Below are 57,671 nucleotides of genomic sequence, written 5' to 3'. Positions count from 1 at the left end.
CATTAAGTAGTCTGCTAATGCATCAATTTGGTCATCAGACAGATTTCCATATTTACCAGTCATTAAATTACCTGGTTTATACGTTTCAGGGTTTTTAATCCACTTTTTCACATTTTCTTTATTATGTTCCAAAATACCCGCAACACGAGAACGGTCACCAAAATTTGTTAAGTTAGGTGCAATTCGTGCAGTATCAGGCATTTTGTTAGCTGGTGTTACAGCATGACAGCCGATACAGCTCTTATTAAAGATTTCTTGTCCTTCGGAAGCTTGTGCAGTTGATGCTTTTAACGGTTCTTTTACATCCTGCATAGCCGTTACCCAAGCATCGAACTTATCGTGGCTAATCGCTTTCACTTTAAAGTCCATTAAAGCATGGGATGGGCCGCAAAGCTCAGCACATTTACCATAGAAAAGATTTCCTGCATCGTTTGCTTTTTTATCATCGAACTCAAGCCAGAATTTATTGACGTTTTCTGTATTGACATCCATCTTTCCTCCAACAGCTGGAATCCAGAATGCGTGTTTTACATCCGCTGACTTTAAGTTGAAATATACTTTTTCATTTGTAGGAACAACAAGTTCATTACTTGTTACAATTTTCTGTCCTGGGTATTCAAAATCCCACCAGTATAAATGAGCACGAACGTTAACCACGAGTGCCTTAGAATTCTTCTTGTCCATCGGTGATACATCTGCAAGCTTAAATGTAGCAGCCACAGTTGGAACAGCGAGAACTAAAAGTAAGAGAATCGGAATAACTGTCCATATAATTTCTAATTTGTGGCTACCTTCAACTTGTTTTGGAATTGTCTCGTCCTTTCTTCTGAAACGGATAAAAACCAAAACGAAAATAACCATTACTACAATGATTACCCCAACCATTATCAATGTACTAAGCTTCATTAAATCATATTGCATGTCTGCAACTTCGCCGGCAGGATCTAACGTAGAAAGGTACGGTTCACCACATCCGGAGAGTACAAGCGCTAAAATCGCAAACAACGATATCAAACGCCACTTTGCAAGCCTTTTCATAGCTTAATCAAACCCCTCTTTCGCTTATAAATTCTTATTTTTTTTTGACCAAAGAAGTATGTAGGATGATTCTTTCCCATTCAATAAAAAGGATTATTGTTTTCAGGAAAGAATCGGTTAGCAAAACTAAACTAATGTAACTAAAACCATCGCTACAAAAATAATAGTTAAATATTGCAATGAATAAACAAACATTAGTTTTGCCCACTTTATGTCATCTTTGATCCTATATCCATAAATCCCTAACACCAGCCACCCAATGTTTAATATGGTAGCTAGAATTAGAAATGGGATTCCTAACTTAGTTAGAAAAATTGGGATAGGCAGTAAAAGCGCAACCCAGATTAAAATGTGTATTTTTGTCGTTTTGAATCCCTTTACTACAGGAAGCATTGGAATTCCTGCTGCTCGATATTCCTCAACTCTTCTCATGGCAAGTGCATAAAAGTGAGGCGGCTGCCAAACAAACATAAGGACAAATAAGGCCCATGCCATTGGATCAAGATTTCCATCTACTGCAGCCCAGCCAATTAATGGCGGAACTGCTCCTGAAATACTCCCAATTATTGTGTTCGATACCAATTGGCGTTTTGACCACAGTGTATAGAGGCAAACATAACTAAAAACTCCAAGCAGTCCAATTACTGTTGCAGTCCAGGTAGTAAAGAATAAAAACAGTGTTCCCAGTCCAATAAGTAAAATACCCAAGCCAAGAACTTTTGCCGGAAGTACCTTCCCTGTTACTGTAGGTCTAGCCTTTGTTCTATCCATCAAATGGTCAATATCCCGATCCACATAATTATTAATTGCACATGAACCAGCAATAATGAGTGAAGAACCTGCTACTGTAAAAAATACAATATCAAGGTTATTTAAAAAGCTTTGCCCTGAAAAATGCAGCGCCAGCCATAAACCCGAAAAGGTGGTAATAAGATTAGAATTCACAATTCCAATTTTTATTAGTGCCATAAAATCTTTCCATACGGAAGTTTTTTCTGTATCAGCATGAAGGCTTGAAGAGCCATTTTCAAGTGAGGCATCTCCATAAGCCTTTGAGTTGGACATATTTTTTCCTCCTAATCCTTAATAACCAATATTCACTAACAGAAGCGTAACAATACTACTTTTATTTTTTCTATTTCCATTAATTTCCGTGATTTTAACAACACTTTCTCTGTATATTAAATCACACTTTCCGATATTTTTGTGAACTTTTTTTGAATAATTTTTGACTAATTTGTGTCTTTATCTATTTACTGCTTATTATACTGCACTTTTTAAAATCTAGTTAAAAAATAATATGTATTTCCCAATCCTCCAATATAGTTCTAACAGACTCCAAATTGAGTTTCAACGTTTTTCACTATAATAATAGTGTAAAATAAAAATTATTTATTAGGATATTTTGAATAAAAAATTTACCTTAAAAATCTTGATAGAAATTCTGTTCTTTTTCCTATTTATTCGTTATGATGGGATAGGTACTTTTAATCTTTCTACTTTTTTCATTCATTATACTGTCAAGGAAATTCTTTGACAAATGTTTGAACTTTCTTAAGAGGTGAATTTTTTGCGACGCTCTTTGAAGTGGTTGGCTGTAGCCACTACAATCGGAATGATCTTCATATTAATTGGAGGAGCCTTAGTTACAAAAACTGATTCAGGAATGGGATGCGGCCATTCTTGGCCATTATGTAATGGGAAATTTCTCCCTTTAGAAATATCTCCTAAATTAATCATTGAGCTTGCCCATAGGCTTGTCTCTGGTGTAGTTGGAATCATGGTGTTAGTTCTTTCCATTTGGACCTGGAAGGAAATAGGTGATATTAGGGAAACAAAATTTCTTTCTTTTCTTTCATTCTTCTTTTTACTTCTGCAGGGTTTAATTGGCGCTGCCGCGGTGAAATGGGGCCAAAATGATTTTGTACTTGCCTTGCATTTTGGGATTTCACTCATTTCTTTCGCATCTGTATTTTTGTTAACACTGCTCATTTTTGAGGTTGATAAAAAATTTGAAGCAGAAAAACTGGTTATCGACAAGCGAATGAGATTCCATATTGTAGCTGTATCTATTTATAGTTATCTGGTCATTTATTCCGGTGCTCTAGTGCGCCATACAAAATCAAGCCTAGTTTGCCGGGATTGGCCTTTATGCTTAAATGATGCCCCTGCCCTTCCAAGTAATATGTACGAATGGGTGCAAATGGGACATAGGACAGCAGCAGGAATCATTTTTATCTGGATTGCCTACATTACTCTTTTAGCCGTTCGCCATTATAAGGAGCAAAAAGTTCTATATTGGGGTTGGATTATTGCCTTCATCCTTGTTTGCTTACAAGTGATTGCAGGAGCATTGATTATTTTTACCAGCTTAAATCTTTATATTGCTTTGCTGCATGCCTTCTTTATTACGTGCCTGTTTGGCGTTTTAAGTTACTTTATCCTTTTATATTCTAGAACTAAAAGGAACCACTAAAAAGAGTTGCCGAAAAGATTTCGGCAACTCTTTTTTTAAGCCTTATTTAGTTCGAGCAATAAATCACCTGTCTGAATAGCATCTCCGTTTACTACATATATTTCCTTTACTACCCCTGTATATGGTGCTTGCACGGTTGTTTCCATTTTCATCGCTTCCGTAATCATTAAATGATCACCGCGTTCTACCCTTTCCCCCTTCTCTACTAGTACCTTAATAACTGTTCCTGGCATAGAGGCTGAAAGATGGAGTTCATTTTTTGGATCGGCTTTTAACCTCGATAATACCGTGGCTTTAATACTTTCATCTTTAATAACCACTTCACGGGACTGTCCATTCAATTCAAAATAAACAATCCTGGTCCCATCTGCTTGGGCCTGACCGATCGAGACAAGCTTTACAATCAGTGTTTTTCCTGTTTCGATCTCCACTTCGATTTCTTCACCGAGGCGCAAACCATATAAAAATGTTGGCGTGTCGAGTACAGAAATATCTCCGAATTGTTCAACCGTCTTGATATATTCCATAAATACCTTTGGATACAGTGCATATGAGATAATCTCAAAGGTAGTAACTTGTCTGCCGAGTTCTTGAAATAACTCATTCTTAAGCTGTTCAAAATCAATTGATTCTAACAGCTCACCCGGTCTGACTTCTAAGGGTTTTTTTCCTTTTAAAATCACTTTTTGTAGTTCCTCAGGAAAACCTCCATGAGGCTGACCTAGATATCCCTCAAATAACTCAATAACAGAATCAGGAAAATCAAGCGACTGCCCCTTTTGTAACACATCTTCCTCTGTCAGCTCATTTTGCACCATGAATAATGCCATATCTCCGACAACCTTTGATGAAGGCGTAACCTTAACAATGTCACCAAACATTTTATTTACTCGGGTGTACATGTTTTTAACTTCATCCCACTGTTCTCCCAGCCCGACTGCTTTTGCCTGCTGCTGAAGATTACTATATTGCCCCCCTGGCATTTCATGCTGATAGACTTCCGAATGAGGAGATAATATCCCACTCTCAAAATCCTGATAATACTTGCGGACATCCTCCCAGTAATAAGATAATTTTTCAAGCGCTTCGATATTAACAGCCGGTTTCCTGTCTGCCCCCTCTAGTGCATAGTATAAGGAATTGGCACTTGGCTGTGAGGTTAAGCCCGCCATTGTGCTTAGTGCAGTATCTACGATATCCACTCCACCTGCAATGGCACGCGCATATGTGAAAATTCCGTTTCCACTTGTATCATGTGTATGGAGATGGATCGGAATATCGACGGTTTCTTTTAATTCAGATACAAGCCTGTAGGCTGCTTCCGGCTTCAATAGGCCTGCCATATCCTTTATTCCTAAAATATGAGCACCTTGTTTCTCTAGTTCTTTAGCCAATGTTTTATAATAGGCAAGATTATATTTGGTTCTTGTTGGGTCCAAAATATCCCCAGTATAACAAATGGATGCCTCTGCAATTTTTCCTGTTTGTCTAACGGCATCAATGGCCGTTTCCATTCCTTTAACCCAGTTTAAGCTGTCGAAAATCCGAAACACATCAATTCCAGCAGAAGCCGATTGCTGAACAAACTCTTTTATTAAGTTGTCAGGGTAGTTTTTATAGCCGACGGCATTAGCACCGCGTATCAACATTTGAAACAAAACATTCGGAATTTTTTCACGTAGTGTTAATAAACGATTCCAAGGGTCCTCTTTTAAGAAACGATAAGACACATCAAATGTGGCACCGCCCCACATTTCAAAAGAAAATAACTCTGGTAAAAGTTTTGCTGCAGGTTCGGCAATGTGAACAATATCTGTTGTCCTCATGCGAGTCGCTAATAAGGATTGATGTGCATCCCTAAAGGTCGTATCCGTTAATAAAACCTGCTTTTGATTCTTAACCCAATCAATCAGCCCTTCAGCACCATACTTATCTAATATTTGCTTCGTTCCTTCTTGGTAAGGCAAGTCATATGGTAAGACTGGGATTCTTGGCTTCGACAATACGGGCCTTTTCTTTTTTTCAATGCCAGGAAAGCCATTTACGGTAACTGTTCCAATATAGCTAAGCATTTTGGTTCCACGGTCTTTACGTACTGGAAACATAAACAGTTCAGGGGTCGTATCAATAAAAGACGTATCATATTCACCATTTCTAAACTTCTCATGTTTGACGACATTTTCTAAAAAGGGAATATTTGTTTTAATTCCTCTTATTCTAAATTCTTGTAAATTCCGAACCATTTTAGATGCAGCTTGTTCAAAAGATAATGCCCATGTTGAGAGCTTAACAAGCAATGAATCATAATATGGTGTAATCACCGCACCTTGAAAGCCATTACCAGCATCTAACCGTACTCCAAATCCTCCTCCAGAACGGTAAGCCATTATTTTTCCTGTATCTGGCATAAAATTATTAAGAGGATCTTCTGTGGTAACACGCGACTGAATGGCATATCCATTCAACTGGATTTTATCCTGCTCAGGAATCCCAATAATCGGACCATGGAGATCATGACCCTCGGAAACTAAAACCTGTGTTTGCACGATATCAATTCCTGTTACCATTTCCGTTACGGTGTGTTCAACTTGTACGCGGGGGTTTACCTCAATAAAATAAAAGTCATCTCCTGCGACAAGAAATTCAACAGTACCAGCATTTAGGTAGGAAACATTTTTCATTAATTTTACTGCTGCATCGCATATCCTGCCCCGCAATTCATTAGAAATGGAGACACTTGGAGCAACCTCGACTACTTTTTGGTGTCGCCTTTGTACAGAACAATCTCTGTCAAACAGATGGACTATATTCCCGTGCTTGTCACCAATGATTTGCACTTCAATATGCTTCGGTTTTTCAATTAGCTTTTCCACATATACTTCGTCATTCCCAAATGCTGCTTTCGCTTCAGATTTCGCACGGTTAAATGCTTCCTTAACCTCTTCATGGCTCCTGACGATTCTCATCCCGCGGCCTCCACCGCCAAGTGAAGCTTTAATAATAATCGGATATCCATGCCTCTCTGTAAAATCCTCTACTTCGGCAAGATTGTTTACAGGACCATCACTTCCAGGAATGACGGGAATATCCGCTAACTCTGCCTGTTGTCTTGCTTTAACCTTATCGCCAAACATATCAAGATGTTTCGAGGTCGGGCCAATAAAAATGATCCCTTCTTCTTCACACCGTTTGGCAAAATGAATATTTTCAGACAAAAATCCATATCCCGGATGAATGGCATCGGCTCCACTTTTTTTAGCAATAGCAATGATGCCATTAATATCCAAATAGGCGTCAATTGGTTTTTTGCCTTCTCCAACTAAATAAGCTTCGTCTGCCTTATAACGATGATACGCGCCAGAATCTTCCTTGGAATAAATCGCAACAGTCCGAATATTCAGTTCTGTGCAAGCGCGAAAAACTCTAATCGCTATTTCTCCCCTGTTGGCAACCAACACTTTATTGATTTGTCTAGTCACTAGTAGCACCTCAAATTCTATGTATTTTTAAAAACGCGAGGATCTTAAAAGGCCCTCGCGTTTTGATTAAAGATAAAAAACATTTCCATCACGATTTTGTTGTTTTTTGTCAGCTTGTTCTTGCTTATTTTTATATTTTTTTTCATATTTGACAAACATTGAAACATTAACAAGGATTCCAGTTGCCGCAGCAAGCATTAACAGGGATGAACCCCCGTAGCTAATATATGGAAGCGGTACACCAGTTAGTGGAATAATTCCTGATACACCAGCTAAATTGATAAAGGTTTGAATCCCAATCATGCTGGATATCCCAATAGCAAGCAGACTCCCAAATGGGTCTTTACATTGTACACCAATATATATTCCTCTCAATACTACATAGGCCAATAATAGAATGACGAAGCCCACACCCCAAATTCCTAGTTCTTCGGCAATAATAGCCATAATAAAGTCTGTATGTGATTCAGGTAAATAGCCAAGTTTTTGAATACTTTTTCCTAAACCAAGTCCATTAACCCCTCCAGAGCCAATGGCTATGTATGAGTTTACTAAATGAAAACCAGCATCCTCGGCATCAGCAAAGGGATTTTTTAGAACTTGAAAACGGCTCATTTGTTCCGCAGAAAATAATTTTCCAGTTGCCCACAAGACTATAATTACCGGAATAAGAATGATAAGAGCCGATATTACTAATTTAGCGATACTTTTTGGACTCATCCCAGAGGATAAAATGATAGTAGCTGCAATAAGAGCAATGATAAATGCAGTACCAAAGTCTGGCTGAATAACAATAAGAAAACATACTACAAATAAATATACTAGAGGTGGAAGGACACCCTTATTAAATTGATTGATATAGGCCTGCTTTTTTGCATAAACACTCGCTAAATAAATAATCACAGCCAGCTTTACAAACTCAGCGGGTTGAAATAAAAAACTTCCTAATTGGTACCAGCTCTGTGCATTGTTCTTTGTTTGTCCAAAAACAAATAAACCAAGCAGGGTAATTATTGAGGTAAATACCATTGGCACCTGAAACCATTTGGTAAACTGCATCATTTTATATGGAATGATAGCTGAAATAATAAAGATCAAAGTAAAAACTAGCAAAAATATTTTTTGTCTTTGATAGAAAAAATCACTGGCAACTTCATATCTTTGGACCGCATAAGCCATGCTGGCACTATAAATCATAACCAGACCAAAAGCACATAATAGGATGATGGCAATTATTAAGGTATAATCATAGGATTTTAATATCTTTTTAACCATTTTATATTTCCTCATTTTCAAAATTAATTTACACATATTATTATAATGGATTCTGCAGTTCATTACTTGAGGAAATGTTACCGTTAAGATATTCATTCAATAAAGAATATTCTGAATAGGTTAATTAATAAAAAACCCAAACAATCCCACACCATTGTTTGAGTTTATAACGTTTATTTTCTTAAAGATGCGTCATGCAAGGCAGATAATTCTCTTTCTAATTTATCTAAGATCGCCTTTCCATCCTTACTATCTATTAAGCCTAATCGAACAGCAAAGTCTATTTCTCTTGAAAGGCCAAACATTTGCGTATCCAACACCTCTTCATAAAGAGGGCATTGAGGGGCCGTGAGATTGTCCATTTGCACTTTGATAAGCTTTAAAATTTTTTCAGCGTCAGCCTGCAATAAAGCAAAGGCCTTTTCCTGGTGATTCACGATCATATCAGACGCCAACATTCATCCCCCCAATTCAGAGCGATTATACAACTTATCTATAAATTTTACCTTTTACTATCGAAAATTGCAAGAACAATAAGGTGTACTGCATGGATTATGACATTCCTATAAAAAAAAGCTATACTTATATTGTGAACTATAGGGGGTAAAACAATGGAAAATATTATAATGATTACAGGTAAAGTGAAATATACCATAACTCTTGATCCTAGTGTCTGGATTTTCGACGACCGCCGCGTTGATTTAAACACCTATTTTTCGAATGAAAAAGAGAATGTGAATGCATTGGAGGAGTATACAAAAGCTGTTTCAAAGCATTGGGATCGTGAAATTACTGAAGGAGCAATCTATCCGCCCACTTTAAAGACAGAGAAGAACTTTGAAAAAGTAAAAGTTATGACTGGCACCTTTGGAATTCCTTTTAAGCCATTCTTGCAAAATGCCGAACCAGCTGATGATGCCAGGGCTCTTGTCGTGCAATGTTCTGACAAGGACTATGAGTTTCCTCTAGATGAGGCCTATGAGTTAATCTTGGGCTTTTCTAAAAACGGCAAACCCTTAACCCTTGATGGTCCTGTTCATGTATATTTAGGAAATGGATCTAATAAGGAAAATCCAATTAAAAATGTAACCGGGTTCAAGGTTAAATAATAAGACGGGTGCCAAAGGGCGCCCGTTTTATTTTTAGGCTGTGTTAAACGTAGCTGTTGATTTGCGCTCCAGGAGCTTCGCTTTCCGCGGGCGTGCAAGGGAGCCTCCTCGGCACTTTAGCGCCTGCGGGGTCTCCCCTGCCCCGTACTCCCGCAGGAGTCTTCGCTCCTTCCGCTCCAATCAACAGAGTTCCAAAATAAACAATGACCTTTAACATAGCCTATTTTTAATTATAGTAAATCCGCGGCAAGCCTTGCTAAACCTGATCTTTCCCCTTTTAATAGTTTCACATGGCCTGAAATGACCTGGTCTTTAAACCGTTCCACAACATACGTAAGACCATTGTTATATGCATCAAGATATGGATGATCGATTTGTTCCGGGTCACCCATTAATACAATTTTACTACCCTCTCCTACACGAGTTAAAATCGTTTTTACTTCATGTTTTGTCAGGTTCTGCGCTTCGTCAATGATAATAAACTGTTTTGGTAAACTTCTGCCGCGAATATATGTTAACGCCTCAACCTCAATTGAGCCCATTCCTGCTAAAATTGCATCTAATTCACCTGGTTTTTTTGTATTAAATAGAAATTCTAAATTGTCGTAAATAGGCTGCATCCACGGCCGCAGCTTTTCCTGCTTTTCTCCCGGCAAAAACCCCAAATCCTTTCCAACCGGTACGATGGGCCTCGCGACCAAGAGCTTTTTATATTCCCGGAAATCCTCTGTCTGCATTAAACCAGCAGCAAGGGCTAGCAAGGTTTTTCCAGTTCCTGCCTTTCCAATTAAGGTAACAAGTGGTACATCCTTTCGCAACAATAGTTCGATTGCCATTGTTTGCTGGACATTCCTTGGATGAATCCCCCAAACATGTTCTTGATTTAACACCAATTTCTTCACTTTTTTACTGGTTTTATCGACCATCCCTATTGCTGAAGCTGAACTGCCATTGGAATCTTTCATGATGAGAAACTGATTTGGATAAAAAGGATGATTCGCTATTTCTGAAAGAATTAATTCTCCTTTTTCATAATAGCGGCCTAATAACTCAATTGGTATAAATACCTCATAAAAACCCGTATAAATATGGTCGATTTCCACAACACGGTCATTTAAAAAATCCTCTGCATCTAAGCCAATCGCATCTGCTTTTACCCTGACAAGAGCATCTTTGCTGACAAGAATTACCGGTTTTCCATTTTCCTTTGTTAGCTCTTCTAAGTATAAATTTTTAGCCACCGCAAGGATGCGGTTGTCATTTGTTTTTTCGATAAAAATGTCTTGAAGCTCATGAAAGGTGCGATGATTTAACTCAATTCTGATTGTCCCCCCATTTTCGAGTGGAATCTTTTCATGAAGCTTGCCTGAGGCCCTAAGACCATCAATTAATCTTGATACATGTCTTGCATTTCTCCCGACTTCATCCATGTACCTCTTCTTTGAGTCCACTTCTTCGAGAACGACTGCCGGAATAACAACTTCATTGTCTTCAAAGGAGAAAATGGAATACGGGTCTTGTAGCAAGACATTTGTATCTAACACGTATATTTTGCTCAAAGCGACGCCTCCGCTTCACTTGGTGTAAGGCTTGTTAAATATGGATTAAACAAACCTTTTGCTAGATTGGACTTTGGTAAAATATATGTTTATTGGAATAAAGATAGAAGACGTTCCGCACAATAAATGTTAACAAGACATTCTTGAAGGTGGGGTTAAAATGAAGTATTTTTTGATGACATTTACTATCTGTTTACTTCTTAGCGGCTGTAATACCGATAATAATAAAGAAACTGCAAAAAACGGAAATCAGTCGTTAGTAAATGTTAAAAACAGTTATATTGAAAATGTTGATCGTAAAACAGGACAGCAAATATCCAAGCGGTTGGTCAAGTTGGCCACCAGTATACCAAATGTAAATGATGCAACTGCGGTTGTTTTGGGTAAATATGCGATTGTCGGAATTGACGTGAATTCAAAAATTGATCGTTCTCAGGTAGGCTCCATTAAATATTCCGTTGCTGAGAGCTTAAAAAAGGATCCTTATGGGGCGAATGCAGTTGTCGTGGCTGACGCTGATACAACCCAGCGCATAAAAGAAATACAAGCAGATATTAATAAAGGAAGACCTGTTCAAGGTATTATGGAGGAGCTGGCAGATGTTGCAGGCCGGCTAATGCCAGAGATACCAGGAGACTTAATTACACCAAGTCCGAAAAACGCAACGGAAAAACCGGACAAAAAGCTGCCATCAGACGAAGAAAAAAAGCTTAACAAGGAACAGGAAGATCAATCCAATCATTATAAATGAGGCTCTTTTCGTAACCTTTGTTTCTTTTAGAACTTTTTAAGGGTCAATACAAAGTTTCTAGGCAATTTTCGCAAATGTTCTTACGAAAAGATGCCACGAAGAATCATGATTTACGGGTTGATGAACTTATACGAAAAACAACAATCTTTGCGAAAATTGCCTGTAATGAAAAAAGCTTAGGATTTCCTAAGCTTTTTTCATTGCTTCCATAACCTGTCGATCTAATTTTTCTGCTGCATTTTTATCATATGTTTTATCGTATTGTACTTCTGTGACTATTTTTGATCCGTAAAACATAACATCTCTTACTTCTTTAATAGTTATTTCCACCAAAGCCAATTTTAACGGAACATCAGGAAGTCTATCTTCTTTAATGCTTGCTTCTCCCTGAATCGAATATGTAGATTCGTTAGCAATTAAATTAATGACTGCTTTGTTATTATTTTTAATATTCTCGAGAATTCTCGAACGGTTATCGACTGCAAAGTAAATGGTACCCTCATCTTTCGCTAGTACCCAGGAAATTGCACTAACATTAGGGCCTCCAGTTTCATAATCAATTGTGGCTAATGTAACGAATCTTTCCTTTTGCAGTTCATCATATAAAGGCTTTATTAGTCTTTCTTCAACCTGATTTGCCATTCTTACAACCCCTTCATTATTTCCAAATATCTATTTTAAAACAGATATTCTCATATTACTACTATCCCTTTTTTTTAACAACCTAAACACTTATTTTACGTAACGCCCTTTGAACTGGTATAGTATAATAAAATTATTCCATATTGATAAATAAATTAAGAGGTGCTTTAATGAGAGTTAAATGTGTAATTTGCGATAAAATTGAAGCGATTGAAGATGAGTCATTAGCAGCAAAGAGGCTCCGAAATCGACCAATCCATACATACATGTGTAAAAGCTGCAGCCAGAGAATTGCTGAGAAAACAAATGCCAGAATAGATACAGGAAATTTTAAGTTTTATCGGGCAAAATCGGAAAAGGATGATTGGTAAAAAGAAAAGCGAAAGCGCCTTGATCAGGGGCGACAAGCATAAGACGAGCCGGCGGGAGGGTTGCTTTTTAACCTTCTCGCCGGATTGGCTGTAGACCATCGAGCCCCTAGGCGCTGGAGCTGGACAAATAAAGAAGAAGGCATATCCCTTTACGGGATATGCCTTTCTTTTTATTCTTCGGTTGGGTAGTTCTCATACTTTTCTGGCTCTTGATTAATTTGATTGAGCATTACCTCAATTAATTCACGGGGATACCTTGTTTTTTTATTTTCCCCGTTTTGTTGATAAGACAAATAGTACATCATATCATCGGTAGTGATTTCTATATTCGATACATGATGCTGTGAGGTTAAAATATCATCAAAAAGATCTAGCGTTTCTTTAGCGGCTGAATCATCGTGACGCGCATCGCTGACAATCTTTATCGTAAGCCAATTATACAGTGCATCCTGTAAGGATTTCATTACTTTTAACCCCCGTTACTTTGCTTCCGTCTGCTGTTTCTTCGATTGGTGTAAGCGGATTTTATATATAATTAATATTAAAGCCGCAACAACAAGTCCTTCGGCAACAGGCAAAAAGATTCCCAAAAAAGTAAGAATTGTACATCCTACACATAAAAAGATGTAAATGATAATTGATTTACCAAGCGGCAGCTTTTTGGCAAAACCCAGTTTATATACAACAATCGAAAGTGCAACAATTGTTAGATATAAAAGCCACATTCCCACTTTGGGCTGTTCGCTTACCTTATAGAGTGCAGCAAAGAATGAGAGGCGTTCTGCAACATCCACGATAAAACCTCCTAATTAACTCATTTCAGCATATTTCTTCTTTTTCGCCATTTTTTCACGTTCGTTTTTATCAAGAATTTTCTTCCGAAGTCGGATAGATTCAGGTGTTACTTCGCAATATTCGTCATCATTTAAATACTCTAATGATTCCTCTAAGGTCATGATTCGTGGCTTCTTAATGACAGATGTTTGGTCTTTATTAGCAGAACGAACATTCGTTGCTTGTTTCATCTTCGTAATATTAACTGTTAAGTCATTTTCACGAGTATGCTCTCCGACGATCATTCCTTCGTAAATTTCTGTACCTGGTTCAACGAAAATAGTGCCACGGTCTTCAACCTGCATGATACCATAGGTGGAAGCTTTACCGGATTCCATAGAAACAAGAACACCTTGATGTCTGCCGCCCACATTTCCTTGTACCATCGGCTGATAGCTATCGAAGGTATGATTAATAATTCCATAACCACGAGTCATCGTTAAGAATTCGGTTGTATAGCCAATTAGACCACGAGCAGGAACATTAAAAATCAAACGAACTTGACCCGTACCGTTGTTAATCATATCAAGCATTTCACCTTTACGAGCACCGATGGATTCCATTACAGCACCAGTATGTTCTTCTGGAACATCGATTTGTACTCTTTCAATCGGTTCACAACGAACGCCATCAACTTCTTTCACAATAACTTCCGGTTTTGACACTTGAAGCTCATAACCTTCTCGACGCATATTTTCAATTAAAATAGATAAATGAAGCTCTCCACGGCCTGAAACAATCCAAGCATCAGGTGAATCAGTATTTTCAACACGCAAGCTTACATCTGTTTGTAATTGAGCACGAAGTCTTTCCTCAATTTTTCTCGAGGTTAAATATTTACCTTCTCTTCCAGCAAATGGACTGTTATTTACGACAAAAGTCATTTGAAGTGTCGGCTCATCGATTCTTAAAATCGGTAATGCGTCCTGATGTTCAACAGGACAAACCGTTTCACCAACATTAATATCTTCCATACCGGAAACAGCAATTAAATCTCCAGCTTTTGCTTCCTGAACTTCTTCGCGTTTTAAACCAAAGAAACCAAAAATTTTGGTAACACGGAATTGCTTTACAGATCCGTCTAATTTCATCAATGCAACTTGCTGTCCAACCTTCATTGTTCCACGGAAAACGCGGCCAATTCCGATTCTTCCAACATAGTCATTATAGTCTAGAAGTGCTACCTGGAATTGAAGCGGCTCTTCGCGGTTATCAATTGGTGCTGGGATATGCTCAACAATGGCATCATACAAGGATTGCATGTTTTCGTCTTGTTTGTCTGGATCAGTGCTGGCAGTACCATTTATAGCTGAAGCATAGATAACTGGGAACTCAAGTTGGTCCTCTGATGCATCAAGCTCGATAAATAAATCAATTACTTCATCGATTACTTCTGCAGGGCGAGCAAAATCACGGTCAATTTTATTGACAACAACAATTGGTGTTAAGTTTTGCTCTAATGCTTTCTTAAGAACAAAACGTGTTTGCGGCATACAGCCTTCGTAGGCGTCAACCACGAGCAATACCCCATCAACCATTTTCATAATACGCTCTACTTCTCCTCCGAAGTCTGCGTGTCCAGGTGTATCCAATATATTGATTCGGGTATCTTTATATTGAATCGCCGTATTTTTCGCAAGGATAGTAATTCCGCGCTCTCTTTCCAAATCATTCGAATCCATCGCACGCTCTTCCACGTGTTCATTCGAACGGAATGTACCTGATTGTTTTAATAATTGGTCAACCAAAGTTGTTTTTCCATGGTCAACGTGGGCAATTATCGCAATATTACGAATATCTTCTCTAATTTTCAAAAAATTCCACTCCTGCCTTTAATCTATAAAAAATTAAACTATTTATAGTTTCCCATTTACAACTAAAACATTATACCATAATTAAAGTGGAAACCTAAAAGCATTTTATGTAGAATGAAAATAAAAATATATTTAAGGGGCAAAAATTAATGAAAAACATTAAATGGCCATTACTGATTTATGCAATTTTAGCAGCAGCATGTATTATGGGGATAGGCGTTGCCATAAGTGAAAAAAGCCTGCTTGGAATTATCGGCTGTATACTGGCAGTGATTGTTATAATGGGACTAGGTTTTTCCACAAAAAAAAGATTGCGCGAAAACGGTAAACTGTAAAAAAGAAGCCAATTCATTTGGCTTCTTTTACCATTTTCCATCCTTTAAATATTCCTTGAGTATCGTCTGGTGGAGACCAGGTTTGGCAGCGAAAACGGAATCCTGGGTTAGAAAATCCAGCTTTTCTCCTCTTAAATTTGTAACAATCCCGCCTAATTCCTCTATTATGACCACTCCAGCAGCATAATCCCATGGTGATAACCTCATGGAAAGGTACGCATCCACTCTTCCTGTAGCCACAAACACCATTTCAAGGGCAGCTGTCCCATAAGACCTTGTTCCTCGGGCAGCACGTACTAATGGTATCATTAAATTATGATCGATTCGACGATTCTCCATAACCCATGTCGCATTCAGGGCAATAATCGATTCCTGTACGGTCGTTTCCTCTAAGCGAGGAATAGGGTTTTCATTTAAATAAGCCCCTTTTCCATTAAATGCATGATATAACTCATTATGTACCACATCATAAATAATCCCAATTTTTCCTACACCGTTTTCATATATTCCAAGGGAAATAGCGAAATTCCTTTGCTGATGAATAAAGTTCATCGTTCCATCAATGGGGTCAATTATCCAAACGATGCCTTCAAGGCTTGTCAGTTTGTCTCCAAACCCCTCTTCCCCCATGATTTTATCCTTAGGGTAAGCCTCTTTTATTTTCGCAATAAAAAATTGTTCAATTTCCTTGTCCATATTCGTGACTAGATCATTAGGGTTTGATTTCGTCTGAATATTTAAGGTTTTATCAAAGGAGGAACGGATCCTGTCACCAGCTTCTAACACCCATTCCTTTGCGTTGGCATAAATGCTTTCCCAATTCATGATTCCCCTCCAAAAATAAATGGATTATTTTTCAAAATTCCTATGTAGTAGTATTTATAGCTTAATCAAAATAATCCTGCATATCAACTTTTGGGCCGAATTTTATTATCGCCGCACAATAACAAACGAACTCCCCTCACTGTTTGGAGTTCGTTTTAGATAAGTAGTATTTCAATCTTCATTCTAACTTGTTACCCCTTAGAAATAGATTAATCCCAATTAAAATGCTTTTAATCGTAATAATTCTTGGCGGATTTTTTCTAACTTTTGTTTACATTCCTTCATTTTCTTTTCATTTTTTTCTTCGATCGCCTCAAATAATACAGCTAGTTCATAATCCATTTCCAATCTTAACACTGCTGCTCTTTCTTTATCGCTTGCTTTTTTTAATGAAGTATTCATCAATTGTTTCACAATTCTCCTCCCCTTCCGAAGATTTAATTTATTATTCAGATTATTTTTTTACTGTATAATATGAGGCTAATTGTTATGTTGCAACAAATATGTGCTCTAACCTAGAAATGCTTCAAATTTCTTGTCTTTTCCCTGATATGCTACAATAAATGACAAATGGCTGGTTGGAGGTAAATGAAATGGTGGATTTCAAAGGATTTACAAATGAAGATTTTGATGTCTTTTTAATAGATGGTTTAGAGGCTAGAATGGAAGCACTAAAAGAAACAATTCGTCCTAAATTAGAAAAATTAGGCGAATATTTCGCACCAACGTTATCTCAGTTAACAGGCGATGAAATGTTTGTCCATGTTGCAAAGCATGCCAGACGGACAATCAATCCGCCAAAGGACACATGGGTCGCCTTCGCGAATAATGCCCGCGGTTATAAGATGCTTCCCCATTTTCAAATAGGCTTATGGAACACTCATTTATTCATTTGGTTTGCAGTTATTTATGAAGCTCCGCAAAAAGAAGTGATTGGGGCAAGGCTTGCTAAAAAAACAAATAAACTTTTCAAAGAAACGCCTAAAGACTATGTATGGTCAGGTGATCATATGAAACCCGATGTTGTTATACATGGAGACATGACAAAAAAGGATCTGCAATCCTTATTCGACCGTTTTCAAAACATAAAAAAAGCAGAATTATTGTGTGGGTATACAATTGGAAGAGAGGCTGTTATCGAAATGGGGTCAGGTGGACTATTACAAAAAATTGATGAAGTTTTTAGTCAAGTTGCCCCACTTTATAAAATCTCCCAAAACATAAAATAAGAAAAAGCTCCTGAACAAAATTCGGGAGCTTTTCCTATTTTACCTCATTAAAATGCGTTCTCCAGATGGTGCTTCTTTTGCCTTTTTTATAGTACGGTAGGATGAATAACCGCTTATTTCTTCAAATTCTCCACAAAGCGTTTTCTCCTGCGCTTTGCTTGGGACAATCTCTTTAAAACGGCGGTAAATCATCATTACTTCATCGCGTTCAATTCCTTTTTCATAAGCCCTCTCAATTGCTTCAAAAAAGTTAATGACATCGACGATTTCATCAGTTGTCCAGCTATAATCAATCGGGTATTGGTACTCCATTTCTTCACCTACTTACTAATCATTCAAGAGTATCATACCTTATTTTCCCCATTTGGCGCGAATTTGTTCCGCATCGTTAATCATTCTCTCGAAAAGTTCTGCTACTGTTGGTACATCCTTAATAAGGCCCATTACCTGTCCAGCCCATGCGAAGCCTTCATCAACAGTACCCTCATAAATATACCGTTTATTAGCCATTCCACTAATAAAATCTTTTAACTTATCATAATCACCCTTATTTTTTTCAATTTCGAGGATTTTTTCAGTCCAGCTGTTCGCTATGGCCCGGGCAGGTGCTCCTAAGGTACGTTTAATAACCACCGTATCGGTTTCTGTTCCTTCTACTAATGCTTGTTTATATACCTCATTTGCATGAACACATTCTTTTGTGGCAATAAACCTCGTTCCCATTTCAATTCCTTCAGCCCCTAAACTTAGGGCTGCCATTAACCCTCTGCCATCACCTATTCCCCCTGAAGCAATAACAGGGATAGAAACACTATCAACAACTTGTGGAATTAGCACCATTGTACCGATGTCGTCACGTCCAAGATGCCCTCCGCCTTCCTGCCCCACTACCATGACTGCATCGGCTCCCAGTTCTTCCGCTTTAATCGCTTGTCTTCTGGCTGCCACGAGTACGAGTGTTTTTATTGATGTTCCTTTTAATTGTTCAAAAATAGGCGCTGGATTGCCGCCTGTCATCGAAACGACCGGTACCTCTTCATCAATGGCAACCTGCAGGAAGTCAGAAAATGGTCTGCCATGCTGACCAATGGCAAAATTAACACCAAACGGATGATTAGTTAATTGCTTTACCTTCCTTATTTCTTCCCTAAGATGCTCTGGATTAGCTAAAGACATCGCGGTGATTTGACCAAGTCCCCCAGCATTTGAAACCGCTGCTGCCAAATCGGAATACGCTAAATATGCAAGTCCCCCTTGAATAATGGGATAGCGAATGTTAAATATATCTGTAACCCTTGTTTGCCACTTCAATTTAATTTCCTCCTAAATATTTTCATCCTTTCTTATTTCGTTATAAAAGGGTAGTTTTCCTGTTAAAAAGGAAAACTAAAACAAATAAACCTATGCAATGTAAACGATTAGTGCTATAATGCTTTTGTTTTATGTTTAATTAAATGATAAAATGAGTATTTTTTTGATAAAGAGGTGTGGTTATAAATTGTCGCAAAATCAAACACCGTTATTTAGCGGGTTATTAGAGCATGCAAAAAGAAATCCAATACAATTCCATATACCCGGTCATAAAAAAGGGGCTGGAATTGATCCAGAATTTCGAAGTTTTATCGGTGACAACGCCCTGTCTATTGACTTAATTAATATTGGACCGTTAGATGATTTGCATTCACCGAAGGGGATGATCAAAGAAGCTCAGAATTTAGCAGCTGAAGCCTTTGGTGCAGATCATACTTTTTTCTCAGTCCAAGGTACAAGCGGAGCCATCATGACCATGGTTATGGCCGTATGTGGTCCGGGTGAAAAAATTATCGTTCCTAGAAACGTCCATAAATCCGTCATGTCGGCAATCGTTTTTTCTGGGGCTATTCCAGTATTTATACATCCAGAAATCGACATAGAACTAGGTATCTCCCATGGAATAACAACTGAGTCTGTTGAAAGAGCTCTCGAGCAGCACCCTGATGCTAAAGGGGTTCTCGTTATAAATCCGACCTACTTCGGCATCTCTGCTGATTTAAAGAAAATAGTTGAGATTGCCCATTCTTATAATGTTCCTGTCCTTGTTGATGAAGCACATGGTGTCCATATTCATTTTCATGATGACCTGCCGCTTTCCGCTATGCAGGCTGGTGCGGATATGGCAGCCACAAGTGTCCATAAACTTGGCGGCTCAATGACACAAAGTTCCATCTTGAATGTAAAAGAAGGTCTAGTTTCAGTTAAACATGTTCAATCCATTTTAAGTATGCTGACAACAACCTCAACATCCTATCTATTGCTTGCTTCACTTGACGTGGCACGAAAGCAGTTAGCAACAAAAGGAAAAGAATTAATCGATAAAACAATTAGGCTAGCCCAGTCCATACGAAAAAGCATTAACGAAATTGACCATTTATATTGCGTCGGCGAAGAAATATTGGGTTCAAAAGCCACCTATGATTATGATCCGACTAAGTTGATTATTTCTGTAAAGGATTTAGGTTTAACAGGTTTTGATGTTGAAAAATGGCTTAGAGAAAAACATAACATTGAAGTTGAATTATCAGACCTATATAATATCCTTTGCATCATTACTTTAGGGGACACGGAATACGAAGCAGATCTTCTAGTTACTGCCTTAAAAGATTTAGCTGAAGAATGCGCACACCGTGCGGAAAAAGTAGAACCGCTAGAAGTCCTGCTGCCTGAAATCCCTGTGCTTGCTTTAACACCAAGAGATGCCTTTTATGCGGATACGGAAGTGATTCCATTTGCAGAATCAGAAGGAAGGATCATTGCGGAATTTGTCATGGTCTACCCACCTGGTATCCCAATTTTTATTCCTGGTGAAATAATTACAGAAGAAAACCTTTATTATATCCAGAAAAACCTAGAAGTAGGCCTGCCTGTTCAGGGACCGGAAGACGATGAACTAAAAATGATTCACGTAATAAAAGAATATAAAGCCATAAAATAAAAAGACAGGATTCCAATTACGGAATCCTGTTTTCATTATATAATGACCATTATTTATACTTCTTCGTGGCTGTGCTGGTCTTCGCAGCAATTGCACTTAGAATAAAGCACTGTTACTTTTTCATCTTCAAAATGATCAATAGTAGAGTTACAAGTTTGGCATACAAGAGTACCCATCTTTTCAATCCCCTTTTCATTAATTGAATCGATATTTTGAAAGCGTTTAAATATCCCTTAAGACAATAATAATATATCACATTTAATTTTTCAAGCCCAAATTGTATGTCACATTTAAAAAAATAAACATAAAAAAGACCCCTAGAGGCCTTTTTTATTTCTTTATTCATATTGGGTGATGAACGGAATAGCCGGTAATGCTTCACTAAAAAATTCAGCCAAATCAGTCGCTTGTTGTTTGTCAGGGATACGGAATACGGTTTGAAGGTAATCAATATCTTCAATATCTTTGGGGTCGAGGAGAGTTGAACGGCCAGTTTGCATGCAGATGACCAGAGGTTTTCCGAAAAACATATTTGTGTAAATAATGCCAAAGTCGTAGCGGGTATGTTCTGTTGTAAAGCCGATAAACCTCACTTTTGCATTTTCGTGCTCATCATAGAGCTTGTCAAATAACTCCATTTGACTCCTCCCTTTTCATAAAATATTTAGAATATTATTATAATTTATTTTTGGAAAAATGACAAGAATTCTTGACATTTTATTTGTAAGTGTTGTCATCACTTTTTGTTCAGTGCTAGAATAGAAGGGCATATATTAACGGACTAGTGAGGGGGAATAATGATGGCTGAAAATGCATTTATTAAACTTGTGCCTTCATCTGAGAAACAAACTATATCTATTGAAGAGGTAAAGGAATTATTTCATTTTTATAAAGACATTACAGCTAAAACAGGGGATCAACTAAACTGGCAGTATGACGAATCTGCTTTCCCATATGAAATTAAGGAAACCGAAAAAGGAAAAGGCACCTGGTTTTATTTACATTCTGACCATGACCGTTACAAGGCTATTTTATTGGGTATCGACAAAGAAACCATTCGAGAGGAAAATGGGCAAGAAAGAGAACAATCTTACATACAAGTGACTCTGCCTGAACAATCCACCTTCGGAGATAAAGGAAAGGCTAATGAATTTTGTAAATTCATTGCAAAAAAGCTTCAAGGTGAACTGCATCTTTTTAATGAAAGAATCATGTATTACTATCCTAGGAAATAAACTATGAAAGCTCCATTATGGGGGCTTTTTTTAATGGATAAAAAGAGCCATTGTATAGTGAATGGAAGTATAAATGACTAAGCTTAAGGTTGTAATGAAGAGCGTTTTCCGTGCTGATCTTGTTACTTGATTGCCAATTAAATATGCTAAATAAAAAAATACAAAGAACATTATAACCTTATAAATTAATTGATCATGTTTTGATAACCATTCAATAAAGGTGTATCCACTCCAAATGATAAATTGCAGCATCATGACAATATAGACCCTCACATTATCACCACACAAAATGCATTTATCTATATATTTATTCGCTAAAAAAAAATAAAGTCCTTTCCTTGATGACAAGGAAAAGGACTTTATTTGACTGTATTAAACTTGCTTGTTAATTTCCGCTACAGGCGCGAGACTCCATCAACAAGGTTTTTATTATACAGTCTTTTACTTCATAATATGGATTGGGCTTCCAAGTGCAACCTCAGCTGCTTCCATTGTTATTTCACCAAGTGTAGGATGCGCATGAATGGTCATTGCAAGGTCTTCAGCAGTCATCCCTGCTTCAATTGCCAGACCAAGCTCGGCAATCATATCTGACGCACTTGCACCAGCAATTTGTGCACCAATCACTAAGCCGTCTTCTTTACGAGTAATTAATTTTAAGAAACCATCACCGCTGTCAAGAGATAGAGCACGGCCATTTGCTGCAAATGGGAATTTAGCAGCAATCACTTCAATGCCTTCCTCTTTTGCCTGTGATTCAGTATATCCAACAGAAGCCAACTCTGGCTCAGAGAAAACAACTGCTGGAATTCCTAAATAATCAATTTCAGAAGGGTGGCCGGCAATCGCTTCAGCCGCAATTTTTGCTTCATATGATGCCTTATGTGCTAGTTGAGGTCCGGCAACAACATCACCAATCGCATAGATATTACTAATATTAGTACGGCATTGCTTGTCAATTTCAATAAGGCCACGGTCAGATAATTGTACACCAACTTGTTCAAGTCCCATTTCATCTGTGTTAGGACGTCGCCCAACCATGACAAATACATAATCAGCTTCAATTTTCTTTTCTTCACCTTTTGTTTCAAAAGTGACAACCACACCAGTTTCAGTTTCTTCTACACCTTTGGCTAACGCCTTTGTATAGAATTCTGCACCCTTTTTCTTCATGGTGCGCTTAACAAGTGCTGCCATTTGCTTATCAAATGTGCCGAGACCTAGAATTTCTTCAGCACCTTCTAATACTGTTACTTGACTGCCAAAGTTTGCATAGGCTCCACCAAGTTCGATTCCAATAACACCGCCGCCAATGACAACGATTTTTTCTGGAATTTCATTTAAATTTAAAGCACCCGTTGAGTTAAGAATACGTTTTGAATATTTAAATGCTGGCAGCTCAATAGGACGGGATCCAGTTGCAATAATCGCATTCTTAAAGGTATATGTTTGAGCTGAATCTTCATTAATAACCCGTAGTGTATTGGCATCAACAAAATATGCTTCACCACGGACAATGTCAGCCTTATTACCTTTTAATAGTCCTTCTACACCGCCAGTTAACTTTTTCACGATTCCTGCTTTAAATTCTTGAACCTTTGAAAAGTCAACCTTAACATTTTCAGCTGTTATTCCAAAGCCTTCTGAATGTTTGGCTGTTTCATAACGATGTCCTGCAGCGATTAATGCTTTAGAAGGAATACATCCTACATTCAGGCATACACCACCGACATATTCTTTTTCAACAATCGTTACTTTTTGTCCCAGTTGAGCAGCACGAATGGCTGCGACATATCCCCCTGGGCCTGCTCCGATGACTATAGTATCTGTTTCAATTGGGAAATCTCCAACTACCATTTTTTACGCCTCCATTAACAATAGTTCTGGATCGTTCAATAATCGTTTGATGTGATTTAATGCATTTTGTGCTGTTGCACCATCAATCATACGGTGATCAAAGCTTAATGAAAGTGCCAACACAGGAGCAGCGACAATTTCACCGTCCCTAACAATTGGCTTTTCAGCAATTCTGCCAACACCCAAAATTGCTACTTCAGGATGGTTGATTACCGGAGTAAACCATTGTCCACCTGCAGAACCAATATTGGAAATTGTACATGATGCACCCTTCATTTCATTTGGTGCAAGCTTACCATCACGTGCTTTTGTTGCCAGTTCATTTATTTCGTTCGATATTGAGAAAACTGACTTCCGATCCGCATCTTTTACAACAGGAACTAATAAGCCTTTTTCTGTGTCTGCAGCAATACCAATATTGTAGTAATGTTTATGAATAATTTCACTTGTTGCATCATCAAGTGATGTATTTAGAGCTGGGAACTCACGTAATGCACTTGTTAATGCTTTAACGATATAAGGCAAGAAGGTAAGCTTGATGCCCTTTGCAGCAGCTACTTCTTTGAATTTCTTACGATGTGATACAAGCTTTGTAACATCCACTTCATCCATTAAAGTTACGTGTGGAGCAGTATGCTTGGAATTCACCATTGCTTTGGCAATTGCTTTACGGATTCCGCTCATTTTTTCACGAGTTTCAGGATATTCTCCCTGTGGAATTGGAGCAGCTGCTTTTGGAGCTTCTGCTGCCTGAGTTTCTGCTTGAACAGGAGCCACTTCGGCAGCTTGTGGTGCTGCTGCTGCTTGAGCGCCGCCAGATAAGAAAGTTTCAATATCTGCTTTCATAATCCGCCCATTTTTTCCTGATCCTGCAACTAATGCAATGTCCACACCTTTATCACGTGCATATTTTCGAACAGATGGCATCGCAATAATTCGACGGTTTGGATCTACTTCTACTTGTGGCTGAGCTGGTACTGGTACTGCAGCAGGAGCAGCTTGAGGTGCAGCTTCAGTCTTTGCTTCTGGAGCAGGCGCCGCAGGTGTTTCCGCCGGAGCGGGTGCTTCATCACCATGATCGCCCTTAAATTGTAAGTTTTCATATCCTGGTGCATCAAAAGTTACAAGGACCTGTCCAACAGTTGCTACAGTTCCCTCTCCAATTAATACTTCTAAAACAGTTCCCTCAACAGGTGAAGGAATTTCAACGACTGCTTTGTCATTTTGGATTTCACAAAGAACATCATCTTCCTGAACTTTATCACCTGGTTTGATGAACCATTTGACAATTTCCCCTTCGTGAATACCTTCACCAATGTCAGGCATTTTAAATTGAAATGTGGTTGCGGTTGCGCTCACTTGGATTCATCCTCCTATTTTAGTTAGATTTCTGTAGAACAGAATTAGAATGATAAAACTTTTTTCGCTGTCTCAATAACGTCTTTATAATTTGGCAGCCAAACAGATTCTGCTTGAGAGAAAGGATAAATCGTATCTGCTGCAGCAACACGTAATACAGGAGCTTCTAAGCTTAAAATAGCCCGATCATTAATTTCAGCAACCACGTTTGCTGCTACTCCCGCTTGCTTTTGTGCTTCTTGAACCACAATTGCCCGTCCTGTTTTTTCAACCGACGCAATAATTGTGTCAATATCAAGAGGACTAATTGTTCTTAGGTCAATAACTTCGACAGAATGCCCCTCTTTTGCTAATTCATCCGCTGCCTTTAATGATTCATGAACCATTGCTCCGTAAGTAATAATCGATAGATCTGTACCTTCACGCTTGACATCAGCCTTCCCAAGAGGAATAGTATACTCTTCTTCAGGAACTTCTTGACGGAATGCACGATATAATTTCAAATGCTCAAGGAAAATAACTGGGTCATTATCACGAATGGCAGACAACAATAATCCTTTTGCATCATAAGGTGTGGATGGAACAACGACTTTTAAACCAGGTGTTTGGGCCATTAAACCTTCTAAGCTGTCTGAATGAAGCTCAGGTGTATGAACACCCCCGCCAAATGGAGAACGCACAGTTATTGGCATATTATAGCGGCCGCCTGAACGGTAGCGCATACGAGACATTTGACCGGCAATGGAGTCCATAACTTCAAAAACAAATCCAAAGAATTGAACTTCAGGGATTGGACGGAAGCCTGTCAGCGCCAAACCGATCGCCAAACCACCAATTCCAGATTCAGCAAGAGGAGTGTCAAATACACGGTCCTCTGTAAATTCTTTTTGCAAGCCTTCAGTTGCACGGAATACACCGCCGTTTACACCAACGTCTTCTCCAAAAACCAATGTATTTGGATCATTCCGAAGCTCCGTACGCAGTGCATCGGTTATAGCTTGAATCATTGTCATTTGAGCCATGACTTACTTCGACTCCTTTGCTTTATAGATTTCATATTGTTCTTTCAAGTTATGAGGCATTTCTTCAAACATAATGGACATAAGGTCAGTAACCTTTTGCTTTGGTGCAGCGTCAGCTTTTTTGATTGCTTCTTTAATATCTTCTTTTGCTTGTTCGATTACTTGATTTTCCTTTTCTTCATTCCATAAACCTTTCTTTTCAAGGAACTTACGGAAACGTACTAAAGGATCTTTCTTTTCCCATTCATTATCAAGATCAGCCGTACGATATCGGGTTGGATCATCACCGGCCATTGTATGTGGACCATATCGGTAAGTTAAAGTCTCGATTAACGTTGGCCCTTCACCGTTGACAGCACGTTCACGTGCATCACGAACTGCTGCATAGACAGCTAATGGATCCATTCCGTCAACCTGAATGCCAGGGATACCTGCCGCAACCGCTTTTTGAGCAATTGTTTTTGCAGCTGATTGTTTTTCAACTGGAGTCGAAATAGCAAAACGATTATTTTGCACAATAAAAATCGCTGGTGCTTTAAACGCGCCTGCAAAGTTAATTCCTTCATAGAAATCCCCTTGAGAAGCACCGCCGTCACCAGTGTAGGTAATAGCAACAGCTTTCTGGCCACTCTTTTTAAATCCTAAAGCAACTCCTGTAGCTTGAATATACTGTGCACCAATAATAATTTGCGGTGATAGGACATTCACACCCTCAGGAATTTGATTACCTTGGAAGTGTCCGCGTGAGAATAAAAATGCTTGGTATAACGGCAGTCCATGCCAAATTAATTGTGGTACATCACGGTATCCAGGTAATATAAAATCTTCTTTTTCAAGAGCGAATTGGGATGCTAATTGTGATGCTTCCTGCCCTGCGGTTGGAGCATAAAATCCTAGTCTACCTTGACGGTTTAGAGAAATTGAACGTTGATCAAGGATACGTGTATAAACCATGCGGCGCATTAGTTCCTGAAGCTGGTCATCCGTTAGTTCCGGCATTGCTGCTTCGTTAACAACTTCGCCTTCTTCATTTAATATTTGAAGTGTTTCAAATTGATTTTCGACAGCCTCTAGTGCATTCTTCGCAATGAGCTCTGCATTCTTAAGTTTTGAAGCCATTTGATCACAACTTCCTTTCTAATCAAAAGATAAAATAAAAATAAAAACCACTAAGTTAGATTACCCAAAAAACACGAATAAAAGCCTGGTGTGTATTTGACATCATTTTTTTATTCTCTAACATCTTATTCTGTATCAGTTTTTTATGTAACTACAATGATACAACAAATCAACTCATCTACGAGTTTACACCATTCATATAAACGCGTCAAATCCTTTGCGTAATAATTTTTTACCATGAAGATAATACTAATTCCGATCGTTCCAATTGCCACTGTACTAATATCCCTACCCTCACTGTTATATAAAATTCCCCCATTTTTAAACGTGTTATAATATAGAAAAAAATCGGCTCATGGCCGATTTTTAGGATTAATAGGTTATTTTGTTATTAATTCAGCCTTTTTATAAAAGGTAAGTTTCTTGTCATTATATTGTTCCGTTAGCTTATTAAAACTTTCATTTGCCTCAAAAACTTTTTTATACGAATCATTTAGTTTAACTACCTGTCCTTCTAGATCCTCCAGCTGCAAGTTCTTATTTTTAAACATTTCATATAATTGTTGGTCATTTTTTAGCGCCTCAGTATAGGCACTGTACAGCACACCATGGGCCTGATATCTTTCCATCATAATATCATATAGTTCATTTGCTAATTTTTTTAGTGACGGATCATCGAGCTGTCCTTTTATTTCAGCTATTTTTTTAAATTCTTTTTCAGATTCCTTTATGCTTTTTGTTTCTTTTTCCAAATGCTCTTGTCGTTGATTTGCCAGGTCCAGTGCTTCATCTGAAAGCTTAACAATCTGGTCATATTCCTTCATCCCAAGGCCGATTATTTGGTCATATAATCCTTTTTCTTTCTTCTCTAATGTTACTAGTGGTTCTTGCTGCTCTTCAAACACCTTTTCTTTAGCTGCCACATTTTCTAGAGTTTCATACATTTTTTCGAGAGAAGACTTTTTATTATTACATCCTGTTAAAATTACGAACGCTGCTAAAAAAAATAAAAATAACCTTTTTTTTCTGGTAAAAAACATTTATAAAACCTCCTACCATAACATTTTTAACTATATCTGTACTTTGTTGGTTTGACAATATAAATGGATATTTTGGTAATCATTTGTTAACATTTTATACATTGTTTGATAGACTATTGTTACACATAATCACATTTAAATTCAGGAGTGAATGTTCATGTTAACGATGGAGGATATAATTCGAGATGGCCATCCTACTCTTAGAAAAGTGGCTGCAGAAGTACATATGCCGCCATCAGAAGAGGATGCACAAATTTTACGAAGCTTATTAGAATACGTTATTAACAGCCAAAATCCCGAAATCGCGTACCAGTATGGCCTGCGGCCAGGAATTGGGTTAGCTGCCCCACAGATTAATGTATCTAAACGGATGCTTGCAGTTCATTTAACGGACGACAAAGGGGTTCTTTACAGTTATGCCTTGTTTAATCCGAAAATAATTAGTCACTCTGTAGAAATGGCTTATTTAACCTCAGGTGAAGGCTGTCTTTCAGTGGACGAAGCCATACCAGGTTATGTTCCGAGATATGCGCGAATCACTCTTAAAGGAATAAATCTTGATGGTGAAGAGATAAAGCTTCGTTTAAAAGGACTGCCTGCTATTTGCTTTCAACATGAAATTGATCATTTAAATGGTGTAATGTTCTATGATCATATTGATAAGCAGGAACCGTTAAAAGAGATCCAAGGAGCAATTCCAATCGAAAGATAAAGAAACTCGCCACATGGCGAGTTTTTTTAAATGAGCTGTAATTCTTTTAAACCATTCCAAATACCATCTTTGGCGACATCCGTTGTAATTAAATCGGCATGCTGTTTTGCTTCTGGAACACCATTGCCCATTGCCACACCTGTCCCTACTTCCCTCAGCATTTCTAAATCGTTTAAACCATCGCCAAATGCATAGACATCCTTTAGTTCAAACCCTAATTGATCAATCATTTTTTTAATACCCTCTGCTTTTGAGCCGCCTTTTGGCAGGACATCAACAGAATATGGATGCCATCTTATAAAATCAAAATCCGGGAAAGCATCTAAGTATAATTGTTCATCATGACTCTCACAAAAAAGAAGCGACTGATACAATTTTCGATTCACATAAAAATGCGGATCCTCTTCTGGATGTAAAAAATTTAGGCTTCCCATACTGGTTTCAATAAATGGATGATGTTTTACACTCGACTTCATAGTTTTTTCGTTCATAAATACTAAAGGGTGCTTATTGATCTGTGCTTTTTGATAAAGTTTTTCCATTCCGCTTTCATTCAATGGATTCTCGTATATCGCCTTTTTTTCAAAGACCACATATTGACCATTGAAGCTTACAAAGGAATCTATATCAAGCTCTTCACGCAGCCCTTCGAACATGAATGGAGCCCTTCCTGTAGCAATTGCGACAAAAACGCCATTTTCCTTTAGTAATTGAATGGCATTTTTCGTACTGACCGGAAGCTTCTTTTCATGATCTAGCAAAGTCCCATCAATATCAAAAAAGACAATTTTTTTCATATTCCATATTCTCCTTTAATCAAACACTTATGCTGCATGTGTTACATTTGATTTTTCTTTTGGTTTGATAGAGGCAATATAAACGCCAATAAAAATCACTGCTAAGCCAATGATCATTGATAGATGAATTTCCTCTCTTAAAGCAATTGCTCCCCAAAATAGGGCAGAAATTGGTACCAGATAGGTAACAAGTGAAGCAAACTCAGGGCTTCCTTTTTTAACGAGATAATAAAACAATAGATAGGCTATCCCTGAACCAAGTGCTCCTAAGCCAATAAAAGGGCCCAATGTCTCAGTAGTAATAAAAGAGGCAATAGATCTCGGATTCGCAAATACAACAATAATAAAGCTCATTATAGTGGAAATTAATAGCGTAAAGAATGAAGTTTCCAACACCGTTAATTGGGCTAAATGTTTTTTCGTTAAGTGTGATGCCAACCCATAACAAAAAGTGGCACCGGTCATTAGCAAAATACCGCTAAAATTACCTGAATATAGATCACCTAATTTGACATCAGATAAAATAAAAATCCCTATAAAGCCAACAAAAATGCCAAACCATTGACTTTTTCTTAAAGTGGAAGAAAACAAGAAAAAACCAATAATCAATGTCCAAATAGGTGTAGTTGCATTAATAATTGAGGCCATACTTGAGGTGAGTTTCGTTTCACTTGAACAAATTAACAACCATGGAAGCACGTTATTTGTCAAGGCAATAAGGACCAGCTTAAACCAAGGCATTTTCTTAAGGTTTATTTTTTTCTTTTTCACAATAATAATAGCAAAAAGCATTATCGTTCCAAAAAGGCAGCGGCCAAGTACTATTGAAATCGGCCCCAAAGAAGTTAATAGCACTTTAATAAATAAAAAGGATGTTCCCCAAATAAGGCTTAATCCAATTAAAGCAGTATATAATTTTCCCATTCCCCTTAATTCCTTTTCCTTTATCTCTTTCATTTATTCCTTTAAAACACTAAACCTTCTCAAAGTAAATGTCAATTTGTTTCACCTTTAGTAATTCCATGTTTAACCATGAAAGAATCAGCATTTTCATCATATAATAATAGTAAAAAAACTATCATTTAAAAAAATTTCAATTATCTGCCATTGCTTGCTTTACTTTGGACAAGGAATGTTTAAAATAAGTATTAAGGAGATGATCCACTATGTTAAAGAAGCTAAGGAAAAAGCTTTTAAAACAGTGGAAAGATTTGCTGCGAAAAAAATCTATTGCCTAAATTTTTTTTGAGCCCTTCTAACTTGCGGAGGGCTCCTTCGTTATTGTAAATTGTAAAAACAGATTCTTTTTTTTACATACTTTTCACATTAGCCCATTGCTTTCTAAGAAAATAAATGAAAAAGATGAAAATGTTTTATATAATAGAAAAAGTTATGATTTAGTGAGGAGCGATTTTGTTATGTTATTTAAAGTTTACTACCAGGAAAGCATTAAAGAAGTCCCAGTCAGAGAGAAAACAAAAACTCTCTATATTGAGGGAGAGTCCGTACGTGACGTCCGTACAAAAATTGCCGACCGCGGCTATAATGTAGAATTTGTACAAGAAGTTAAAGGCGCCTATTTAGAATATGAAAAACAAAATGAAGACTTTAAAGTATTGGAGATATAATTTATGAAATTTGTTAAAAATGATCAAACTGCTGTTTTTGCCCTGGGAGGTTTAGGGGAAATTGGCAAAAACACATATGCAGTTCAATTCCAGGATGAGATTATTTTAATTGATGCTGGAATCAAATTCCCTGAGGATGAACTATTAGGTATTGATTATGTCATACCTGATTATACCTATTTAGTTAAAAATGAAGAAAAAATTAAGGGGTTATTCGTTACACACGGGCACGAAGACCACATCGGCGGTATTCCTTATTTATTACGTGAAGTCAATATCCCTATTTATGGAGGAAAACTGGCACTCGGTTTAATAAAAAATAAATTGGAAGAGCATGGTTTATTAAGGAATGCCAAATTAATTGAGATAAAAGAAGATGATGTGATTAAGTTCCGAAAGACATCGGTGACATTTTTCCGAACTACCCACAGCATACCTGACTCCTATGGTATTGTCGTTAAAACTCCTCCGGGTCAAATCGTTCATACGGGGGACTTTAAATTTGATTTTACTCCTGTAGGCGAACCGGCTAATTTAACGAAAATGGCCGAAATTGGAAAAGAAGGTGTACTTTGTCTACTTTCTGACAGTACAAATAGTGAAATTCCTGATTTTACGATGTCGGAACGCAGGGTAGGAGAAAGCATTCACGATATTTTCCGAAAGGTCGATGGCCGAATTATTTTTGCAACGTTTGCTTCGAATATTCATAGGCTGCAGCAAGTTGTAGAGGCAGCTGTGGAAAATGACAGAAAAGTTGCTGTATTTGGTCGAAGCATGGAAGCAGCCATTAATATAGGCCTTGAATTAGGATATATTAATGCACCAAAAGAAACATTTATTGAAGCCAATCAAATTAATCGCTTACCTGCCGACAAAGTTACTATTCTTTGTACCGGAAGCCAAGGTGAACCAATGGCAGCTCTCTCAAGAATTGCAAATGGAACACACAGACAAATTCAAATAATACCTGGGGATACTGTTGTTTTTTCTTCATCACCTATTCCTGGTAACACGATAAGTGTCAGCCGAACAATTAACTTGTTGTATAGAGCCGGTGCGGACGTCATTCACGGAAAACTAAGTAATATTCACACCTCTGGTCATGGTGGACAAGAAGAACAAAAATTGATGCTGCGGCTAATTAAACCTAAATTCTTTATGCCGATCCACGGTGAGTACCGGATGCAGCGCATGCACGCAAAACTTGCAGTGGACTGTGGTGTTGATGAGGAAAATTGCTTTATTATGGACAATGGTGAAGTACTAGCTCTTTCGGAAAACTCAGCGCAGGTAGCCGGAAAAATTCCATCAGGATCTGTCTACATTGACGGCAGTGGTGTCGGAGATATTGGAAATATCGTCTTACGTGACCGTCGAATTCTTTCTGAGGAAGGGTTAGTTGTTGTGGTTGTCAGCATTAATATGAAGGAATTCAAAATTGCTTCTGGACCTGACCTCATTTCTCGCGGATTTGTTTATATGAGAGAATCAGGTGATTTAATCAATGATGCACAAAATTTAATTACAAAGCATTTAAATAAGGTTATGGAGCGAAAGACTAGCCAGTGGTCAGAAATTAAAAATGAAATTACTGATACGTTAGCACCTTTCCTTTACGAAAAAACAAAACGCCGTCCAATGATATTACCTATCATTATGGAAGTTTAATTTTAACAAAGCGGAAGCACCTATAGGAGCTTCCGCTTTTCTTTAATCCAATACCTTTTTTTCAAACCTGCTGATGTCGTTAGTGTTTCCAATTACTATTAATACATCTCCTGTATGAATCATTTCTTTTGCCTGAGGAGAAACAATGATTTCTTCACCTCTTTTTATCGCCACGATATTTAAACCATACTTTTTACGAACATCCAAATCCATGATTGTATTGCCGCCAAGTTTTCCATTCCCCACAATTTCAACGATACTATGTTCATCTGAGAGCTGGAGATAATCAACAACACTACTAGATGTCATATTAATAGCAATCCTTTTCCCCATATCTCTTTCAGGATGTACAACGTGATCTGCTCCAATCTTTCGCAGAACCTTTTCATGATAATCATTTTGTGCTTTGGAGGTAATTTGCCCAACCCCTAATTCCTTTAAAATTAGCGTTGTTAAAATGCTCGATTGAATATCATCGCCAATCGCCACAATCACATGATCGAAATTGCGAATCCCTAAACTTTTCAAGACATTTTCGTCTGTTGAATCTCCCACAACTGCATGGGAGGCAATCATGGCATATTCATTAACACGCTCTTCATTTACATCAATAGCTAAAACTTCCATTCCCTCATCTGTCAGTGTACGGCAAATACTGCCCCCAAAACGGCCTAACCCAATGACTGCAAAGCTTTTCTTCACAAAAACTCCCCCAGCAAATACATTTTCTGATATGCTCCCATTTTAGCATTGATAATCGTTATATATATAGTATGAAATACCGCTTATTCACCATTTCAATTTTTCTTCTTTCGATATATTAGAACTCCTACAAAACCTAAAATAGCTAGTATCACCAGAATTGGAAGGTTCCCTATTATAAAGACTACTAAACCGGACACTACGCTTATTAACATGTTTATACTTTTCATGAATTGCTTTTTCGTTTTTTCCCATGTATTAAGTTTGTCTCTCTCGATATCGGGAACAATTACCTTATTTTCATAAAGAGTGATCGTTACGGTTGAATAGGAAGTTTGATTTTCTAAAAATTTCATTTTCCCCTCGATTGTTTCTATTTCTTCTTGTACGGCGGCTAAATCGGCAGAAATTTTTAATAGATCCTCCGTTTTCGTTGCGGTTTTCATAAATGATAATAATCGTTCTTCTACAACCCGTTTAGATTTTAATCTGGATTCAAGATCGACATATTCCTCTGTTACATCCTGCCCCGTTATATTCCGCTGCAGCACTTCGGCAGCCTGCCCCTCTGCATCATGCAAAAAAGCTTGAAAATTCTTTTGCGGTATTCGGATGGTAATACTGCCGCTGACCTGCTCTTTCCCTTCTTTGGTTACATTAGATGAAGCAATATAGCCGCCATATGTTTCTGCCTTTTCTTCAAGGTTTTTGACCGTTTGTTCAAACTTTTTGACCCTCAAGCGCAAATCCGCTTGATAGATAACCATCTTGTTAGGAACTTCGAGTATTGATTTCTCCTTTGGAGCACTAGAATTATCTGTCTCACCAGAGTATATCGAGGACTTCTCTCCATTACTTGACTGTGAAGAATCCATTGCAGCTGTATTGCCTTTACTCATTTTTGCGTCCTCATTACTACTTGAACTACATCCTGTAAAACCCAGCATTAAAACAATGAAAAAAATAGGGAACACCTTTTTTACCTTTTTCAATCCATGACACCCCTTTTTCTCTCTTTATAATTACGGACGATTAAATGAATACAAGGTTACAAAGAAGCAATAAAAAAACCGCTCGCCCATATGGACGAACAGTTTTTATTGTTTATTCCGTTTTTTCCAATTCATCTAAAACACGGTTTACTCGCTTTTCAAGCATTTTCATGCCGCTCCCGCCTGCTTGGAAATGACGAAGCTTTCCTTCACGGTCAAAAACATAGTAAGCTGGTACATACTGATTTTCAAGTGCTTCTGTTAGCTTATGGTCGTTGTCAACAAAAATAGGCTGGTTAATTCCATGCTCTGCAGCCACTTGCTTGATTTCTTCTAAATTCAGATCGTTTTCCGATCTTGGCATATGAACTGCAACCACGTTTAATTTGTCTTTAAAATCATCACGAAATTGGTTAACTTGAGGCATTGCCTCTTTACAGAGATGACAGCTGATCGACCAAAAATGAATCAAAGTTGGTTTTTCACCAATTAATTCATCTCTAGTTACTTCACCGTTTAACCATTCCGTTGCACCGGTTAATTCTGGCATTGACTCACGTAATTTCACCCGAGATTCCTCCTATTAAAAAGACCTAACGCTTTTAAAGAGTTAGGTCTATCTTGTTTGATTAATAATTATACGTTAAGTGTAGCTTGTCCAGGCTTCCAGTTAGCTGGGCAAAGGCCGCCAGTTTGCAATGCTTGAAGAACGCGTAAAGTTTCATCTACATCACGGCCGATGTTGTTATGGTTAACAACAGAGTACATTAATTCCCCTTCAGGGCTGATGATGAATAGTCCGCGAAGTGCAATACCTTCTTCTTCAATTAAAACTCCATAATCACGGGAAACAACATGATTTGTGTCAGCCGCTAATGGATATTTCAAATCGCCAAGGCCATTTTCTTTACGATCTGTTTTAATCCATGCTAGGTGAGTATGAATTGTGTCAGTTGAAACACCGATAACCTCTGCATCAAGGTCTTCAAACTCATCGTAACGGTCAGATAGAGCTGTAATTTCAGTTGGACAAACAAACGTGAAGTCCATTGGATAGAAGAATAATACAGTCCATTTATCGTTTTTCATATTTTCTTCAAGGCTTACTTTTTTAAATTCTTTGTTTGGCAAAACTGCATCCATTTCAAAGCGTGGAGCTTGCTTACCTACCATACGTTCTGGCATTTGAATCCCTCCAAAATAATCAATAATTAGTAATAGCAATTCTCATTTGCTATCCTTCTGACAGTTCTCATTATAGGACAAATCTATTTTTGAGTCAATATTAAATTATAATTAATTTAAATAAATATTAATTATCAATTATAACCTAAATTTCCCCTTAATAAGTTTCTCCCTAAATAATCTAGAATAAACGACAATATGTAACAATATTCCTTTAATTCACTATAATTTTACCATGATTATCCTTAGTAATAAAATAAAAAGCATTTTCATTACAGCTTATATATTATTACCTTTATACGTTAAAAAGCTCGTTATCATCTTAACGGCCACGCCAATTGCCTCTTCTTTGGGATTTAACATGGCATGATGCAGACCATATGGGGAATCGACACCGAGCCAAAACATCAATCCGGGTATTTCCTTGAGCATATACCCATAATCCTCACCAGTCATCGCTTCCTTGCATTCAATCACCTGAACATCTGTTTCTTGTTGGATATAATTGATAAAATCTCTGGTAATAGATTCTGTGTTATAAACTTGATGGTACATTGAACCATAATCAATCACAGCTTCACATTCATAGCCTGCTTCAATTCCTCTTACCAACGCCTCAATGCGGTGCTTGACCTTCTTCATCGATTCCGGCGACAAAGTGCGAATCGTCCCTTCGAGCCTTGCTTTTTCAGCAATGATATTCTGAACAGTTCCACCGGTAATTTTTCCAATTGTAATAACAGCACTATCTAACGGGTCCACATTCCTGGAAATAATCGATTGCAGCTGTGTGACAAGCGTACATGCGGCAATCACCATATCATTCGTTTCGTGGGGTCTTGCCGCATGTCCGCCTTTCCCCTTTAAATCGATGAACAACTCCGATGTATTAGCAAATAAAAGACCTTCTTTCACTGCGATTGCCCCAACAGGGTACTCTGGTGCAATGTGCAGTGCAATGATTAAATCCGGCTTCCATTCCTGCATTTCAGTTGATTTCAACATTGGTTCCGCTCCGCCTGGCCCTTCTTCGGCAGGCTGGAAAATAAATAATAGATCATCCTTGATTGGATTTTCTACAAAATAAGTCAGCACACCTAGAGCAATGGTCATATGGAAATCATGGCCGCAGGCATGCATTCTTTCCTCATGGGTTGACGAAAAAGGAAAGTCAGTCTCTTCAGTTATCGGCAAGCCATCAATATCCGTTCTGTATCCAATAGTTTTTTCAGGCATTAATCCATGAACCTTGACAAATAACCCTGTTTTCCATTTTTTAATTGACAGTCGATCCTGATGCAGCCCTTCTAAATAAGCCAATAAATAGGCTTGCGTTTTAAACTCTTGAAAACCCAGTTCAGGAATTTGATGAAGGTCGCGGCGAATTTTGATTAATGAATCCATCTAAGACTCTCCTTTCTATAAAAGAAGCGTGGAAAAGGCTCCACGCTTTTACATTTCTTATAGTTGACGTAACTCTTGCATGATCTCAGTTTTTGACTTTGTCTTTTCATCAATATCTTTAATTTTACGTGCTGGCATGCCGGCTACGACCGTATATGGCGCTACGTCCTGAGTAACCACTGCTCCTGCAGCGACGACGGAGCCTTTACCGATTGTTACTCCTTCTAAAACAACGGCGTTCGCACCAATTAGAACATCATCTTCAACGACTACTGGTTTTGCGGATGGCGGTTCAATAACGCCTGCTAAAACGGTGCCTGCGCCGATGTGACAGTTCTTACCTACTGTTGCTCTTCCGCCAAGGACAACACCCATATCAATCATCGTTTTTTCGCCGATAACAGCTCCGATATTGATAACTGCCCCCATCATAATGACGGCATTGTCGCCAATTTCCACTTGATCACGGATTGTTACCCCTGGTTCAATACGGGCATTAATATGCTTAGTGTCTAGCAACGGAATGGCAGAATTACGTCGGTCATTTTCAACTACAAAATCTTCAATTTTTCCCTTGTTTGTCTCTAGTGCTTCACTAATTTCTGCCCATTCTCCGAAAACAACACCAGTATTTCCATTAACAAATGCCTTAGCACTGGCTCCAAAATTGATTCCTTCTAATTCTCCCTTTAAATAAACCTTAACCGGAGTAGATTTTTTACTATTTTGAATAAAGGAAATAATTTCATGTGCATCCATCATTTTCATAATACTGTTTACCCCCTAATTGTATGTACTAAAAAATAATTTACCAAACAAAGTAACTGAAAACAAGCAAAACAGCGTAATACTTCCTAAGATTCAGAAATATGTTCTTTAATGAGTTCGACAAACGCCTGTACCTGTTTTAATTTAAAGGAAGACTCATACCCTAATAGCCAGGTATCCCGTTTTAGCGGTTCATTATTCTCATCTAAAAGGGGTATTTTGAAAATATCCCTTTCTGCTTTAGTTAACGTAATTCCAGGCAATATGGCATAACCAATACCATTAAAGGCCATTTGTTTACATGTCTCAATTTGGTCAACAAGCACTGTCCTTTTCGGTGAGGTTTTAAAGTTCCGCATCCACCAATCTTGAATTTCTTGATAATAATTCGAGTCACTTTTAAATTGAATAAAAGGCCGGTCAACTTCTAAAACTTGTTCCGGTCTCATAATTTCTCGATCAACCAAATAAAGCGGATCGTCAAAAAGATGGACCTTTACCCCCTTCCAATCAGGAGTGCCGCGGATAATTCCAATATGTACCTGATCATCATATAAGCATTTTAGGATTTCACTGCTCCAGCCAGTAATAAGTGAAATCTTTGCTTGTGGATACTTGTCAATGAATTTCTTTAATACTTGAGGAAGCCAATTTTGACCCACGATAGAGGCTACTGCTATTTTTAAGGTACCTGAAACCCCGGATTGCAGCGAATAAATCGTTTCGCGAACCTTTTCTTGCTTATTGAGAACGTCATTAACAAATTCAATAACATGTTCTCCCGCAGGAGTGAGGGCAAGGCCTTTTTGCGAACGAATAAATAACTTTGTTCCCCAATCTTTTTCAATGGTCTGTAAGCGCTGCGAAAGGGCCGGCTGTGATACAAACAACCGTTCCGATGCTTTACGCATATTCATTTCCTGAGCTAAGACTGATAATAATTGATATTCCGATAATGAGGACATGTCTTCACCACCTTCAAAAAGATCCAAAAAAATATGCCCCCATATAGGGAGCCTGGAACAATCATTTATCATTTTTTTTTAAATCGTTTTACTTGTTTATTTAATTGATTTAATACTGTGCTTCTTGGCACTATCCCCTCAAAAAAGCCTTCTTCCGTCTCAACACATAAAAAGGGATGATTGACAAGTATGTCCAAACATATATTAAGTGAGGCCGAAATTTTAACCCGTGGAATCGTCTTTTTCATAACTTCTTCTACGCGTTTTTTTTCAAGGGTTTCAAACTCTATTCTTTCTAGACCAAGGATAGAGTCCATGATAATTGGAGTGCTAATCAGCCCATGGAGCTTATAATGCGGGTCCAGAACTGGAATGGCGGTATAGCCGCTTTTTGTTAACACTAATAAGGCATGCTCAAGATTGTTGCCAATTTGCACATGTGCCACCCGTTCGGATGGGATCATTAATTCTTTAATGGTTAATTCTAAAAATTCCCCACTGGGAAGACTAATCATCGCCGAAAACTCCTCAATGTATGTTTTTCTACAGACTTATTCTATCATAGTTTTCGGAGGTCTGTGTGAATTTAAATACCGCATTCACAAGGAAAAGAAAGGAACCAATTGGTTCCTACTGAATTAAATCAAAAATTTCAATTGTGATCATATCAATATTATCAAATTGATATCGTTTAGGTTTTTCCTTTTCATTGTAAACCTCTAATTCATACGTTACCGTCTTTGGGTGAAATGTTACCTGACACTTTCTCTCTCCATTAACTTCAAAATAACGCTGAGCTGGCTCACCGCTGTTAGCTGTTTCCTGAAGATTTTTTAATCTTGTTAATATACCTTGAAGCTGTGACATCCGTTTAATCTCCTTTCAAACACAAACAAACTTATACTTTTATATTTCACAATTGGCCTGTTTCTATCCTTATGGATTATTTACTTAAAAAAAATCCAATTTTCGCATGCCAATATTAAAAGAATAAAATAACTGATACTATTTGTCCAAGCAAAAATGAAAAAATTGACTATTTTTTTTAAAATGCCTATCCAGAACCTAAACTACAGTAATTGCTCGTGTTCGAATAAGTATTGGTAAGAAATGTCGATAAACAAATAATCATTTCCGTTCATTGGATAGGAGAAGGTTCTAATATTCTCCCCTGTTTCAATGTCACGATATAAATCAGATAAAATTCCTTTTCTCTCGTTTCTCATTTTGATAATATTTTCTAAAAAATAGGGTCGCCAACTCCAGTTCTTGTTCTTATATTCAGCTTGAACAATCCATCCATTTTTTTCTTTAAAAATGTTTGCTGATTTTTGAACCCCATCTTCATCACAAATATACATACGAAAAGCAATATGATCCAGTTCTTTTATTAACGTTTGCAAAAGCTCTTCAAATCCAGCCTTTTTATTTTTCATAATAATTTCTTGAACCATTGAATGGAAATATTCTGAAGCTAAATAAACACCCTCTAATTTTCTTTTTTCATAAGAAATAAAATCGTGAAACTTTTCTTTTAATCGGTGTTTTAAAAAATCTCTTTGAATAAATTCTGCTGCAGGGGGATATAAATAAAATCCTTGATAATAGCGGCCTCCGTTCTTCCAGGCAAACTGCAGCTGATAACTCATTTCAATATTTTCAAACATAAGGGTTGCTCCAATTTTTCTTGCTAAAAGGGACAGGGTAAACAAAACTTCATGGAAGTTCATTCCAGTTGCCGTAGATTTAAGCGGTTCTAAATTTATTTTTAAAATATCCGGCTCAAGCTGTCCAATTCGCTCAAAATGATAACTTTCACTGTCCATGCTAGAAACAGCAATTTTGATCCCATATGTCCGATAATATTGAAGCAGGTGATCAAATTGATCGATATCACCCAAATATTTCCTTTCCGAAATTTCAAGGACAATTCTGCTTAAATTAAACCCCTTTTTTTCAAATTCTAAAAGCTCCTGCAAAAAGGGCTCACCATGCCCATACATTAATAACTCGGCATTACGATTCAAAAATATACTAATATCATCATCAAGCTTAATCGCATTTTCAAGGGCTTTCCTAACTAACAGCAAATCAACCTCAAATTTATACTCATCAGGAATTTGATCATCTTGAAAAAATTCCCCTAAGCTTATGATATTATCCCCGGTCTTATATCTTCCCAAAACTTTGTAAGCAATGACCTGTTGTTCATCAGCACTAAAAATCGGTTGGAAATAAGGAAAAACATGTTCAAGATCCGATAGAATTTCCAAGGCATCCATCGAAGTACCTCCAAAAAAAGATTTACTCATAATACCATACGTTTACTTGCCCCAGCCCGTTCGTTCATTACCAAAAGGATACCATTATAGCCCCTAAGAAACAATCAAACAATATGGTTAATCTAATCAAAGGGGGAAAAGTTTTTGAGAAAACTTTTCTTATTAGCCTCGATCCTTCCCATGTTTGGATGCAGCGACTTTAATGATGATTCAAAAGCCAGTTCAAATCTTATTCAAAACAAGCCCGCTTCAACATATCGAGTAGAAGAGAAGCCTAAATACACAAACTACAACATGAACGATCTTACTGATCAGGTGATTTACGATAAAAAAATTCCCAACCAAGGTAGTCATGTTAGTACAACTGGCAAGAAAAATTCTGCTTTGCTAAATGTAATCCTAATTAGACAAAACCCTGAGCTGCGATATGGTTGTGAAGTGACCAGCCTAGCCATGATGTTAAATTACGCAGGTGTCAAAACGAGCAAAATGGATTTGTACAGGCTTATTCAAAAGGATCCCGATCCGCTCATCAAATCTCCAAAGGGAGATATTTTACGATGGGGCAATCCAGCAGATGGATTTGTTGGGGATATGACAGGAAGACGAGCTGGGTATGCTGTTTTTGATAAGCCGATGATAGCATTAATTAATCAAAAGCTTCCAGGCAGAGCTATCAATTTGACCAATCAGCCATTTGACCGTGTATTGGAGCACGTTTCAGCAGGGTATCCTGTCGTTGTCTGGACAACTGGGGATTATCGCCTTCCTGACCGCTGGGAATCCTGGTATCACGGAAAACGATATATTAAAACACCCTTGGATTTACACGCCGTAGTACTTGTTGGATTCGACTCCAATCATGTTTACTTAAATGATCCACTTTCAGGCAGGAAACAAGTAAGAGTAGACAAACAACAATTTATCGCTTCCTGGAAAGCTCTGCAAAACCGTGCAGTAAGCTACCGTTAACAAAAGCAGCCCTACAAGGCTGCTTTTTCATGAATTTTTCTTATTTTTTTCGAATATGCTTTGTTTAAAGGTAATCGTTATATTGAAACTCTGTTGATTGGAGCGGAAGGCGCAAATCAACAGCTATGTAGTAAACGAATAAAAATTAATAATAACATTTTACTTGCAAAAAGTGCTTTTTTTACCGAAAATACATATGGAAAGTAATTCAAAGATAGGTTGGTAGAAAATATGCCTAAAAAACTAAAAAGGAGAACATTTCTGAAACGAACATTTGGTTCATTTCTAACCGTTCTCGGATTAAGTTCGGGGGGCTACTTTTATGCCAATCGAATTGAGCCCTCATTACTCGATATTCAAAATCTTGAAATTAAGAACCCGTTAATACCCAAAAGTTTTAACGGTATAAAAATCATCCAGTTCTCTGACACCCATCTAGGTTTTCATTATAATCTTACCCAATTATCCAAACTAGTCAACAAGATCAATGACCTAAAACCAGACATCATTTTTTTTACTGGTGATTTAATGGATGAACCAAATAAGTATTCAGAAATTAATAAACTGATTCCTCTTTTGGAATCATTACGCCCCCCTCTTGGTAAATTCTGCATTTTCGGCAACCATGATCACGGAGGCTATGGTTCAGACATTTACCGAAATATTATGGAAGCAACCAACTTCACTGTTCTACTAAATGAATCGGCACCTATCAAATTAAAAGACGGGAGCAGGATTCATTTATTAGGGATTGATGATGCAATGTTAGGAAAACCGGATTTGCCCTTGGCCTTAAAGAATGTACCACAAAACCAGTTTAAAATTTTATTATCCCATGCACCAGATCTTGCTGATGATGCATCAAGATATCCAATTGAATGGCAAATAAGCGGTCATAGCCATGGTGGACAAGTTAAAATACCCTTTATCGGGGCGCTTGTCATTCCTCCTTTTGCCAAAAAATATCCTGAAGGTCTTTATTCTATTGGTGACCAAAATCCATTAACCCTATATGTTAATAGAGGAATCGGAACTACCCGTTTGCCTTTTCGATTTATGGCAAAGCCAGAATTAACAGTCTATACGCTAAGACCTGAAACAATATAAAAAATCCTTATCCAATTTTAAAAGATAAGGATTTCTTTATTTAATAAAGCGATTTTCTAGTTCATTAACTGGAATTGGCTTTGAATAATAATAGCCTTGTATTTTATGACAATTTGCATTAATAAGAAATTCAACTTGTTCTTTTGTTTCTACACCTTCAGCTATCACTTCAAGGCCTAGGCTTTTACCTAGATGGATAATTGTGGTTGCAATGGCTGCGTCTTTTTCATCAACCATGATATCTCTAATAAAGGATTTATCAATTTTTAGAACATCAATAGGTAGTTGTTTTAAATAATTCAATGATGAATAACCGGTCCCAAAATCATCCACTGAAATAGAAATCCCTAAATCCTTTATTTTCCTTATAAGTGGGATTGTTTCATTCGTATCACTCATGACACCTTCCGTAATTTCAATTTCTAAGGAAGCTGGATTAATTTTATACTTATCGATCATTGACTTAATGAACTGGACAAGATTTGGCTGCTGAAATTGCTTAGGAGAAATGTTTATAGCAACTCTAATATCATCATAACCCCTATCATTCCATTTCTTTATTTGACGGCACGCATGTTCTATCACCCAATGACCAATTGATATAATAATACCTGTATCCTCGGCCAAAGGAATGAAGTCACTTGGCGAAATATTGCCAAATTCGGAATTTTTCCATCGAAGCAGAGCTTCGAAGCTTTTTGCTTTTCCAGTTGCTAGTTCAATTTGCGGTTGATAAAACAAGGAAAGCTCCTTCTTGTCGATTGCCTTCCGTAGATGAGTTTCCAGTGTAACTGTATTGGAATAAACATTATTCATTTCTGACCGATAAAATTGAAAATGTGCCTTTCCTCTCTCTTTTACTCGAAAAAGGGCCTCATCAGCATTTTTAATTAACATTTCTGCATCCTTTCCATCATTTGGATACATACTTATTCCAATACTTGGCGAGATAAAATACTCATGTGAATTAAAGTAAAAGGACATCGAAAACGCTGAAAACATCTTGCTAACAAATGTACTTGCTGCTTTTCGGTCTGAATTTAGCAGCAATATATTGAACTCGTCTCCCCCTAAACGATAAATAAAGCAGTTTTCGTTTTGAAACTGCAATAGACGGCGGGCAACCTGTTTTAATATTTCATCTCCTACCAAATGCCCGAGTGTGTCGTTTAAATGTTTAAACCGATCCAAATCAATAGAAATGAGAGCAAAATATGTCTTGGAAGGGGAATAAATATGTTCATTTAAATGATCTATTAATGATCTCCTATTAAATAATCCAGTTAGTTGATCATGGAAAGCCATAAATTTTAACATTTCCATATTTTTTGCCTGTTCCGATAAATCCTTTATAATCACATAAAGACCCATTATTTCTCCATGTATCACAATGGGTACCGTTTTAATATGAACAAACAAAAGTTGTCCTTTATTATGAATAAGCTTACAATCCAACGTTTCCAATGCATATCCTGAACATGTTTTTTCTAGAAGTTCTTTAAATTGTTCTAAATCAGGATCATTAATTAAATCGTAAATGGATCTATTTGACATATGCTTTTCCGAATGCCCAGTCAGCATTGCTGCAGCAGGGTTTGCTTCAAGTATTTTCCCTTCAGGACTAATCGTAAAAATGGCATCCAAATTATTATCCACAATAGAACGATACTTTTGTTCACTTTCGATTATCCTTTTTTTCTCTATGTACCACTCTGTTACGTCCCTTGTTACGGCAACAATGTAACCTACCGTATTATTTTCAGAAAAAATCGGGGTTAATATCGTTTCCCCATAGACTTCAAACTCATTATCAAAGGTAAAATGATCATCATACATCACAATATCTTTTCTTCTTAATAATTTCTCATACTCCCGATGGAGCGCTTTAGCAAAATCATCAGGCAGGACTTCTTGAAGTGTTTTTCCAAGAGCATAAGGAGAAAGTTTAGCTTTCCTCATCCCCGATTCATTGACAAACAAATAGCGAAAGCTTGGTCCTTTTTCGACCTTCATCACATAAACCATATCTTGAACATGTTGAAAAATGATATCGAAGATTATTTTTTGTATTTTGTTACTGGCTTTTCCAGAAGCTAGCTCGCTGGCCAATAAATTACGTAAATGATTCATTACATCATCCTTCAGACGAAAAAGTTCTCAATTTTTTAAAATAATGTTTTTCTATCTATCATTTCTATTTTACAATGAAATTAACTGAAAGGAAGCAATTTATTGAAAATAATGATTATTTCACCAAAATTTTTCTTTTCTTTCATAAGTATTGCCAAAAACTAAAGTCATCTCGCAATTTTAAGTATTAATAGAATTCATGTTATATTTTAATTTCGGTTAATAAAAGGTATAATGGAGATGTTCGAAAAGATAGAAAGGAGAACATATTTTGAATCCCGATCAGAAATATCCCCAAAGAAATGGGAATTTAACCATTGAAAACCTCGCTCAAGCAGTCTTTATTGTGAATCGCCATGCAAAGACAGCGACTAACCCCAAATTTTTGTACAAATTAAAACAAGAATCATTAAAAAAATTAATTGAAGAAGGTAAAGCCAAAAAAGTAGGTCTACATTTTTCTGAAAACCCAAGAAATAGTCAACAGCAATCCGACGTCCTAGTGGAATGTGGCAGATATACCTTCCATATTCCTCCTACCAAATTGGACTTTCATCAACTTCCGCACTTGGGTAAATTAGATAATCATATAAGAAACCCTAAAGCCGTACTTTCACTTAATGCTGCAAAAGCAATATTGCAGTCCTATACAGGAATTTCCGAGGAAGGACCTCCTCCCTCAAATCAACGAAGAAACCAACGAACTTATCAAAAACCGATATTCAAAAAATTAGGTGAAAGATATTCTTAAATCTGGAAGGACGAACATAAGTGGAGCATTTGATTAATCAGCGAGTTAAAGATATCGAGATTTCTGGAATCAGGAAATTTTTTAATATGGTATCCCATATAGATGACCTAATTTCATTTACCATAGGTCAGCCTGATTTTCCCACCCCCGAGCATGTGAAACAAGCGGGAATAAGTGCAATTGAAAAGGATTTTACCTCCTATACTCATAATGCTGGGACGATTGAATTAAGGAAGGCCGCAAGTGAATTTGTCGAAAAGAAATATGGTTTACACTACAAACCTGATTCAGAGGTAATCGCTACTATGGGGGCCAGTGAAGCCATTGATATCACCTTTAGGACTATTCTCACTGAAGGTACTGAGGTTATTTTACCTGGCCCAATTTATCCTGGCTATGAACCAATTATTCGGATGATGGGGGCAGTCCCTGTCCATGTAGACATTAGAGAAAACCAATTTCGATTTACATTAGAGATGATAAAACCCTTTATTACTGAAAAAACCCGCTGCATAGTCCTTCCATACCCTTCAAACCCTACAGGCGTAAGTCTTTCAGAAATGGAGTTAAAGGAAATTGCCGACTTTTTAAGTGATAAGGAAATTTTTGTACTTGCCGATGAAATTTACAGTGAGCTTACTTTTGACCGGAGCCATAAATCAATTGCGAGCTTTTTAAAGGAAAAAACAATCGTTATTAATGGGTTATCAAAATCTCACTCGATGACAGGGTGGAGAATTGGCTTTTTATTTGCATCAGAATCCATTACCAAACATATTCTGAAGGTTCATCAATATAATGTTTCATGTGCAAACTCAATTGCCCAAAAAGCGGCTTTTGAGGCCTTAACGGTGGGAATTAATGATGCTCAAAATATGAAAAAAGAATACGAACGCCGAAGGGACTATGTTTATGAGCGATTGACAACAATGGGACTTGAGGTCGTGAAGCCTGATGGCGCATTCTATTTCTTTGTCAAAATACCCGCCACAATACCATTGAATAGCTTTGAATTCGCTTTGGAGCTTGTTCAAAAAACAAAAGTTGCCGTTGTTCCCGGCAGTGCATTTTCTGACTATGGGGAAGGTTATTTCCGTTTATCCTTTGCCTGTTCAATGGAAACTTTAGAACTAGGACTTAACCGTATTGAAGAATATTTAATAAAATAAACGAAGCCCCCACCATGTTGCAGGTGAGGGCTTCGTTTTTTATTGACCTTGATATTTTCCAGTGTTTTTAGAGGCTTTTTCTTTTTTAGCCTTATCTTTATGGATTTTATTTGTAGCTGCAGAACCGATTTCATGAGCAAATTCTTCATTTAACTTTGAAGAATCAAAACCCTTCTTGTTTTTTTGCTTCGCATCATTCTTTTTCGTTCGTTTCGCCATCAAAAATTCCTCCCATCATTATTTCTATTTTAGTTTCTGATGAAGAGAGGAAATTATTCGATTAGATGTTCCAATATTTATATAGTGCCTGAGTTCCACTATTTCCTTCGCCTTTTTCTGCCAATAAATCATAGAGTGATTTGGCTAAAGACAATCCCGGAAACTCCATTCCCATTAGCTCTGCTTCGTCCAGGGCGATTTTCATATCTTTTATAAAATGCTTTATGTAAAAGCCAGGTTCAAAATTCCCTTGTAACATTCTTGGTGCAAGATTACTTAATGACCAGCTGCCAGCTGCTCCGGTAGTAATGCTTTTTAACACCTTTTCAGGATCTAGACCAGCTTTTTCTGCATAAACGATGGCTTCACATACCCCCATCATATTAGAAGCTATTGCAATTTGATTACACATTTTTGTATGCTGACCAGATCCTGGATTCCCTTGATAGACAATATTAGTCCCAAGATACTCAAGCATTGGCCGTACCGCATCAAAAGCCTCCTTCGCACCACCAGCCATAATAGAAAGCTTAGCCTCCTTGGCGCCTATATCACCACCCGACACAGGTGCATCGATAACGTGAATATCATGTTTTATAGCCTCTTCATAAATTTTAACTGCAAGAGACGGTGCAGAGGTGGTCATATCAATGAAATAGCTGCCCCGCTGGCCATGACTAATTAAACCGTCTTCGCCAAGATATATTTCTTCTACATCGTTTGGGTAACCTACCATCGTAAAAATAACTGAAGCCTTTTCCGCCATTTCCTTTGGTGAATCAGCCCACATAGCTCCACTCTCTAATAATTCAGCTGCCTTATCTTTGGTCCTGGAATATACCAATAAAGGGTATCCTGCCTTTAATAAATGCCCGGCCATACTTTTACCCATAACACCTGTTCCAATAAAACCAATAACCGTATTTTCTGGAGTTAGCAAAATGATCGTTCCTCTCATTTTTATTTACCTTTATTTTAGCACTATCGTATTAAATATTGGGGGAATTTACAAAAAAAGACCGAAACGTCTCAGTCGTTCCGGTCCTTTGTGCTCCATCTCCAAATTTATGCACATACTAATGTTGTCCATTTACTTGAAAAAAACTCACTTTATTTTTACAATTCAGATGAAAAATTTGTCAAGTATACTCTTCCAAATACTTCCTTATCATTGAATACTTCAATCGAAACGGCGTTGTTTTGCTCAATCATTTTTTTTAGTTCTTCAATATGTAAATCCTGTTGTAATGGTATAGGATCCATAAAAATATATTTCTCACTTTTCCCTTTTACTTCTAAATATTCTCCGGTTAGTACTTGATCTTCACCGTAGATGATTTCCCTTTTACCGATTGCTGCAGCTAATTTGTCATCGTGAATGGTTACTTTTACCTTATATAATTGGTGAGCTTCAAGGATTTCATTATTAATCCTGAAACGAAATTGTAGTTCATTATTTTTCGTCAGCAGCGCATCCGCATAACGATTAACGATTAGTTCATTAGAAAACAAAATTCCACAACCGCTTAGTAGAAATGAACAAAAAATTCCTATAACCAAAACAAATATCATTCGAGTATTCCTGCGCATCTGTAACACTCCTTTATATTTTTTACCATAACCAAAAATAAGTGGTAATAAACGTAAAGAAAGGTTAATTAAGGGAATTAATATTCTTCTGTTAAATTGATTTTATCATGCCGCCGTCGACAAGAAATGAACTGCCTGTCATATAAGAATTTGCGTCTGACAGCAGGAAGGCAGCCACATTGGCAAATTCTTCAGGTGTTCCATATCTCTTCAAAGGAATCCCCGCTTTAGCCTGTAATTCAACGGTTTCCCGGTCCAATCCCAGTTTATCTGCGTTTATTTGATCCAGGTGCTTTACACGGTCAGTCGCAATTCGGCCGGGCGCAATTGTATTAATAATAATGTTATCGGGAGCAAGCTCAGATGCCAGAGTTTTTGATAGTCCGATAATCCCAGTCCTGAAGGTGTTTGAAAGTATTAATCCTGGTATTGGTTCCTTTATCGAAGAAGATGCAATGTTAAGGATTTTCCCTCCCTGTTGTTTTAAATATGGTAATACTTCTCGGATCATTCTCACATAGGATAAGAGATTTAATTCAAATGCTGCTTGCCATGCTTCATCGGTTAAATCCTCAAAAGAACCAGCTGGAGGTCCACCTGAGTTATTTACAAGCATGTTTATTCCACCGAATGTTTCTGCTGTAACTGATACAAGCTGCTTAATGTCTGCATGTTTAGTAATATCAGCTTTTTGGTAGGCCACTTTTCCAGTTCCAATAGATTCTAGTTCATAAGCTTTTTGCTTTAGTTTTTCATCGTCCCGGCCGGAAATCATTACATTGGCCCCTTCTCTTATAAGCCTCTCCGCAATTGCAAACCCTAATCCCTGACTTGATGCAGCGATTAGTGCTGTTTTTCCATTTAAATTCAATTCCATTTTCTTGTCCATCTCCTTCTTCAAGCTCTATTTCTATTATACAAAAAACAAGTAGAAAAAGTTGGTAATGTATTTTGACAAAAAAAGACTCAATTTTTATTTTGTCTGAATCAAGATTACCGATGTTTAACTAATTGTCTTTGCTATCTGGCCTGTTGATTTCCGCTCCGGGCACTCGCTTTCCGCGGGGAGTTCCTGGAGCCGAGTGTCCTCCGCTCCAAACAACAGGGAGGCAAATTAACATAAAGAATTGCTAATTAATAAAAAAAGAAAATAATAGGCTGTCGAAAGTTTTTCGACAGCCTTAGGCAGATCATCTGCCTCATTTACAGCTTGTTTCATTTAGAATGTATGTGCAAAGTCTTTTGCACGCGCTATAGCATTTTCTTTGATTTCATTGGCTTTATCAGGCATCGCATTATGGCCTTCAACAAATAGTCCTTCCAATGTCGGAACTCCAAAAAAGCTCATCATCACACTGATATATCGGTGTCCCATTTCCATTTGGGCGGCTGGTCCCTCAGAATAAAATCCACCACGGGCTTGTATGTGCAAGGCTTTTTTATCTGTTAAGAGACCAATTGGGCCATTTTCAGTATATTTAAAGGTTTTTCCCGCAACGGAAACAGAATCCAAATATGCTTTCATGACAGGAGGAAAAGAGAAGTTCCATAATGGTGTGACAAACACATATTTATCAGCTGCCACAAATTGTTCACTTAATTCCCCAAGACGGCTTACTTTTGCCTTTTCATCAGCAGTCAGCTCATCGAATGCTTGGCCGGAGCGAAGCTTTCCCCACCCACTAAATACATCCGCATCAATATGAGGGATTTTTTGATTGTATAAATCTAAATGAACAACCTCATCGTTCGGATTAACCTGTTGATAGCTCTCAATAAAGGCTTTACCTACTGCCATACTATACGACATTGTTTCATTATGAGGGTGGGCTGTAATATATAAAACCTGTGCCATGTTTAATCACCTTTCCTTTTACAGATTTATGACATTTTAGTTTTAGTTAAAAAGCCCTAAAATAATCAAAAAGGATTTGCCAACTTGACAAATCCTTTTACTACCCTTTTATTATTCGTTTGAATCTAGTGAATAAGGATTGCGACCAATGCTTTTTCTCATTTCATCAGTCATTAGGAATGGTTCATTTACCACTGACTCCTCTTCTGCCTGACTTGTAAGAGAACTGCCATCATAATGTATAGGTTTTTGTTCCATTATTCCATTCACCTCCACCAATTCCTACTTTTTAGCATTTGCACTTTTTATTTATTTACTTATGTAATTCAGGTCTTTTCGACTATTATTATACCTAATATTTCATAAAATTAACATAAAAACACGAATAAAGCAGTAGTGAAATTCACACAAAAAAAACCGACTCTTTTCAAAGTCGGTTTTTTAAGGATTATTATTTAGTTGCCGCGTTTACCGCATCTATTACCTGACTGGTTGTTTGCATATTTATTACTTCACTAGCAAGCTTTTCCATGTCAGTTTTCTTTAAATTCTTAATTAGAGAGCGAGCCTTTAATATTGAGGTTGCACTCATGGAGAATTCATCAAGCCCCAGACCTAATAGAACTGGAATTGCTGTTTCATCCCCTGCCATTTCACCGCACATACCTGCCCATTTTCCTTCTGCATGTGCTGCATCAATCACCATTTTTACTAAGCGTAAAATCGATGGGCTATAAGGCTGATAGAGGTATGAAACCCGCTGGTTCATGCGGTCTGCAGCCATCGTATATTGGATTAAATCGTTTGTGCCGATACTAAAGAAGTCAACTTCCTTTGCAAATTGATCAGCAAGTACAGCAGTAGATGGAATCTCTACCATAATCCCAAGTTCAATCTTCTCTGCTACTTTTTGACCTTCAGAAACAAGCTTTTGTTTCTCATCTTCAAGAATCGCCTTTGCTTCACGGAATTCATCCAATGTAGCAATCATTGGGAACATAATCTTGAGGTTTCCATAGCTGCTTGCTCTTAAAAGAGCTCGAAGCTGAGTACGGAAAATCCCTTGTTCCTCCAAACATAAACGGATCGCACGGAAGCCTAGGAAAGGATTCATTTCCTTAGGTAGCTCTAAGTAAGGCAGTTCTTTATCGCCGCCGATATCTAAAGTTCGAACAACGACAGGTTTTCCAGCCATACCTTCTAAAACAGCTTTATACGCTTCAAACTGCTCTTCCTCGGTTGGAAGCTGGTCCCTGCCCATGTATAGGAATTCGGTTCTATATAAACCTACACCTTCGCCGCCATTTTCAATTACTCCTTTTAAATCATTAGGAGTTCCGATATTAGCAGCGAGTTCAACGTGATGTTCATCAGCAGAAACAGTCGGCTCATTGACAAGCTTGGCCCACTCCGATTTTTGAACTTCATATTCTTCATGTGTTTTACGGTATTCAGCAACAAGTTCTGGCGTTGGGTTAATATGTACTTCCCCTTTGAGTCCATCGACAATGACTAAGTCGCCATTATTAATTTCCTCAGTAGCAGTTTTTGTACCAACTACAGCTGGAATTTCCATCGACCGAGCCATAATCGCGGAATGGGATGTACGGCCGCCAATATTGGTTGTAAAACCTTTGACAAATTGGCGGTTCAATTGTGCTGTATCAGACGGTGTTAAATCCTCTGCGACTATGATTACTTCTTCGGCAATCATGCTCGGATTCACCAATTGAACTCCTAGTAAATGCGCTAATACACGCTTTGTTACGTCGCGGATATCAGCAGCACGTTCCTTCATGTATTCATTATCCATTTGTTCAAACATCATAACGAACATATCCGCTGTTTCTTTAAGAGCAGACTCTGCATTTACTTTTTCAGACTGAATTTTATCCTCGATTGGTGCATTAAGCTCAGGGTCACTTAGGACAAGTATATGCGCTTCAAAGATTGCGGCTTTATCTTCACCAAGGTCTACCTTCGCGCGGTCACGAATTGCTTCCAGTTCAGACTTAGATTTAGACATAGCCTGACGGAATCTTTCAACCTCAGCAGACGGTTCGTCAATTGTCTTTTTCTCAAAATTCAAATCCGGTTCAACCAGTCGGTATGCTTTTGCAATTGCAATACCGTTTGATGCTGCAATACCATTTAAAAAAGTCATTATTCAGCCAATCCTTCTTTTTTCAATGTCTCTTCAAGGCTATTTAGTGCTTCTGCAGAGTCGCTGCCTTCAGCTGAAATTTTGATGTCTGAACCTTGACCGATTCCTAAGGACATAACACCCATAATTGATTTTAAATTAACAGTTTTTCCTTTGTATTCTAAATTGATTTCTGAATCAAATCTGCTTGCAGTTTGCACTAAAAGTGTTGCTGGTCTTGCATGAATTCCTGTTTCTGCTGTTACTTTAAATTGTTTTTCTGCCATTTAAAATCAAACTCCTTTTAGTATAAATGTAGTAAAATGATGCTTATGATAACCCTTTCAAAATATTCCTTTTAGTCATTTTTCTTACAAATAGACCTGTTATATTTTCCCCTAAAAGAAATTTTTGTATGTAGAGTTTTAAGCCTCATTTATGGTTAATAATCTTAATACAATTGCTAGAATAACACGTTCAAACAATACAGACAACTTATAAACTAGAATGTAAGCGCATTATAAAATGATAATTTATTTTTTTTTTCAAATTTCATGAAATAGACATAAAAAGCTGTCATACTTGACAGCTTCAGACTGTCGACAAATTCGAAAAAATCGGATTTATCGGCAGTCTTTTTTGTATAATTAAGGTACTGAGATTTCCATGAGGTGATGAAATGCTAACGAAAAATACACAGATAAATCGGGACCAATTAGAAATGATTACTTTAGACCAGCTTGTACCTGCGAATCATTTGGTTCGTAAAATGGAAGCTACTATCGATTTTTCATTTATATATTCACTTGTTCAAGAAATGTACTCTACCGAACGTGGACGTCCAAGTATTGATCCTGTGGTATTAATTAAGATGGCCTTCATCCAATATACCTTCGGTATTCGCTCTATGCGCAAAACAATAGAAGAGATTGATACGAATCTAGCTTATCGTTGGTTTTTAGGTTTTGGATTTCATGATAAAGTCCCCCACTTCTCAACATTCGGGAAAAATTACGAACGACGATTCAAGGATACAGATTTATTTGAACAGATTTTCTATCGTATTTTGAAGGAAGCTGCAGAAAAGAAGTTGGTTAGTGGCGAGCACGTATTTATTGATTCTACTCATGTAAAAGCGAGTGCGAATAAGCGTAAATTCGAGAAGAAAGTTGTACGTAAAGAAACGAAAGCGTACCAAGCTCGTCTTCAGGATGAAATCAATGGTGACCGTGAAGACCACGGCAAGAAACCATTTCCACCTGATAAATTTGATAAAGAAGAAGTGAAGGAAATTAAGGAAAGTACTACTGATCCAGAGAGTGGTTATTATGTGAAGGACGAGCGAACAAAGCAGTTTGCTTACTCATTTCATGCAGCTTCTGATTGCAAGGGTTTTGTTTTGGGAGCGATTGTTACGCCAGGGAACATCCATGATAGTGCTATCTTCGAGCCACTACTGGAAAAGGTAATTGAGAACCACGGAAAACCTGAAGCTGTTGCTGCTGACGCTGGATATAAAACACCTGCTATTGCCCAATACCTATTTGAGAATGATATGACACCCGCCTTAACATATACTCGCCCTCGCACCAAGGACGGATATATGAAAAAACATGAATATGTATATGATGAACACTACGATTGTTATATTTGTCCGCAAGGACAAATACTAAAATATGCAACAACGACCAAAGAAGGTTATCGTCAATACTTCTCAAATCCGAGTCAGTGTATAACTTGCCCTTTGCTGTCAGAATGTACTCAAAGTAAGGAACATAAAAAACTCATTCAGCGACATGTGTGGGAAAACTACTTGGAAGAAGCCGATCATCTTCGTCATACACAAGAGAATAAAAGCATTTACGCAAGACGTAAAGAAACGATTGAACGTGTCTTTGCAGATGCTAAAGAAAAGCATGGTATGCGTTGGACAACCCTAAGGGGCCTAAAAAAATTGTTCATGCAAGCGATGCTTACTTTTGCATCCATGAATTTAAAGAAGATGGCCAGCTGGACATGGAAAAGTCCAGAAATGGTGTAAAATGGACCTCCGGAGAGGTCCGTTCTAAGATATTAAAAGCAAAAAAAGAACAAAAGTCATCCGAATGGTCACATTCGGATGACTTTTGTCTACACTCTGAAGCTGTCATACTTGACAGCTTTCATGATCATTTTCCATTTACTACATGTGGATATTCTTCTTGATCGTCAACAGGAATAACAGTATTTCTTAATGCATCTTCTAATGATAAGTGATATTTTTTCTTTAGTTCCTCTGTCCAGGAAAATTTGTCAGCCATATAGTCGATTACTTGGTTCTTCCACATTTCGACTAATCTGATATTAAATAAAATTGCGCTGGTTCTTCGATTAAAGAAATCCAATGGTGTTGCTGCCATTTCGTCCTCAATTGCATAAACCAATTTGGCAAATAAATCAATTGGGAGTTTATATTTCAGCAAATCTTCCTTGTTCTTTTTTAAAAGTTCGTAAACAAAATTTATGTTTGAGCCGTACATTTTTGCTAACTGTTCTGCTTCCTTATTGGTTAATCCCCCTTCTACACCTTTGTTGATTTGATTCGTTACAAAGTCAGCGAATTTCTTTGAACCCCCGACGTTACCGCCTGAAATGGGTAAATACTTCGTTTGTGATAAAGGAAAGCTTCGATCTTCTTCAATTTGTAATTTTTCAGCTAGTAAATCAACAATGGTTTCTGCCATTTTTCGATATCCTGTTAATTTACCTCCCGCAATGGTAATTAAACCCGAATTGGACTCCCAAATTTCATCCTTCCGAGAAATTTCTGAAGGGTCTTTCCCTTCTTCGTAAATGAGCGGCCGAACCCCAGCCCAGCTGGATTCAATGTCCTTTTCCGTAATTTGGACATCGGGGAACATATAATTGATTGCACTAATAATATAATTTCTGTCACTAACTGTCATGTTTGGATTGACAGCATCTTCATTGTAGAAGGTATCTGTTGTTCCTACATAAGTTTTGTTGTCCCGTGGGATAGCAAAAACCATACGCCCATCTTGAGTATCAAAATAAATGGCTTGTTTCAAAGGAAATCGGGATTGGTCGATGACTAAATGGACTCCTTTTGATAGCTGCAGTGTTTTTCCCTGTTTTGATTTGTCCATTTCACGAATCGTATCAACCCATGGGCCGGCGGCATTAACAATTTTTTTCGCATGGACTTCATATTTTTCTCCCGTTAACTGATCTTCGGCAAGAATACCAACCACTCTGCCATTTTCGTAAATAAGTTGTATGACCTTTGTATAATTTAAAGCGATTGCTCCTTTTTCGACAGCTGCCTTCATGACTTCAATAGTCAAACGGGCATCATCTGTCCGGTATTCCACATAATAGCCCCCTCCTATTAAACCATCTTTTTTAACTAGAGGTTCCTTTGCTAACGTCTCTTCTAAGGACAGCATAGTACGACGTTCAGAATTCTTTACACCGGCCAAAAAGTCATATACCCATAACCCAATTGAAGTACTAAATTTACCGAAGGATCCGCCTTTGTGCATTGGAAGAAGCATCCACTCCGGTGTTGTTACGTGCGGCCCATTTTCAAAAAGAATAGCCCGCTCCTTACCAACTTCGGCTACCATCTTCACCTCGAACTGTTTTAAATAACGTAGTCCCCCATGAACTAATTTAGTCGATCTGCTTGAAGTCCCAGCCGCAAAATCCTGCATTTCAACAAGTGCTGTACTCATGCCGCGGACTGCAGCATCAAAGGCAATGCCGGCACCTGTGATTCCTCCGCCGATAATTAAAACGTCAAACTGGTCGTTTTTTAGCTTATTAACAATTCTGTTACGATTTAAATTTGAAAATTTCATTTGAAATACCTCCTAAAAAAGAGCCATATTATTAAATATGCAACTAGGGTTTAAGAGGAAATAAAAAAGACCACAAAAGCCATTACCTTTAAATGATAATGTTTTTTGTGGTCTCTTTGAGTTTTATTTAAAAACGATTGCCGCTTTAACTGCTTTTTTCCAGCCATCATACAACTTTGAGCGGGTCTCTTCTGTCATTGTCGCATTAAATTGCCGCTCTATCGCCCATTGCTTTGAAATTTCTTCTTGGTTTTTCCAATATCCTACGGCAAGCCCTGCTAAATAGGCAGCTCCCAAGGCAGTAGTTTCATTAATAATAGGTCTTTCAACTGGAACATTTAGAATATCGCTTTGGAAATTCATTAAGAAGTTATTTTTGACCGCCCCGCCATCTACACGTAGTGTTTTCAGGTCAATACCAGAATCGGC

General features: G+C 37.6%; 62 protein-coding genes (2 of these 62 cut by a window edge). 16 read left to right on the top strand and 46 right to left on the bottom strand.

The window, feature by feature from the left end:
- Positions 1 to 1,038, bottom strand: the 5' portion of a protein-coding gene (coxB, locus tag AC59HZ_RS06800) for a cytochrome c oxidase subunit II (protein ID WP_496545083.1). Its footprint begins 21 nt before the window's first position; 1,038 of the gene's 1,059 nt are visible here — the first part of the coding sequence; it begins with the start codon at positions 1,036 to 1,038; its stop codon lies off the left edge, out of view.
- A 126-nt stretch (positions 1,039 to 1,164) separates the two neighbouring features.
- A complete protein-coding gene (gene cyoE / locus AC59HZ_RS06795; RefSeq protein ID WP_496545082.1) occupies positions 1,165 to 2,103 on the bottom strand; it encodes a heme o synthase in 939 nt (312 codons plus the stop codon).
- A 505-nt stretch (positions 2,104 to 2,608) separates the two neighbouring features.
- On the opposite strand from cyoE, the gene AC59HZ_RS06790 reads away from it, so the two are divergent.
- On the top strand, positions 2,609 to 3,514 hold the full coding sequence (locus AC59HZ_RS06790) for a COX15/CtaA family protein (RefSeq protein ID WP_496545081.1): 906 nt from the start codon (positions 2,609 to 2,611) through the stop codon (positions 3,512 to 3,514).
- 35 nt (positions 3,515 to 3,549) lie between these two features.
- Here AC59HZ_RS06790 and pyc read toward each other — a convergent pair whose 3' ends face one another.
- The 3 genes from pyc to AC59HZ_RS06775 all read right to left on the bottom strand — a co-directional run bounded on the left by pyc (position 3,550) and on the right by AC59HZ_RS06775 (position 8,723).
- Positions 3,550 to 6,993: a pyruvate carboxylase gene (gene pyc / locus AC59HZ_RS06785; RefSeq protein WP_496545080.1), complete on the bottom strand. Its 3,444-nt coding sequence runs from the start codon at positions 6,991 to 6,993 to the stop codon at positions 3,550 to 3,552.
- A 66-nt stretch (positions 6,994 to 7,059) separates the two neighbouring features.
- Positions 7,060 to 8,268 carry an FtsW/RodA/SpoVE family cell cycle protein gene (locus tag AC59HZ_RS06780; RefSeq protein WP_496545079.1) on the bottom strand — a complete coding sequence of 403 codons (1,209 nt, stop codon included), beginning with the start codon at positions 8,266 to 8,268 and terminating at the stop codon, positions 7,060 to 7,062.
- Positions 8,269 to 8,441: 173 nt separating this feature from the next.
- Positions 8,442 to 8,723, bottom strand: a complete 282-nt coding sequence (locus AC59HZ_RS06775; protein WP_496545356.1) for an Fpa/YlaN family protein — start codon at positions 8,721 to 8,723, stop codon at positions 8,442 to 8,444.
- Between the two features lie 156 nt (positions 8,724 to 8,879).
- On the opposite strand from AC59HZ_RS06775, the gene AC59HZ_RS06770 reads away from it, so the two are divergent.
- Entirely contained in the window at positions 8,880 to 9,377 is a 498-nt protein-coding gene (locus AC59HZ_RS06770) for a peptidyl-prolyl cis-trans isomerase (RefSeq protein ID WP_496545078.1), read from the top strand.
- Positions 9,378 to 9,420: 43 nt separating this feature from the next.
- Here AC59HZ_RS06770 and AC59HZ_RS06765 read toward each other — a convergent pair whose 3' ends face one another.
- Together AC59HZ_RS06765 and AC59HZ_RS06760 are read right to left on the bottom strand one after the other, a co-directional pair.
- Positions 9,421 to 9,594 (bottom strand): hypothetical protein, encoded by a 174-nt coding sequence (locus tag AC59HZ_RS06765; protein ID WP_496545077.1) that lies wholly within the window; start codon positions 9,592 to 9,594, stop codon positions 9,421 to 9,423.
- A 13-nt stretch (positions 9,595 to 9,607) separates the two neighbouring features.
- The gene (locus tag AC59HZ_RS06760; RefSeq protein ID WP_496545076.1) at positions 9,608 to 10,936 is read right to left on the bottom strand and encodes a PhoH family protein; all 1,329 of its coding nucleotides are present in this window, start codon (positions 10,934 to 10,936) and stop codon (positions 9,608 to 9,610) included.
- Positions 10,937 to 11,096: 160 nt separating this feature from the next.
- On the opposite strand from AC59HZ_RS06760, the gene AC59HZ_RS06755 reads away from it, so the two are divergent.
- Positions 11,097 to 11,687, top strand: a complete 591-nt coding sequence (locus AC59HZ_RS06755) for a YhcN/YlaJ family sporulation lipoprotein (protein WP_496545075.1) — start codon at positions 11,097 to 11,099, stop codon at positions 11,685 to 11,687.
- 186 nt (positions 11,688 to 11,873) lie between these two features.
- On the opposite strand, the gene AC59HZ_RS06750 is transcribed toward AC59HZ_RS06755, so the two are convergent.
- Entirely contained in the window at positions 11,874 to 12,329 is a 456-nt protein-coding gene (locus tag AC59HZ_RS06750) for a pyridoxamine 5'-phosphate oxidase family protein (protein ID WP_496545074.1), read from the bottom strand.
- Positions 12,330 to 12,499: 170 nt separating this feature from the next.
- Between AC59HZ_RS06750 and AC59HZ_RS06745 the strand changes: the two genes are divergently transcribed.
- The gene (locus tag AC59HZ_RS06745; protein ID WP_496545073.1) at positions 12,500 to 12,700 is read left to right on the top strand and encodes a YlaI family protein; all 201 of its coding nucleotides are present in this window, start codon (positions 12,500 to 12,502) and stop codon (positions 12,698 to 12,700) included.
- Positions 12,701 to 12,870: 170 nt separating this feature from the next.
- Here the strand turns inward: AC59HZ_RS06745 and AC59HZ_RS06740 are convergent, their stop codons facing one another.
- From AC59HZ_RS06740 to typA, 3 genes are read right to left on the bottom strand one after another with little or no spacing between them, the layout of a single operon-like run.
- On the bottom strand, positions 12,871 to 13,164 hold the full coding sequence (locus AC59HZ_RS06740; protein WP_496545072.1) for a hypothetical protein: 294 nt from the start codon (positions 13,162 to 13,164) through the stop codon (positions 12,871 to 12,873).
- A gap of 15 nt (positions 13,165 to 13,179) precedes the next feature.
- The gene (locus AC59HZ_RS06735) at positions 13,180 to 13,494 is read right to left on the bottom strand and encodes a YlaH-like family protein (RefSeq protein WP_430069086.1); all 315 of its coding nucleotides are present in this window, start codon (positions 13,492 to 13,494) and stop codon (positions 13,180 to 13,182) included.
- A 15-nt stretch (positions 13,495 to 13,509) separates the two neighbouring features.
- Entirely contained in the window at positions 13,510 to 15,348 is a 1,839-nt protein-coding gene (gene typA, locus AC59HZ_RS06730) for a translational GTPase TypA (RefSeq protein ID WP_496545071.1), read from the bottom strand.
- A gap of 149 nt (positions 15,349 to 15,497) precedes the next feature.
- On the opposite strand from typA, the gene AC59HZ_RS06725 reads away from it, so the two are divergent.
- Positions 15,498 to 15,683, top strand: a complete 186-nt coding sequence (locus AC59HZ_RS06725) for a YlaF family protein (protein WP_496545070.1) — start codon at positions 15,498 to 15,500, stop codon at positions 15,681 to 15,683.
- Between the two features lie 27 nt (positions 15,684 to 15,710).
- Here the strand turns inward: AC59HZ_RS06725 and AC59HZ_RS06720 are convergent, their stop codons facing one another.
- Positions 15,711 to 16,511 (bottom strand): inositol monophosphatase family protein, encoded by an 801-nt coding sequence (locus tag AC59HZ_RS06720; protein ID WP_496545355.1) that lies wholly within the window; start codon positions 16,509 to 16,511, stop codon positions 15,711 to 15,713.
- Positions 16,512 to 16,727: 216 nt separating this feature from the next.
- Complete coding sequence (locus AC59HZ_RS06715; RefSeq protein WP_430069094.1) at positions 16,728 to 16,922, bottom strand: YkzI domain-containing protein; 195 nt, start codon at positions 16,920 to 16,922, stop codon at positions 16,728 to 16,730.
- Between the two features lie 179 nt (positions 16,923 to 17,101).
- Here AC59HZ_RS06715 and AC59HZ_RS06710 point away from each other — a divergent pair, with 179 nt between their 5' ends.
- Complete coding sequence (locus tag AC59HZ_RS06710; protein WP_496545069.1) at positions 17,102 to 17,737, top strand: YktB family protein; 636 nt, start codon at positions 17,102 to 17,104, stop codon at positions 17,735 to 17,737.
- A gap of 39 nt (positions 17,738 to 17,776) precedes the next feature.
- On the opposite strand, the gene AC59HZ_RS06705 is transcribed toward AC59HZ_RS06710, so the two are convergent.
- A complete protein-coding gene (locus tag AC59HZ_RS06705) occupies positions 17,777 to 18,049 on the bottom strand; it encodes a UPF0223 family protein (protein ID WP_496545068.1) in 273 nt (90 codons plus the stop codon).
- A 39-nt stretch (positions 18,050 to 18,088) separates the two neighbouring features.
- On the bottom strand, positions 18,089 to 19,048 hold the full coding sequence (locus AC59HZ_RS06700; RefSeq protein ID WP_496545067.1) for an NAD(P)H-dependent flavin oxidoreductase: 960 nt from the start codon (positions 19,046 to 19,048) through the stop codon (positions 18,089 to 18,091).
- A gap of 187 nt (positions 19,049 to 19,235) precedes the next feature.
- Here AC59HZ_RS06700 and AC59HZ_RS06695 point away from each other — a divergent pair, with 187 nt between their 5' ends.
- The gene (locus AC59HZ_RS06695; RefSeq protein WP_496545066.1) at positions 19,236 to 20,708 is read left to right on the top strand and encodes an aminotransferase class I/II-fold pyridoxal phosphate-dependent enzyme; all 1,473 of its coding nucleotides are present in this window, start codon (positions 19,236 to 19,238) and stop codon (positions 20,706 to 20,708) included.
- 53 nt (positions 20,709 to 20,761) lie between these two features.
- On the opposite strand, the gene AC59HZ_RS06690 is transcribed toward AC59HZ_RS06695, so the two are convergent.
- Positions 20,762 to 20,884, bottom strand: coding sequence for a GapA-binding peptide SR1P (locus AC59HZ_RS06690; protein WP_223595202.1), 123 nt, complete (start codon positions 20,882 to 20,884; stop codon positions 20,762 to 20,764).
- Between the two features lie 162 nt (positions 20,885 to 21,046).
- Entirely contained in the window at positions 21,047 to 21,346 is a 300-nt protein-coding gene (locus AC59HZ_RS06685) for a DUF3055 domain-containing protein (protein ID WP_430069109.1), read from the bottom strand.
- 162 nt (positions 21,347 to 21,508) lie between these two features.
- Here AC59HZ_RS06685 and AC59HZ_RS06680 point away from each other — a divergent pair, with 162 nt between their 5' ends.
- Positions 21,509 to 21,943, top strand: a complete 435-nt coding sequence (locus tag AC59HZ_RS06680) for a DUF1885 family protein (RefSeq protein WP_496545354.1) — start codon at positions 21,509 to 21,511, stop codon at positions 21,941 to 21,943.
- A 30-nt stretch (positions 21,944 to 21,973) separates the two neighbouring features.
- Here AC59HZ_RS06680 and AC59HZ_RS06675 read toward each other — a convergent pair whose 3' ends face one another.
- The 6 genes from AC59HZ_RS06675 to AC59HZ_RS06650 all read right to left on the bottom strand — a co-directional run bounded on the left by AC59HZ_RS06675 (position 21,974) and on the right by AC59HZ_RS06650 (position 28,340).
- Positions 21,974 to 22,198 carry a hypothetical protein gene (locus AC59HZ_RS06675; protein ID WP_496545065.1) on the bottom strand — a complete coding sequence of 75 codons (225 nt, stop codon included), beginning with the start codon at positions 22,196 to 22,198 and terminating at the stop codon, positions 21,974 to 21,976.
- Between the two features lie 186 nt (positions 22,199 to 22,384).
- The gene (gene lpdA / locus AC59HZ_RS06670; protein ID WP_496545064.1) at positions 22,385 to 23,800 is read right to left on the bottom strand and encodes a dihydrolipoyl dehydrogenase; all 1,416 of its coding nucleotides are present in this window, start codon (positions 23,798 to 23,800) and stop codon (positions 22,385 to 22,387) included.
- Between the two features lie 3 nt (positions 23,801 to 23,803).
- Positions 23,804 to 25,126, bottom strand: coding sequence for a dihydrolipoamide acetyltransferase family protein (locus AC59HZ_RS06665; protein WP_496545353.1), 1,323 nt, complete (start codon positions 25,124 to 25,126; stop codon positions 23,804 to 23,806).
- Positions 25,127 to 25,203: 77 nt separating this feature from the next.
- Positions 25,204 to 26,181, bottom strand: coding sequence for an alpha-ketoacid dehydrogenase subunit beta (locus AC59HZ_RS06660; RefSeq protein WP_496545063.1), 978 nt, complete (start codon positions 26,179 to 26,181; stop codon positions 25,204 to 25,206).
- A 3-nt stretch (positions 26,182 to 26,184) separates the two neighbouring features.
- A complete protein-coding gene (gene pdhA, locus AC59HZ_RS06655; protein WP_496545062.1) occupies positions 26,185 to 27,300 on the bottom strand; it encodes a pyruvate dehydrogenase (acetyl-transferring) E1 component subunit alpha in 1,116 nt (371 codons plus the stop codon).
- A 380-nt stretch (positions 27,301 to 27,680) separates the two neighbouring features.
- On the bottom strand, positions 27,681 to 28,340 hold the full coding sequence (locus tag AC59HZ_RS06650; protein WP_496545061.1) for a YkyA family protein: 660 nt from the start codon (positions 28,338 to 28,340) through the stop codon (positions 27,681 to 27,683).
- A gap of 157 nt (positions 28,341 to 28,497) precedes the next feature.
- Here AC59HZ_RS06650 and def point away from each other — a divergent pair, with 157 nt between their 5' ends.
- Positions 28,498 to 29,052 carry a peptide deformylase gene (gene def, locus AC59HZ_RS06645; RefSeq protein WP_496545060.1) on the top strand — a complete coding sequence of 185 codons (555 nt, stop codon included), beginning with the start codon at positions 28,498 to 28,500 and terminating at the stop codon, positions 29,050 to 29,052.
- A 26-nt stretch (positions 29,053 to 29,078) separates the two neighbouring features.
- Here def and AC59HZ_RS06640 read toward each other — a convergent pair whose 3' ends face one another.
- Both AC59HZ_RS06640 and AC59HZ_RS06635 read right to left on the bottom strand, forming a co-directional pair.
- On the bottom strand, positions 29,079 to 29,849 hold the full coding sequence (locus AC59HZ_RS06640) for a Cof-type HAD-IIB family hydrolase (protein WP_496545059.1): 771 nt from the start codon (positions 29,847 to 29,849) through the stop codon (positions 29,079 to 29,081).
- A 27-nt stretch (positions 29,850 to 29,876) separates the two neighbouring features.
- Positions 29,877 to 30,806 carry a DMT family transporter gene (locus tag AC59HZ_RS06635; protein WP_496545058.1) on the bottom strand — a complete coding sequence of 310 codons (930 nt, stop codon included), beginning with the start codon at positions 30,804 to 30,806 and terminating at the stop codon, positions 29,877 to 29,879.
- 461 nt (positions 30,807 to 31,267) lie between these two features.
- On the opposite strand from AC59HZ_RS06635, the gene AC59HZ_RS06630 reads away from it, so the two are divergent.
- Positions 31,268 to 31,477 (top strand): DNA-dependent RNA polymerase subunit epsilon, encoded by a 210-nt coding sequence (locus AC59HZ_RS06630; RefSeq protein WP_430069143.1) that lies wholly within the window; start codon positions 31,268 to 31,270, stop codon positions 31,475 to 31,477.
- A 3-nt stretch (positions 31,478 to 31,480) separates the two neighbouring features.
- Positions 31,481 to 33,148 carry a ribonuclease J1 gene (gene rnjA / locus AC59HZ_RS06625; RefSeq protein WP_496545057.1) on the top strand — a complete coding sequence of 556 codons (1,668 nt, stop codon included), beginning with the start codon at positions 31,481 to 31,483 and terminating at the stop codon, positions 33,146 to 33,148.
- A gap of 42 nt (positions 33,149 to 33,190) precedes the next feature.
- On the opposite strand, the gene AC59HZ_RS06620 is transcribed toward rnjA, so the two are convergent.
- From AC59HZ_RS06620 to AC59HZ_RS06575, 10 genes are all read right to left on the bottom strand, one after another.
- The gene (locus AC59HZ_RS06620; RefSeq protein ID WP_496545056.1) at positions 33,191 to 33,850 is read right to left on the bottom strand and encodes a potassium channel family protein; all 660 of its coding nucleotides are present in this window, start codon (positions 33,848 to 33,850) and stop codon (positions 33,191 to 33,193) included.
- Between the two features lie 95 nt (positions 33,851 to 33,945).
- A complete protein-coding gene (locus tag AC59HZ_RS06615; RefSeq protein ID WP_496545055.1) occupies positions 33,946 to 34,842 on the bottom strand; it encodes a DUF4349 domain-containing protein in 897 nt (298 codons plus the stop codon).
- 112 nt (positions 34,843 to 34,954) lie between these two features.
- A complete protein-coding gene (locus AC59HZ_RS06610) occupies positions 34,955 to 35,410 on the bottom strand; it encodes a TlpA disulfide reductase family protein (RefSeq protein ID WP_496545054.1) in 456 nt (151 codons plus the stop codon).
- A gap of 68 nt (positions 35,411 to 35,478) precedes the next feature.
- Entirely contained in the window at positions 35,479 to 36,027 is a 549-nt protein-coding gene (locus AC59HZ_RS06605; RefSeq protein WP_496545053.1) for a peroxiredoxin, read from the bottom strand.
- 279 nt (positions 36,028 to 36,306) lie between these two features.
- The gene (locus tag AC59HZ_RS06600; protein WP_496545052.1) at positions 36,307 to 37,431 is read right to left on the bottom strand and encodes an N-acetyldiaminopimelate deacetylase; all 1,125 of its coding nucleotides are present in this window, start codon (positions 37,429 to 37,431) and stop codon (positions 36,307 to 36,309) included.
- A 57-nt stretch (positions 37,432 to 37,488) separates the two neighbouring features.
- A complete protein-coding gene (gene dapD / locus AC59HZ_RS06595; protein ID WP_496545051.1) occupies positions 37,489 to 38,199 on the bottom strand; it encodes a 2,3,4,5-tetrahydropyridine-2,6-dicarboxylate N-acetyltransferase in 711 nt (236 codons plus the stop codon).
- Positions 38,200 to 38,285: 86 nt separating this feature from the next.
- Positions 38,286 to 39,164 (bottom strand): transcriptional regulator CcpC, encoded by an 879-nt coding sequence (ccpC, locus tag AC59HZ_RS06590; RefSeq protein WP_430069328.1) that lies wholly within the window; start codon positions 39,162 to 39,164, stop codon positions 38,286 to 38,288.
- 68 nt (positions 39,165 to 39,232) lie between these two features.
- Positions 39,233 to 39,679 (bottom strand): cyclic-di-AMP-binding protein CbpB, encoded by a 447-nt coding sequence (cbpB, locus tag AC59HZ_RS06585; protein WP_496545050.1) that lies wholly within the window; start codon positions 39,677 to 39,679, stop codon positions 39,233 to 39,235.
- Between the two features lie 115 nt (positions 39,680 to 39,794).
- Positions 39,795 to 40,031 carry a YkuJ family protein gene (locus AC59HZ_RS06580; protein ID WP_496545049.1) on the bottom strand — a complete coding sequence of 79 codons (237 nt, stop codon included), beginning with the start codon at positions 40,029 to 40,031 and terminating at the stop codon, positions 39,795 to 39,797.
- Between the two features lie 203 nt (positions 40,032 to 40,234).
- Positions 40,235 to 41,446 (bottom strand): EAL domain-containing protein, encoded by a 1,212-nt coding sequence (locus AC59HZ_RS06575; RefSeq protein WP_496545048.1) that lies wholly within the window; start codon positions 41,444 to 41,446, stop codon positions 40,235 to 40,237.
- 144 nt (positions 41,447 to 41,590) lie between these two features.
- Between AC59HZ_RS06575 and AC59HZ_RS06570 the strand changes: the two genes are divergently transcribed.
- Positions 41,591 to 42,418, top strand: coding sequence for a C39 family peptidase (locus tag AC59HZ_RS06570; RefSeq protein ID WP_496545047.1), 828 nt, complete (start codon positions 41,591 to 41,593; stop codon positions 42,416 to 42,418).
- 231 nt (positions 42,419 to 42,649) lie between these two features.
- On the top strand, positions 42,650 to 43,525 hold the full coding sequence (locus AC59HZ_RS06565) for a metallophosphoesterase (protein ID WP_496545046.1): 876 nt from the start codon (positions 42,650 to 42,652) through the stop codon (positions 43,523 to 43,525).
- 36 nt (positions 43,526 to 43,561) lie between these two features.
- On the opposite strand, the gene AC59HZ_RS06560 is transcribed toward AC59HZ_RS06565, so the two are convergent.
- Positions 43,562 to 45,655 (bottom strand): EAL domain-containing protein, encoded by a 2,094-nt coding sequence (locus AC59HZ_RS06560; RefSeq protein WP_496545045.1) that lies wholly within the window; start codon positions 45,653 to 45,655, stop codon positions 43,562 to 43,564.
- Between the two features lie 271 nt (positions 45,656 to 45,926).
- Here AC59HZ_RS06560 and AC59HZ_RS06555 point away from each other — a divergent pair, with 271 nt between their 5' ends.
- Both AC59HZ_RS06555 and AC59HZ_RS06550 read left to right on the top strand, forming a co-directional pair.
- A complete protein-coding gene (locus tag AC59HZ_RS06555; RefSeq protein ID WP_496545044.1) occupies positions 45,927 to 46,406 on the top strand; it encodes a YkyB family protein in 480 nt (159 codons plus the stop codon).
- A gap of 20 nt (positions 46,407 to 46,426) precedes the next feature.
- Positions 46,427 to 47,575: an aminotransferase A gene (locus AC59HZ_RS06550; RefSeq protein WP_496545043.1), complete on the top strand. Its 1,149-nt coding sequence runs from the start codon at positions 46,427 to 46,429 to the stop codon at positions 47,573 to 47,575.
- A 39-nt stretch (positions 47,576 to 47,614) separates the two neighbouring features.
- Here the strand turns inward: AC59HZ_RS06550 and AC59HZ_RS06545 are convergent, their stop codons facing one another.
- From AC59HZ_RS06545 to AC59HZ_RS06510, 8 genes are all read right to left on the bottom strand, one after another.
- Positions 47,615 to 47,794, bottom strand: coding sequence for a hypothetical protein (locus tag AC59HZ_RS06545; RefSeq protein ID WP_496545042.1), 180 nt, complete (start codon positions 47,792 to 47,794; stop codon positions 47,615 to 47,617).
- 61 nt (positions 47,795 to 47,855) lie between these two features.
- Positions 47,856 to 48,734 (bottom strand): NAD(P)-dependent oxidoreductase, encoded by an 879-nt coding sequence (locus AC59HZ_RS06540; RefSeq protein WP_496545352.1) that lies wholly within the window; start codon positions 48,732 to 48,734, stop codon positions 47,856 to 47,858.
- Between the two features lie 176 nt (positions 48,735 to 48,910).
- The gene (locus AC59HZ_RS06535) at positions 48,911 to 49,384 is read right to left on the bottom strand and encodes a hypothetical protein (RefSeq protein WP_496545041.1); all 474 of its coding nucleotides are present in this window, start codon (positions 49,382 to 49,384) and stop codon (positions 48,911 to 48,913) included.
- A gap of 91 nt (positions 49,385 to 49,475) precedes the next feature.
- Positions 49,476 to 50,261, bottom strand: a complete 786-nt coding sequence (locus AC59HZ_RS06530) for an SDR family oxidoreductase (protein WP_496545040.1) — start codon at positions 50,259 to 50,261, stop codon at positions 49,476 to 49,478.
- A 342-nt stretch (positions 50,262 to 50,603) separates the two neighbouring features.
- Positions 50,604 to 51,239 (bottom strand): FMN-dependent NADH-azoreductase, encoded by a 636-nt coding sequence (locus AC59HZ_RS06525; RefSeq protein ID WP_496545039.1) that lies wholly within the window; start codon positions 51,237 to 51,239, stop codon positions 50,604 to 50,606.
- Positions 51,240 to 51,350: 111 nt separating this feature from the next.
- The gene (locus AC59HZ_RS06520) at positions 51,351 to 51,509 is read right to left on the bottom strand and encodes a hypothetical protein (RefSeq protein ID WP_496545038.1); all 159 of its coding nucleotides are present in this window, start codon (positions 51,507 to 51,509) and stop codon (positions 51,351 to 51,353) included.
- Positions 51,510 to 51,690: 181 nt separating this feature from the next.
- Positions 51,691 to 53,403, bottom strand: a complete 1,713-nt coding sequence (gene ptsP / locus AC59HZ_RS06515) for a phosphoenolpyruvate--protein phosphotransferase (RefSeq protein WP_496545037.1) — start codon at positions 53,401 to 53,403, stop codon at positions 51,691 to 51,693.
- The gene (locus tag AC59HZ_RS06510) at positions 53,403 to 53,669 is read right to left on the bottom strand and encodes a phosphocarrier protein HPr (protein WP_496545036.1); all 267 of its coding nucleotides are present in this window, start codon (positions 53,667 to 53,669) and stop codon (positions 53,403 to 53,405) included. Before AC59HZ_RS06510 ends, ptsP begins: the two co-directional genes overlap by 1 nt.
- Positions 53,670 to 54,061: 392 nt before the next feature.
- On the opposite strand from AC59HZ_RS06510, the gene AC59HZ_RS06505 reads away from it, so the two are divergent.
- Positions 54,062 to 55,423 carry an IS1182 family transposase gene (locus tag AC59HZ_RS06505; RefSeq protein ID WP_496545035.1) on the top strand — a complete coding sequence of 454 codons (1,362 nt, stop codon included), beginning with the start codon at positions 54,062 to 54,064 and terminating at the stop codon, positions 55,421 to 55,423.
- Positions 55,424 to 55,550: 127 nt separating this feature from the next.
- On the opposite strand, the gene AC59HZ_RS06500 is transcribed toward AC59HZ_RS06505, so the two are convergent.
- Both AC59HZ_RS06500 and glpK read right to left on the bottom strand, forming a co-directional pair.
- Positions 55,551 to 57,242, bottom strand: a complete 1,692-nt coding sequence (locus tag AC59HZ_RS06500; RefSeq protein WP_496545034.1) for a glycerol-3-phosphate dehydrogenase/oxidase — start codon at positions 57,240 to 57,242, stop codon at positions 55,551 to 55,553.
- Between the two features lie 123 nt (positions 57,243 to 57,365).
- Positions 57,366 to 57,671, bottom strand: the final stretch of a protein-coding gene (glpK, locus tag AC59HZ_RS06495; RefSeq protein WP_496545033.1) for a glycerol kinase GlpK. 1,185 nt of this gene lie beyond the right edge of the window; the window shows 306 of its 1,491 coding nt (coding positions 1,186-1,491); the start codon falls outside the window, past its right edge; it ends in the stop codon at positions 57,366 to 57,368.

The sequence above is a fragment of the Neobacillus sp. DZ-9 genome, from assembly GCF_059587065.1.
This window is presented reverse-complemented; position numbering and strand designations above follow the sequence as displayed.

Excerpts from the sequence above, each read along its gene's own strand:
- rnjA (WP_496545057.1), top strand. The coding sequence starts at position 31,481 with ATGAAATTTGTTAAAAATGATCAAACTGCTGTTTTTGCCCTGGGAGGT.
- AC59HZ_RS06740 (WP_496545072.1), bottom strand. The coding sequence starts at position 13,164 with ATGAAATCCTTACAGGATGCACTGTATAATTGGCTTACGATAAAGATT.
- AC59HZ_RS06640 (WP_496545059.1), bottom strand. The coding sequence starts at position 29,849 with ATGAAAAAAATTGTCTTTTTTGATATTGATGGGACTTTGCTAGATCAT.
- AC59HZ_RS06750 (WP_496545074.1), bottom strand. The coding sequence starts at position 12,329 with ATGGCAAATCAGGTTGAAGAAAGACTAATAAAGCCTTTATATGATGAA.
- AC59HZ_RS06675 (WP_496545065.1), bottom strand. The coding sequence starts at position 22,198 with ATGATGCTGCAATTTATCATTTGGAGTGGATACACCTTTATTGAATGG.
- AC59HZ_RS06725 (WP_496545070.1), top strand. The coding sequence starts at position 15,498 with ATGAAAAACATTAAATGGCCATTACTGATTTATGCAATTTTAGCAGCA.
- AC59HZ_RS06705 (WP_496545068.1), bottom strand. The coding sequence starts at position 18,049 with ATGGAGTACCAATACCCGATTGATTATAGCTGGACAACTGATGAAATC.
- AC59HZ_RS06770 (WP_496545078.1), top strand. The coding sequence starts at position 8,880 with ATGGAAAATATTATAATGATTACAGGTAAAGTGAAATATACCATAACT.
- AC59HZ_RS06635 (WP_496545058.1), bottom strand. The coding sequence starts at position 30,806 with ATGAAAGAGATAAAGGAAAAGGAATTAAGGGGAATGGGAAAATTATAT.
- AC59HZ_RS06510 (WP_496545036.1), bottom strand. The coding sequence starts at position 53,669 with ATGGCAGAAAAACAATTTAAAGTAACAGCAGAAACAGGAATTCATGCA.
- lpdA (WP_496545064.1), bottom strand. The coding sequence starts at position 23,800 with ATGGTAGTTGGAGATTTCCCAATTGAAACAGATACTATAGTCATCGGA.
- AC59HZ_RS06650 (WP_496545061.1), bottom strand. The coding sequence starts at position 28,340 with ATGTTTTTTACCAGAAAAAAAAGGTTATTTTTATTTTTTTTAGCAGCG.
- AC59HZ_RS06755 (WP_496545075.1), top strand. The coding sequence starts at position 11,097 with ATGAAGTATTTTTTGATGACATTTACTATCTGTTTACTTCTTAGCGGC.
- AC59HZ_RS06600 (WP_496545052.1), bottom strand. The coding sequence starts at position 37,431 with ATGGATTCATTAATCAAAATTCGCCGCGACCTTCATCAAATTCCTGAA.
- AC59HZ_RS06530 (WP_496545040.1), bottom strand. The coding sequence starts at position 50,261 with ATGGAATTGAATTTAAATGGAAAAACAGCACTAATCGCTGCATCAAGT.
- AC59HZ_RS06500 (WP_496545034.1), bottom strand. The coding sequence starts at position 57,242 with ATGAAATTTTCAAATTTAAATCGTAACAGAATTGTTAATAAGCTAAAA.
- AC59HZ_RS06660 (WP_496545063.1), bottom strand. The coding sequence starts at position 26,181 with ATGGCTCAAATGACAATGATTCAAGCTATAACCGATGCACTGCGTACG.
- AC59HZ_RS06630 (WP_430069143.1), top strand. The coding sequence starts at position 31,268 with ATGTTATTTAAAGTTTACTACCAGGAAAGCATTAAAGAAGTCCCAGTC.
- AC59HZ_RS06580 (WP_496545049.1), bottom strand. The coding sequence starts at position 40,031 with ATGTCACAGCTTCAAGGTATATTAACAAGATTAAAAAATCTTCAGGAA.
- AC59HZ_RS06575 (WP_496545048.1), bottom strand. The coding sequence starts at position 41,446 with ATGGATGCCTTGGAAATTCTATCGGATCTTGAACATGTTTTTCCTTAT.
- AC59HZ_RS06765 (WP_496545077.1), bottom strand. The coding sequence starts at position 9,594 with ATGTTAAAGGTCATTGTTTATTTTGGAACTCTGTTGATTGGAGCGGAA.
- AC59HZ_RS06745 (WP_496545073.1), top strand. The coding sequence starts at position 12,500 with ATGAGAGTTAAATGTGTAATTTGCGATAAAATTGAAGCGATTGAAGAT.
- AC59HZ_RS06560 (WP_496545045.1), bottom strand. The coding sequence starts at position 45,655 with ATGAATCATTTACGTAATTTATTGGCCAGCGAGCTAGCTTCTGGAAAA.
- ptsP (WP_496545037.1), bottom strand. The coding sequence starts at position 53,403 with ATGACTTTTTTAAATGGTATTGCAGCATCAAACGGTATTGCAATTGCA.
- AC59HZ_RS06685 (WP_430069109.1), bottom strand. The coding sequence starts at position 21,346 with ATGGAGTTATTTGACAAGCTCTATGATGAGCACGAAAATGCAAAAGTG.
- def (WP_496545060.1), top strand. The coding sequence starts at position 28,498 with ATGTTAACGATGGAGGATATAATTCGAGATGGCCATCCTACTCTTAGA.
- AC59HZ_RS06505 (WP_496545035.1), top strand. The coding sequence starts at position 54,062 with ATGCTAACGAAAAATACACAGATAAATCGGGACCAATTAGAAATGATT.
- AC59HZ_RS06665 (WP_496545353.1), bottom strand. The coding sequence starts at position 25,126 with ATGCCTGACATTGGTGAAGGTATTCACGAAGGGGAAATTGTCAAATGG.
- AC59HZ_RS06525 (WP_496545039.1), bottom strand. The coding sequence starts at position 51,239 with ATGGCACAGGTTTTATATATTACAGCCCACCCTCATAATGAAACAATG.
- cyoE (WP_496545082.1), bottom strand. The coding sequence starts at position 2,103 with ATGTCCAACTCAAAGGCTTATGGAGATGCCTCACTTGAAAATGGCTCT.
- AC59HZ_RS06605 (WP_496545053.1), bottom strand. The coding sequence starts at position 36,027 with ATGCCAGAACGTATGGTAGGTAAGCAAGCTCCACGCTTTGAAATGGAT.
- AC59HZ_RS06545 (WP_496545042.1), bottom strand. The coding sequence starts at position 47,794 with ATGGCGAAACGAACGAAAAAGAATGATGCGAAGCAAAAAAACAAGAAG.
- ccpC (WP_430069328.1), bottom strand. The coding sequence starts at position 39,164 with ATGTCCTCATTATCGGAATATCAATTATTATCAGTCTTAGCTCAGGAA.
- AC59HZ_RS06565 (WP_496545046.1), top strand. The coding sequence starts at position 42,650 with ATGCCTAAAAAACTAAAAAGGAGAACATTTCTGAAACGAACATTTGGT.
- AC59HZ_RS06680 (WP_496545354.1), top strand. The coding sequence starts at position 21,509 with ATGGCTGAAAATGCATTTATTAAACTTGTGCCTTCATCTGAGAAACAA.
- AC59HZ_RS06535 (WP_496545041.1), bottom strand. The coding sequence starts at position 49,384 with ATGCGCAGGAATACTCGAATGATATTTGTTTTGGTTATAGGAATTTTT.
- AC59HZ_RS06690 (WP_223595202.1), bottom strand. The coding sequence starts at position 20,884 with ATGGGTACTCTTGTATGCCAAACTTGTAACTCTACTATTGATCATTTT.
- dapD (WP_496545051.1), bottom strand. The coding sequence starts at position 38,199 with ATGAAAATGATGGATGCACATGAAATTATTTCCTTTATTCAAAATAGT.
- AC59HZ_RS06780 (WP_496545079.1), bottom strand. The coding sequence starts at position 8,268 with ATGGTTAAAAAGATATTAAAATCCTATGATTATACCTTAATAATTGCC.
- cbpB (WP_496545050.1), bottom strand. The coding sequence starts at position 39,679 with ATGATTAGTCTTCCCAGTGGGGAATTTTTAGAATTAACCATTAAAGAA.
- pdhA (WP_496545062.1), bottom strand. The coding sequence starts at position 27,300 with ATGGCTTCAAAACTTAAGAATGCAGAGCTCATTGCGAAGAATGCACTA.
- AC59HZ_RS06710 (WP_496545069.1), top strand. The coding sequence starts at position 17,102 with ATGGTGGATTTCAAAGGATTTACAAATGAAGATTTTGATGTCTTTTTA.